At 68.1% G+C, this 55,678-nt stretch carries 54 protein-coding genes and 2 riboswitches; of the genes, 38 read left to right on the forward strand and 16 right to left on the reverse strand.

The window, feature by feature from the left end:
- Together AC1DTF_RS17285 and AC1DTF_RS17290 are read left to right on the forward strand one after the other, a co-directional pair.
- A partial coding sequence (locus AC1DTF_RS17285; RefSeq protein ID WP_477474948.1) for a LysM peptidoglycan-binding domain-containing protein occupies window positions 1-282 on the forward strand: 282 nt, incomplete at its 5' end.
- A gap of 175 nt (window positions 283-457) precedes the next feature.
- Window positions 458-1,204 carry an Rv1815 family serine proteinase gene (locus AC1DTF_RS17290; protein ID WP_442928695.1) on the forward strand — a complete coding sequence of 249 codons (747 nt, stop codon included), beginning with the start codon at window positions 458-460 and terminating at the stop codon, window positions 1,202-1,204.
- On the opposite strand, the gene AC1DTF_RS17295 is transcribed toward AC1DTF_RS17290, so the two are convergent.
- The gene (locus AC1DTF_RS17295) at window positions 1,117-1,557 is read right to left on the reverse strand and encodes a nitroreductase/quinone reductase family protein (protein ID WP_477474949.1); all 441 of its coding nucleotides are present in this window, start codon (window positions 1,555-1,557) and stop codon (window positions 1,117-1,119) included. The two genes, AC1DTF_RS17290 and AC1DTF_RS17295, sit on opposite strands and share 88 nt — an antisense overlap.
- Window positions 1,558-1,657: 100 nt before the next feature.
- Between AC1DTF_RS17295 and AC1DTF_RS17300 the strand changes: the two genes are divergently transcribed.
- Genes AC1DTF_RS17300 through AC1DTF_RS17310 form a run of 3 tightly spaced genes read left to right on the forward strand, consistent with a single transcriptional unit; the run spans window position 1,658 to window position 4,420 of the window.
- Window positions 1,658-2,374: a TetR/AcrR family transcriptional regulator gene (locus tag AC1DTF_RS17300; protein WP_477474950.1), complete on the forward strand. Its 717-nt coding sequence runs from the start codon at window positions 1,658-1,660 to the stop codon at window positions 2,372-2,374.
- A 46-nt stretch (window positions 2,375-2,420) separates the two neighbouring features.
- Window positions 2,421-2,915 (forward strand): VOC family protein, encoded by a 495-nt coding sequence (locus AC1DTF_RS17305; RefSeq protein WP_477474951.1) that lies wholly within the window; start codon window positions 2,421-2,423, stop codon window positions 2,913-2,915.
- 5 nt (window positions 2,916-2,920) lie between these two features.
- Window positions 2,921-4,420: an FAD-binding protein gene (locus AC1DTF_RS17310; RefSeq protein WP_477474952.1), complete on the forward strand. Its 1,500-nt coding sequence runs from the start codon at window positions 2,921-2,923 to the stop codon at window positions 4,418-4,420.
- On the opposite strand, the gene AC1DTF_RS17315 is transcribed toward AC1DTF_RS17310, so the two are convergent.
- Window positions 4,417-6,351 (reverse strand): ABC transporter ATP-binding protein/permease, encoded by a 1,935-nt coding sequence (locus AC1DTF_RS17315; RefSeq protein WP_057166082.1) that lies wholly within the window; start codon window positions 6,349-6,351, stop codon window positions 4,417-4,419. The two genes, AC1DTF_RS17310 and AC1DTF_RS17315, sit on opposite strands and share 4 nt — an antisense overlap.
- 15 nt (window positions 6,352-6,366) lie before the next feature.
- Window positions 6,367-8,274, reverse strand: a complete 1,908-nt coding sequence (locus tag AC1DTF_RS17320; protein ID WP_477474953.1) for an ABC transporter ATP-binding protein/permease — start codon at window positions 8,272-8,274, stop codon at window positions 6,367-6,369.
- Window positions 8,275-8,403: 129 nt separating this feature from the next.
- Between AC1DTF_RS17320 and secA2 the strand changes: the two genes are divergently transcribed.
- The 23 genes from secA2 (at window position 8,404) to gcvP (ending at window position 30,998) form a co-directional block, all read left to right on the forward strand.
- A complete protein-coding gene (secA2, locus tag AC1DTF_RS17325; RefSeq protein ID WP_235570838.1) occupies window positions 8,404-10,749 on the forward strand; it encodes an accessory Sec system translocase SecA2 in 2,346 nt (781 codons plus the stop codon).
- A 10-nt stretch (window positions 10,750-10,759) separates the two neighbouring features.
- The gene (locus tag AC1DTF_RS17330) at window positions 10,760-11,380 is read left to right on the forward strand and encodes a CDP-alcohol phosphatidyltransferase family protein (RefSeq protein WP_477474954.1); all 621 of its coding nucleotides are present in this window, start codon (window positions 10,760-10,762) and stop codon (window positions 11,378-11,380) included.
- 4 nt (window positions 11,381-11,384) lie between these two features.
- Window positions 11,385-12,281: a DUF881 domain-containing protein gene (locus AC1DTF_RS17335; protein ID WP_477474955.1), complete on the forward strand. Its 897-nt coding sequence runs from the start codon at window positions 11,385-11,387 to the stop codon at window positions 12,279-12,281.
- A gap of 26 nt (window positions 12,282-12,307) precedes the next feature.
- Window positions 12,308-12,640: a small basic family protein gene (locus AC1DTF_RS17340; protein ID WP_024455738.1), complete on the forward strand. Its 333-nt coding sequence runs from the start codon at window positions 12,308-12,310 to the stop codon at window positions 12,638-12,640.
- Between the two features lie 3 nt (window positions 12,641-12,643).
- Complete coding sequence (locus tag AC1DTF_RS17345) at window positions 12,644-13,423, forward strand: DUF881 domain-containing protein (protein WP_057166078.1); 780 nt, start codon at window positions 12,644-12,646, stop codon at window positions 13,421-13,423.
- A gap of 31 nt (window positions 13,424-13,454) precedes the next feature.
- Window positions 13,455-13,850 (forward strand): glycine cleavage system protein GcvH, encoded by a 396-nt coding sequence (gene gcvH, locus AC1DTF_RS17350; RefSeq protein ID WP_477474956.1) that lies wholly within the window; start codon window positions 13,455-13,457, stop codon window positions 13,848-13,850.
- A gap of 189 nt (window positions 13,851-14,039) precedes the next feature.
- Window positions 14,040-14,504: a glycogen accumulation regulator GarA gene (gene garA / locus AC1DTF_RS17355; RefSeq protein WP_057166076.1), complete on the forward strand. Its 465-nt coding sequence runs from the start codon at window positions 14,040-14,042 to the stop codon at window positions 14,502-14,504.
- A gap of 26 nt (window positions 14,505-14,530) precedes the next feature.
- Entirely contained in the window at window positions 14,531-15,274 is a 744-nt protein-coding gene (gene ftsR, locus AC1DTF_RS17360) for a transcriptional regulator FtsR (protein ID WP_057166075.1), read from the forward strand.
- Window positions 15,275-15,319: 45 nt separating this feature from the next.
- The gene (locus AC1DTF_RS17365; protein WP_057166074.1) at window positions 15,320-15,814 is read left to right on the forward strand and encodes a bifunctional nuclease family protein; all 495 of its coding nucleotides are present in this window, start codon (window positions 15,320-15,322) and stop codon (window positions 15,812-15,814) included.
- Between the two features lie 213 nt (window positions 15,815-16,027).
- The gene (locus AC1DTF_RS17370; RefSeq protein ID WP_057166190.1) at window positions 16,028-16,651 is read left to right on the forward strand and encodes a MerR family transcriptional regulator; all 624 of its coding nucleotides are present in this window, start codon (window positions 16,028-16,030) and stop codon (window positions 16,649-16,651) included.
- Between the two features lie 449 nt (window positions 16,652-17,100).
- Window positions 17,101-18,102, forward strand: coding sequence for a TRAP transporter substrate-binding protein (locus tag AC1DTF_RS17375; protein WP_057166073.1), 1,002 nt, complete (start codon window positions 17,101-17,103; stop codon window positions 18,100-18,102).
- On the forward strand, window positions 18,099-18,899 hold the full coding sequence (locus AC1DTF_RS17380) for a maleate cis-trans isomerase family protein (protein ID WP_477474957.1): 801 nt from the start codon (window positions 18,099-18,101) through the stop codon (window positions 18,897-18,899). The genes AC1DTF_RS17375 and AC1DTF_RS17380 overlap by 4 nt, the downstream gene beginning before the upstream one ends.
- The gene (locus tag AC1DTF_RS17385; protein WP_477474958.1) at window positions 18,896-19,474 is read left to right on the forward strand and encodes a TRAP transporter small permease; all 579 of its coding nucleotides are present in this window, start codon (window positions 18,896-18,898) and stop codon (window positions 19,472-19,474) included. The genes AC1DTF_RS17380 and AC1DTF_RS17385 overlap by 4 nt, the downstream gene beginning before the upstream one ends.
- The gene (locus tag AC1DTF_RS17390) at window positions 19,471-20,751 is read left to right on the forward strand and encodes a TRAP transporter large permease (protein ID WP_477474959.1); all 1,281 of its coding nucleotides are present in this window, start codon (window positions 19,471-19,473) and stop codon (window positions 20,749-20,751) included. The genes AC1DTF_RS17385 and AC1DTF_RS17390 overlap by 4 nt, the downstream gene beginning before the upstream one ends.
- Window positions 20,748-21,671: a LysR family transcriptional regulator gene (locus tag AC1DTF_RS17395; RefSeq protein WP_057166070.1), complete on the forward strand. Its 924-nt coding sequence runs from the start codon at window positions 20,748-20,750 to the stop codon at window positions 21,669-21,671. Before AC1DTF_RS17390 ends, AC1DTF_RS17395 begins: the two co-directional genes overlap by 4 nt.
- A gap of 139 nt (window positions 21,672-21,810) precedes the next feature.
- Complete coding sequence (locus tag AC1DTF_RS17400; RefSeq protein ID WP_057166069.1) at window positions 21,811-22,620, forward strand: alpha/beta fold hydrolase; 810 nt, start codon at window positions 21,811-21,813, stop codon at window positions 22,618-22,620.
- Window positions 22,617-23,636, forward strand: coding sequence for a quinone oxidoreductase family protein (locus AC1DTF_RS17405; protein ID WP_477474960.1), 1,020 nt, complete (start codon window positions 22,617-22,619; stop codon window positions 23,634-23,636). The genes AC1DTF_RS17400 and AC1DTF_RS17405 overlap by 4 nt, the downstream gene beginning before the upstream one ends.
- Before the next feature lie 89 nt (window positions 23,637-23,725).
- Entirely contained in the window at window positions 23,726-24,253 is a 528-nt protein-coding gene (locus AC1DTF_RS17410) for a flavin reductase family protein (RefSeq protein WP_477474961.1), read from the forward strand.
- Complete coding sequence (locus AC1DTF_RS17415) at window positions 24,250-25,710, forward strand: 4-hydroxyphenylacetate 3-hydroxylase family protein (protein WP_477474962.1); 1,461 nt, start codon at window positions 24,250-24,252, stop codon at window positions 25,708-25,710. The genes AC1DTF_RS17410 and AC1DTF_RS17415 overlap by 4 nt, the downstream gene beginning before the upstream one ends.
- Window positions 25,707-26,123, forward strand: coding sequence for a RidA family protein (locus AC1DTF_RS17420; RefSeq protein WP_057166065.1), 417 nt, complete (start codon window positions 25,707-25,709; stop codon window positions 26,121-26,123). Before AC1DTF_RS17415 ends, AC1DTF_RS17420 begins: the two co-directional genes overlap by 4 nt.
- Window positions 26,120-26,794 carry a DUF1028 domain-containing protein gene (locus tag AC1DTF_RS17425; RefSeq protein ID WP_477474963.1) on the forward strand — a complete coding sequence of 225 codons (675 nt, stop codon included), beginning with the start codon at window positions 26,120-26,122 and terminating at the stop codon, window positions 26,792-26,794. Before AC1DTF_RS17420 ends, AC1DTF_RS17425 begins: the two co-directional genes overlap by 4 nt.
- On the forward strand, window positions 26,784-27,914 hold the full coding sequence (locus AC1DTF_RS17430) for a M20 family metallopeptidase (protein ID WP_477474964.1): 1,131 nt from the start codon (window positions 26,784-26,786) through the stop codon (window positions 27,912-27,914). The genes AC1DTF_RS17425 and AC1DTF_RS17430 overlap by 11 nt, the downstream gene beginning before the upstream one ends.
- A 14-nt stretch (window positions 27,915-27,928) precedes the next feature.
- Window positions 27,929-28,027: riboswitch (glycine riboswitch) on the forward strand.
- A riboswitch (glycine riboswitch) is annotated at window positions 28,028-28,134 on the forward strand.
- A 35-nt stretch (window positions 28,135-28,169) separates the two neighbouring features.
- Entirely contained in the window at window positions 28,170-30,998 is a 2,829-nt protein-coding gene (gcvP, locus tag AC1DTF_RS17435; RefSeq protein WP_477474965.1) for an aminomethyl-transferring glycine dehydrogenase, read from the forward strand.
- Here the strand turns inward: gcvP and AC1DTF_RS17440 are convergent.
- The gene (locus AC1DTF_RS17440; RefSeq protein ID WP_477474966.1) at window positions 30,944-31,411 is read right to left on the reverse strand and encodes a winged helix-turn-helix transcriptional regulator; all 468 of its coding nucleotides are present in this window, start codon (window positions 31,409-31,411) and stop codon (window positions 30,944-30,946) included. The genes gcvP and AC1DTF_RS17440 overlap by 55 nt on opposite strands.
- A gap of 58 nt (window positions 31,412-31,469) precedes the next feature.
- On the opposite strand from AC1DTF_RS17440, the gene AC1DTF_RS17445 reads away from it, so the two are divergent.
- Both AC1DTF_RS17445 and AC1DTF_RS17450 read left to right on the forward strand, forming a co-directional pair.
- On the forward strand, window positions 31,470-32,912 hold the full coding sequence (locus tag AC1DTF_RS17445; protein WP_477474967.1) for an MFS transporter: 1,443 nt from the start codon (window positions 31,470-31,472) through the stop codon (window positions 32,910-32,912).
- Between the two features lie 10 nt (window positions 32,913-32,922).
- Window positions 32,923-33,777: an endonuclease/exonuclease/phosphatase family protein gene (locus tag AC1DTF_RS17450; protein WP_477474968.1), complete on the forward strand. Its 855-nt coding sequence runs from the start codon at window positions 32,923-32,925 to the stop codon at window positions 33,775-33,777.
- A 10-nt stretch (window positions 33,778-33,787) separates the two neighbouring features.
- On the opposite strand, the gene AC1DTF_RS17455 is transcribed toward AC1DTF_RS17450, so the two are convergent.
- The 9 genes from AC1DTF_RS17455 to AC1DTF_RS17495 form a co-directional block, all read right to left on the reverse strand.
- On the reverse strand, window positions 33,788-35,836 hold the full coding sequence (locus AC1DTF_RS17455; RefSeq protein WP_477474969.1) for a vWA domain-containing protein: 2,049 nt from the start codon (window positions 35,834-35,836) through the stop codon (window positions 33,788-33,790).
- 46 nt (window positions 35,837-35,882) lie between these two features.
- On the reverse strand, window positions 35,883-38,054 hold the full coding sequence (locus AC1DTF_RS17460) for a malate synthase G (RefSeq protein ID WP_057166059.1): 2,172 nt from the start codon (window positions 38,052-38,054) through the stop codon (window positions 35,883-35,885).
- Between the two features lie 26 nt (window positions 38,055-38,080).
- Window positions 38,081-39,010 carry a 3-methyladenine DNA glycosylase gene (locus AC1DTF_RS17465; protein ID WP_477474970.1) on the reverse strand — a complete coding sequence of 310 codons (930 nt, stop codon included), beginning with the start codon at window positions 39,008-39,010 and terminating at the stop codon, window positions 38,081-38,083.
- Entirely contained in the window at window positions 39,010-40,062 is a 1,053-nt protein-coding gene (locus tag AC1DTF_RS17470; RefSeq protein ID WP_477474971.1) for a hemolysin family protein, read from the reverse strand. Before AC1DTF_RS17470 ends, AC1DTF_RS17465 begins: the two co-directional genes overlap by 1 nt.
- The gene (locus AC1DTF_RS17475; protein ID WP_057166057.1) at window positions 40,052-41,434 is read right to left on the reverse strand and encodes a hemolysin family protein; all 1,383 of its coding nucleotides are present in this window, start codon (window positions 41,432-41,434) and stop codon (window positions 40,052-40,054) included. Before AC1DTF_RS17475 ends, AC1DTF_RS17470 begins: the two co-directional genes overlap by 11 nt.
- Window positions 41,435-41,663: 229 nt before the next feature.
- Window positions 41,664-43,100, reverse strand: coding sequence for a GuaB1 family IMP dehydrogenase-related protein (locus AC1DTF_RS17480; RefSeq protein WP_477474972.1), 1,437 nt, complete (start codon window positions 43,098-43,100; stop codon window positions 41,664-41,666).
- A gap of 26 nt (window positions 43,101-43,126) precedes the next feature.
- Window positions 43,127-44,581: an NADP-dependent phosphogluconate dehydrogenase gene (gene gndA, locus AC1DTF_RS17485; RefSeq protein WP_477474973.1), complete on the reverse strand. Its 1,455-nt coding sequence runs from the start codon at window positions 44,579-44,581 to the stop codon at window positions 43,127-43,129.
- A gap of 66 nt (window positions 44,582-44,647) precedes the next feature.
- Entirely contained in the window at window positions 44,648-45,595 is a 948-nt protein-coding gene (locus AC1DTF_RS17490; protein ID WP_477474974.1) for a M56 family metallopeptidase, read from the reverse strand.
- 14 nt (window positions 45,596-45,609) lie between these two features.
- On the reverse strand, window positions 45,610-46,026 hold the full coding sequence (locus AC1DTF_RS17495) for a BlaI/MecI/CopY family transcriptional regulator (RefSeq protein ID WP_057166053.1): 417 nt from the start codon (window positions 46,024-46,026) through the stop codon (window positions 45,610-45,612).
- Window positions 46,027-46,242: 216 nt separating this feature from the next.
- Here AC1DTF_RS17495 and AC1DTF_RS17500 point away from each other — a divergent pair, with 216 nt between their 5' ends.
- The 8 genes from AC1DTF_RS17500 to AC1DTF_RS17535 all read left to right on the forward strand — a co-directional run bounded on the left by AC1DTF_RS17500 (window position 46,243) and on the right by AC1DTF_RS17535 (window position 52,015).
- The gene (locus tag AC1DTF_RS17500; protein WP_477474975.1) at window positions 46,243-47,022 is read left to right on the forward strand and encodes an iron reductase; all 780 of its coding nucleotides are present in this window, start codon (window positions 46,243-46,245) and stop codon (window positions 47,020-47,022) included.
- A gap of 154 nt (window positions 47,023-47,176) precedes the next feature.
- Window positions 47,177-47,578: a PaaI family thioesterase gene (locus AC1DTF_RS17505; protein ID WP_057166052.1), complete on the forward strand. Its 402-nt coding sequence runs from the start codon at window positions 47,177-47,179 to the stop codon at window positions 47,576-47,578.
- 46 nt (window positions 47,579-47,624) lie between these two features.
- On the forward strand, window positions 47,625-47,927 hold the full coding sequence (locus AC1DTF_RS17510) for an urease subunit gamma (RefSeq protein WP_057166051.1): 303 nt from the start codon (window positions 47,625-47,627) through the stop codon (window positions 47,925-47,927).
- 11 nt (window positions 47,928-47,938) lie between these two features.
- The gene (locus AC1DTF_RS17515) at window positions 47,939-48,256 is read left to right on the forward strand and encodes an urease subunit beta (RefSeq protein WP_057166050.1); all 318 of its coding nucleotides are present in this window, start codon (window positions 47,939-47,941) and stop codon (window positions 48,254-48,256) included.
- Complete coding sequence (locus tag AC1DTF_RS17520) at window positions 48,253-49,974, forward strand: urease subunit alpha (RefSeq protein ID WP_477474976.1); 1,722 nt, start codon at window positions 48,253-48,255, stop codon at window positions 49,972-49,974. Before AC1DTF_RS17515 ends, AC1DTF_RS17520 begins: the two co-directional genes overlap by 4 nt.
- Window positions 49,974-50,669, forward strand: a complete 696-nt coding sequence (locus AC1DTF_RS17525; protein WP_477474977.1) for an urease accessory protein UreF — start codon at window positions 49,974-49,976, stop codon at window positions 50,667-50,669. Before AC1DTF_RS17520 ends, AC1DTF_RS17525 begins: the two co-directional genes overlap by 1 nt.
- 30 nt (window positions 50,670-50,699) lie before the next feature.
- Complete coding sequence (ureG, locus tag AC1DTF_RS17530) at window positions 50,700-51,380, forward strand: urease accessory protein UreG (protein WP_477474978.1); 681 nt, start codon at window positions 50,700-50,702, stop codon at window positions 51,378-51,380.
- Window positions 51,381-51,382: 2 nt separating this feature from the next.
- Complete coding sequence (locus tag AC1DTF_RS17535; protein WP_477474979.1) at window positions 51,383-52,015, forward strand: urease accessory protein UreD; 633 nt, start codon at window positions 51,383-51,385, stop codon at window positions 52,013-52,015.
- On the opposite strand, the gene AC1DTF_RS17540 is transcribed toward AC1DTF_RS17535, so the two are convergent.
- From AC1DTF_RS17540 to AC1DTF_RS17550, 3 genes are all read right to left on the reverse strand, one after another.
- A complete protein-coding gene (locus AC1DTF_RS17540) occupies window positions 52,012-53,412 on the reverse strand; it encodes an NAD(P)/FAD-dependent oxidoreductase (RefSeq protein WP_477474980.1) in 1,401 nt (466 codons plus the stop codon). The two genes, AC1DTF_RS17535 and AC1DTF_RS17540, sit on opposite strands and share 4 nt — an antisense overlap.
- Before the next feature lie 113 nt (window positions 53,413-53,525).
- Window positions 53,526-54,443: an LLM class F420-dependent oxidoreductase gene (locus AC1DTF_RS17545; RefSeq protein WP_477474981.1), complete on the reverse strand. Its 918-nt coding sequence runs from the start codon at window positions 54,441-54,443 to the stop codon at window positions 53,526-53,528.
- Between the two features lie 69 nt (window positions 54,444-54,512).
- The gene (locus tag AC1DTF_RS17550; RefSeq protein ID WP_477474982.1) at window positions 54,513-55,184 is read right to left on the reverse strand and encodes an SDR family oxidoreductase; all 672 of its coding nucleotides are present in this window, start codon (window positions 55,182-55,184) and stop codon (window positions 54,513-54,515) included.
- Window positions 55,185-55,678 lie beyond the last annotated feature (494 nt).

Genomic DNA, 55,678 nt, shown 5'->3' on the forward strand with positions numbered 1-55,678 from the left:
CCGCCCGCCGCGCCGGCCGCCGAGCCCGAGGTCGAGCTCGCCGCCGCCGAGGAGCCCGCGCCGGAACCGGCCGCCGAGCCTGCGGCACCACCGCCCCCGCCGCCTCCTCCTCCACCGCCGCCGCCGGCCCCACGCACCTACACGGTGGTCTCCGGGGACACGTTGTGGGCGATCTCGGAGCGCTTCTACGGCGACGGAAATCAGTATCAGCGCATTGCCGACGCCAGCGGTGTGGCCAATCCGGACCTGATCCACCCGGGTCAGGTGCTCACGATTCCGTAGTTCCGATCGCAGAAACATCGGCCCGGCCCCTCTACGGGGCCGGGCTTTTGTTGCTGTTGTGACACGCGAGTTGTTATGAGACCTGTGATGTAACGAGATCGATCCGTTATCCGATTCACTCCACAGCACCCCGGTAGCGTCGATTCCTGTGTGGGGTGGAGGATCGGAGGGCTCGATGCGTGCACGCCTGTTCCTGGGACTGATGGCGGCGGCGCCGGCAGCGGTGATGGCTCTGGCCGTCGCGCCCGCGGCCACCGCCGAACCGGGAGTGACTGTGTATCCCGGGATGGAAATCCGGCAGGGCAGCACCCTGTGCACGCTGGGATTCGTCGATCCGGTGGCGCGGGCCGCCTTCACCGCCGGGCACTGCCGGGGCGACGGACCCGTCACCGACAAGGCCGGTCATGTCATCGGTGCGATGGCACTGTTCGACGACAACACCCCCGACGGCGCAACGGTCACCGGCGACCACCAGATCGCCGACTGGGGTGCCATCACCCTGGCCGACGATGTCCAGGTCAACCCGGTGCTGCCGGGCGGGCGCGCACTCGTCATCGACGAGGCGCTCGCGGTGAGTCAGCCCGGACAGCAGGTCTGCCACTTCGGCGTCGTCACCGGTGAGAGCTGTGGCACCGTCGCGGCGGTCAACAACGGCTGGTTCACCATGGGCAACGGTGTCGTCAGTCAGAAGGGCGACTCGGGCGGCCCCGTCTACACGCTCACCCCGGACGGCCGCGCGGCGATCGTCGGATTGTTCAACAGCACTTGGGGCGGCGCCCCGACCGCGGTGTCCTGGCAGTCCACCGGCCAGCGGATCCGCGAGGCCGTCGCGACTCAGCCTGCCAGTTCGAACACCGGGATCGAAGCGGCGATCTCCTTCACCTCAGAGTCGGTCGATACGGGCGTCAACCCGCCCGAGTGACCCTTGATCTCCCAGTACCACCTGTCCAGATAGCGGCGGAGCAGCTCCGGCTTGGCCGCATCGGGGACCTCCCGGATAGCCACCTGGCGCCGGTGCCAGCGCGGGCCGGTCTGCACGCTTCCGGCGGCCCGCGCATTGCGCACCCACTGGGTGTTCCCGCGCGGTGAGACGACATAGTCGCGGCCGTCGACGGTGAGCACGTTGACCACCACCGACCGCCACTGACCCGTGGTCCGCCCCCGCACCCGCAGCGCCCGGCTGCCGGCGATTCCGATACCCAGTTCGGCCAACTGCCGGATCACTTCGTTGAAGGCGCGGGCGGCCCGATTCGGCTGGTCATAGCGTGTGGTCATGTCATTCCCTTCGATTGGAGAGCAGTGCTCTTGAATCAAGCCTGGCACGCCGGGCGCCCAAAATCAAGAGCAGTGTTCTCTTTTCTGGCACACTGACCCGGTGGGAAAACGGCAGGAGACGCGCGACCGGATCGAGGCGCAGATCATCGAGGTGGGTCGGCGTCATTTGGTCACCGACGGTGCCGCCGGATTGTCGTTGCGTGCCATTGCTCGCGAGATCGGCCTGGTGTCCTCTGCGGTGTACCGCTACGTCGCCAGCAGGGACGATCTGCTGACCCTGTTGCTGATCGACGCCTACACCGAACTGGCCGACGCGGTGGACGCCGCCGCCGAGGCGATGCCCGGCGACTGGGCGGCGCGGTTGGTGGCCATGGCGCACGCCGCGCGCCGCTGGGCCGTCGGGCAGCCGGCGCGCTGGGCGCTGCTCTACGGCAGTCCGGTGCCCGGCTATCGTGCGCCGGCCGAGTTGACGGTCGGCCCCGGCACCCGGGTGGTCGGTGCCCTGTTCGCGGTCATCGCCGACGGCATCCGTGCCGGCGTGGTGCCCGACCCCGAAGGTGCTGCGCCGCAACCGGTATCGGACGACCTGGACCGGGTGAGGGAAGAGTTCGGTTTCGCCGGCGGCGACCCCGTGCTGCTGCAGTGCTTCCTGGTGTGGGCGACACTGGTGGGCGCGATCAGCCTGGAGGTATTCGGGCAGTACGGCCTGGACACGCTGTCGGCGCCCGAGGTGGTTTTCGACGGCCAGGTCCGGTTGTTGGTGCAGACGCTGGTCTCGTCGGTCGGCGATTCGTGGCCGGACACAGGGCAGAACTAGAACACGTTCTAGCCATCGTGGCACGGTGGCGATATCCTCACTGGCGATGCTGAATCAGACACCTGTCCAGGTTGCTTGGGTGACCCGCGACCTCGACACCACCGAGCGGACGCTGACCGCGTTGCTCGGCGCCAAGAAGTGGGTGCGCATGCCGGGTATCCACTTCGGCCCGGACAGTTGCACCCACCGCGGCGAGCCTGCCGACTTCACCGCCGACATCTCGCTCAGCTATGCCGGTGACCTACAGCTCGAGCTGATCGCGCCGGTCGACGGCGAGAGCATCTACGCCGAGTTTCTGGCCACCTCCGGACCCGGTCTGCACCACATCTGCATGGCAGCCGCCGACGAGACCGGGTTCGATACCGCGGTGCGTGACGCGCAAGCCGGCGGCGCGCCGGTCGTCATGCAGGGCGTCATGCCCGGCGGGATGCGTTTCGCCTATGTCAGCGCCGCCGGCGCCGGCGTGCCGTTCATCGAGATCGCCCACATCCCGGCCGACATCCAGGCCGTCTTCGACCACATCAAGAACGAGCAGAAGTGAGAGATATGACACTGCAGCAGATTCCGGACACCCTGACCGTCGCCGACGCGGCGGACTGGTCCGACGAGGTCGACGTCGTGGTCGTCGGTTTCGGCATCGCCGGGGGATGCGCGGCGGTATCGGCCGCCGCGGCCGGCGCCCGGGTGCTGGTGCTGGAACGCGCCGCCGCCGCCGGCGGTACCACCTCGATGGCCGGCGGTCATTTCTACCTCGGCGGCGGCACCGCCGTACAGGAGGCCACCGGGCACGCCGACACCGCCGAGGCGATGTACGAGTACCTCGTCGCGGTGACCGAGGATCCCGAGCTGGACAAGATCCGCGCCTACTGCGACGGCAGCGTCGACCACTTCAATTGGCTTGAGTCGCTGGGATTTCAGTTCGAGCGCAGCTACTACCCGGGCAAGGTGGTGGTGCCACCGGGCACCGAGGGCCTGTCCTACACCGGCAACGAGAAGGTGTGGCCGTTCATCGAACAGGCCGCCCCCGCCCCGCGCGGTCACTCGGTGCCGGTCCCCGGCGAACTCGGTGGAGCCAACATGGTCATCGAACTGCTGCTCAAGCGCGCCGCCGAACTCGGCGTCCAGATCCGCTACGAGACCGGCGCCACCAACCTCATCGTCGAGGACGGTGCCGTGGTCGGGGTGAACTGGAAGCACTTCACCGAAACCGGTGCGGTGAAGGCGAAGTCGGTGGTGATCGCCGCGGGTGGGTTCGCGATGAACCCGGAGATGGTCGCCCAGTACACCCCGGCACTCGGCCAGGAACGCAAGACCAAACACCACGGCATGGTGGCGCCCTACATCCTGGGCAACCCCAACGACGACGGCCTGGGCATCCGGCTCGGGGTATCGGCCGGCGGCGTCGCGAAGAATCTCGACCAGCTGTTCATCACCGCCGCGGCCTATCCGCCGGAGATCCTGCTGACCGGCATCATCGTCAACAAGGACGGGCAGCGGTTCGTCGCCGAGGACTCCTATCATTCGCGGACCTCGGCGTTCGTCCTCGAGCAACCCGACCAGGCGGCGTATCTCATCGTCGACGAGGCGCACATGCAGATGCCGGAGATGCCGCTGATCAAGTTCATCGACGGCTTCGAGACGGTCGCCGAAATGGAATCCGCGCTCGGCATCCCGGAAGGCAAGCTGGCCGCCTCGCTGGCCCGGTACAACGAGAACGCCGCGGCCGGAACCGATCCCGATTTCCACAAGCAGCCCGACTACATCGCCGTGCAGGACACCGGGCCGTGGGCAGCCTTCGATCTGACCCTCGGGGTGGCGATGTACTCCGGGTTCACCATGGGTGGGCTGACGGTGTCGATCGACGGTGAGGTGCTGCGCGCCGACGGCAGCCCGGTCCCCGGGCTCTACGCCGCCGGTGCGTGCGCATCCAACATCGCCCGCGACGGCAAGGGTTACGCCAGCGGGGTGCAGCTGGGCGAGGGGTCCTTTTTCGGGCGGCGGGCGGGAGACCACGCAGGGCGACGCGCGGGCGTGCGCAGCGCCTAGCTGGGCTCGGGTTCCTTGTCGGGCTTGTCGATGTCATCGTCGACATCGCCGAGGATCCAGTTGCCGCCGCCGAGCAGGTGCAGGTGCCGCTCATGGTGCTGACCGACGGTGCTGCGGTGGGTGACGCTGACCAGGATGGTGTCCGGGAGCTCCCGGCGCACCAGGTCGTACATGGTGTACTCCAGGCCCTCGTCCAGCGCCGAGGTGGCCTCATCGAAGAACACCACCCGCGGTTTGGTCAGCAGCACCCGGGCGAAGGCGATGCGCTGCTGCTCGCCCGGGGAGAGCACCTTGGCCCAGTCCGCCAGCTCGCCGAGGCGTCTTGCGCACTGCGGTAGCGACACCTTGTCCAAGGCCACCTGCAGCTCGGCGTCGGTGAGCACGTCGGGGCCCTTGGGGTAGGACACCACGGCGCGCAGATCACCCAGCGGCACGTAGGGCAGCTGGGACAGGAACATCGTCTCGTTGATGCCGTCCGGGCAGCGCAGCGTGCCCGATGTGTACGGCCACAGCTGGGCGAGGCTGCGCAGCAGCGTGGTCTTACCGGTGCCGGACTGACCGGTCACGATCAGCGTGTCACCCGGGTACATCTCCAGGTTCAGATTCTCGATCAGGCATTCGCCGGTGGGGGTGTGGACATCGATATCGTGCAACTCCACCGGGCAGCTGCCGCACGGCTCCACGTTGAGTTCGGGGAGGGCGCGGCCTTCCTCGTTGGCGATCACCAGCCCGTGCAGACGGATGATCGAGGCCCGCCAGCCGGCGAACGCGTCATAGGAGTTACGGAAGAACGACAGCGATTCCTGGATCTGGCCGAATGCCGAACCGGTCTGGGAGACGTCGCCGAGCTGGATGTTCCCGCTGAACAGCCGTGGCGCCTGGATGACCCAGGGCAGTGGGTTGATGATCTGGCTGATTGTCAAGTTCCACCCGTAGAACCCGACCGACCGATTGATGAAGCGCTGATAGTTCGACACGATCGGCTCGAACCGATTGCGTAGCTGCACCCGTTCGGCGACCTCGCCGCGGTAGAACGCCACCGACTCCGAGGCGTCGCGCAGGCGGACCAGCGCGTAACGGAACGCGGCGTTGTACTTCTCGTTGTCGAAGCTCAACCGGATGATCGGGCGGCCGATCCAGAACGCGATGATCGTGGCGATGAAGACGTAGACGAACGCGATCAGGAACATCGCTCGCGGCACCGTGACTCCGAAGAGCTCCAGATCGCCGGACAGGTTCCACAGAATCAGCGCGAACGAAATCACCGAGACGACGGCCGAGATGGCGCCGAACAGCAGGGTGGATCCGCTGGTGTTGTTGGGCGTATTCGGCAGCGGGCCGACGTTGGTGGTGAAGATGTCGATATCGGACTGGATTCGCTGATCCGGGTTGTCGATGGTGTCATCGATGAACCGGCTGCGGTAATAGGCCTTGCCGTCGAGCCAATCTGCCGTCAGCCGGGCGGTCAGCCAGGTCCGCCACGCCAGCATGAAACGCTGCATCATGTACAGGTCGAGCATTACCCGCGCAACGTGAATGGTCGCCAGGAGCGCGAACATCCACAGTGCCGTCCAGAACCCGTCCACGCCGGACTGCCGGACCGCCTCGTCACCACTGGACAGGCCCTGCACTGCCACCTGGGCGCCGGTCATCATGTCGTTGCCCTGGAAGCTGAACAGCACATCGAGGCGGACCCCGGAGATCACCGACAGCAGGATCGCGCCGAGCCACGCCCACGCCTTCACCGACTCGCGGCCGGTGAAGTAAGCACCGGTGACACGCCAGAACTGGCGGCCCCAGGTGGTGAACCTGCCGAGCAGGAAGAGCACCACCAGGGTGCCGCAAGCGGCCATCGCCCACGCCTTGGCGATCCAGATCAGCGAGGTGACGAGCTCACTGCCCCAGTCGAGGGACGTGGTGAACATTTCCATGCGGGCAAGGTACCCCTAGAAGCTGTCGACAGGTGGCCGGAGGGTGCTGTCGGACCAGCGGCCGTCGCCGAGCAGATCGAGCCGGTGTTCATGGAATCGGTRCACCGTGCGGCGATGGCTGACGCTGACCACGGTGGTGCCGGGCAGCTCGGCCTGCAGCAGCTGATAGAGCGTGAGCTCGAGGCCCTCGTCGAGCGCCGAGGTGGATTCGTCCAGGCATACCAGCGGTGGGCGGTGCAGCAACACCCGGGCAAAGGCGATGCGCTGTTGTTCACCGGGGGACAGGATGGCCGCCCAATCACGGGTGTCGCCGAGCTGCAGGACCAGGTGCGGCAGTGCCACCTGCAGCAGCACCCGCTGGATGGCGTCATCGCTGAACCCGGCGCGGTCGTGYGGATAGGCCACCACCGTGCGCAGTGTCCCCAGCGGCAGATACGGCACCTGCGGGATGAACATGCTGTTCAGCGGGTACTGCGCGTGACCGGACGTGTAGGGCCACAACCCGGCCAGGCTCTGCAACAGCACCGACTTACCCACCCCGGACGGCCCGGTGACCAACAGGGTGGCCCCGCGTTCCAGCGTCAGGTTCAGCCTGTCGACCAGCCGGCGGCCGTCCGGGGTGCGGACCTCCACACCGTGCAGCCGGACCGCGTCATCGGCCGGCGGAAGGTAATCGATCCCGGGCATGGCCCGCGCCCGCCGGTTGGCGTCCAGCAGTCCGTCGAGCCGGATCAGCGCGGCCCGGAACCCGGCGAACGCGTCGTAACTGGTGCGGAAGAAGGACAGCCCGTCATGGATGGCGTGGAACGCGGTGGCCGACTGCATGACATCGCCGAAGGAGATCTGCTGGGAGAACAGCCGTTGGGCCTGCACGACATAGGGCAGCGGATTGATGGCCTGGCTCATCGACACGTTCCAGCCCAGGAACAGCATCATCCGGTTCAGCCAATTCCGGTAGTTGCCGATCACCCCGACCAGACGTTCGTCGAGCCCGCGTCGTTCGGCCGGCTCGCCCCGGTACAGCCCGACGCCCGCGGCGGCTTCCTTGAGCCGGATCATCGCGAACCGGAAGCCGGCGTTGCGGACCTCGTTGCGGAAGCTCAACCGGATCAGCGGGCGGCCGATCCAGAACGCGACGACGGTGGCGGCCAGCACGTAGACGATCACCGTCCAGAACAGCGCCCGCGGGATCACGATGCCCAGCAGGTTCAGCGGCCCGGACAGGTTCCACAGGATGACCCCGAACGAGGCGACCGTCAGCATGGACTCGATCGCGCCGAACAACAGGATGTGGTTGGAGCCGTGCGCCGGATTGTTCTCCTCCGCCGAGCCGGTGGTGACGATGTCGACGTCGGCCTGGATCCGCTGGTCGGGGTTGTCGACCGCATCGCGGACGAACCGGCCACGGAAGTAGGCGTGCCCGGCGAGCCAGTCGTCGAGGACGTGGCGGGTCAGCCACAGCCGCCACCGGATCAGGAAGCGCTGGGTGAGGTACAGGTCGGCGAAGTAGCGCGTCATGAACAGCACGGCGAGCACGAGGTAGACCAGCAGGGCATCCCAGAAATGTGAGATGCCATCGGCCTTGAGCGAGTCGTCGCCGGTGCCGCTGCCCTGAAATGCCATCTGCAGGGAGGTGAACAGGTCGTTGGTGTAATAGCTGATCAACACGCTGAGCCGGACCGCGATGATCGTCGAGAGCAACAGGGTGCCCAGGGCCAGCCACACCGGCGCGCTGCCCCTGCCGGTGAAGAAGCTGCCGGTGATGCGGACGAACTGACGGCCCCACTCGGTGCGGCGGGCCGCCACGGCGATCACGATCGCCAGACAGGCCGCGGTGACACCGAACGCTTCGAGGATCCACCGCGCCGAACGCCCGAACTCGGTACTCCAGTCGATCGACGGGCCGAGCGTCGCTGTGTCCATCTCTGTCCGTTCGACGGTGCCGGCCGTTGGCGTGCTGTTGGCAGGAAGCTACCGCAGCGTAGGTGCCGTGGCGCCGCGCCACGGCAGTGCGGCCACCGTGCCGCTGCCGCGTACCGTATGAATGTGGCTGTGAGTTCCAAGACCTCGAAGGCGTCCAAGTCCGGTGGCTCGAAATCAGGCGGGTTGAGCAACCGATTCTGGAAGCTGCTCGGCGCGAGCACCGACAAGGACCAGGCGCGCTCCATGACCCAGGTCCGCGCCTCGTCGACATTCGACGAGAAGGCCGCCGGCCTCGACGATGAGCAGCTGCGCAAGGCCGCGGGCCTGCTGAACCTCGACGAGCTCGCCGACTCCAGCGATATCCCGCAGTTTTTGGCCATCGTGCGGGAAGCGGCCGACCGGTCGATCTCCCTGCGACCCTTCGACGTCCAGCTGCTCGGGGCGCTGCGCATGCTCGCCGGCGATGTGGTCGAGATGGCCACCGGTGAAGGTAAGACCCTGGCCGGCGCGATCGCCGCGGCCGGCTACGCCATCGCGGGCCGCAGCGTGCACGTCATCTCCGTCAACGACTACCTGGCCCGCCGCGACGCCGAATGGATGGCCCCCCTGCTGGAGGCGCTCGGACTGACCGTCGGCTGGATCACCGCCGACGCGACGCCCGAGCAGCGCCGCAAGGCCTATGGCTGCAATGTCACCTACGGCTCGGTCAACGAGATCGGCTTCGACGTGCTGCGCGATCAGCTGGTCATCTCGGTGGACGATCTGGTCTCACCCAGCCCGGACGTGGCGCTGATCGACGAGGCCGACTCGGTGCTGGTCGACGAGGCCCTGGTCCCGCTGGTGCTGGCCGGCACCTCACACCGCGAGACCCCGCGGCTGGAGATCATCAAGCTCGTCGGCGAGCTGCGCGAGAACGCCGAATACGAGACCGACGCCGACCGTCGCAACGTGCAGCTCACCGATGCAGGTGCGCGTCGGCTGGAGGCGGCCCTCGGCGGGATCGACCTGTACTCCGAGGAACACGTCGGCACCACGCTCACCGAGATCAACGTGGCGCTGCACGCGCATGTGCTGCTGGAACGCGATGTGCACTACATCGTCCGCGACGACGCCGTACACCTGATCAACGCCTCCCGCGGCCGCATCGCCTCGCTGCAGCGCTGGCCAGACGGCCTGCAGGCGGCGGTCGAGGCCAAGGAGGGCATCGACATCACCGAGACCGGTGAGGTGCTCGACACCATCACCGTGCAGGCGCTGATCAACCGGTACCCGCGGGTGTGCGGGATGACCGGTACCGCGCTGGCCGCCGGCGAGCAGCTGCGCCAGTTCTACAAGTTGGGGGTCTCACCGATCCCGTCCAACAAGCCGAACATGCGCGAGGACGAGTCGGACCGGGTCTACATCACGGTGGCCGCCAAGAACGACGCCATCGTCGAGCACATCACCGAGGTGCACGCATCGTCGCAGCCGATCCTCGTCGGCACCCGCGACGTCGCCGAATCCGAGGAACTGCACGAACGACTGGTGAAGGCCGGCATCCCGGCGGTGGTGCTGAACGCCAAGAACGACGCCGAAGAGGCGGCCGTGATCGCCGAGGCCGGCGCGCAGGGCCGGGTCACGGTGTCCACCCAGATGGCCGGCCGCGGTACCGACATCCGCCTCGGCGGCTCGGATGAGGCCCAGCACGATGAGGTCGCCGAGCTGGGCGGTCTGCACGTCATCGGCACCGGACGGCACTACACCGAGCGGCTGGACAACCAGCTGCGCGGCCGCGCCGGCCGCCAGGGCGACCCGGGTTCCTCGGTGTTCTTCTCCAGCTGGGAGGACGACGTGGTGGTGTCCTTCCTGGAACCCAACAAGCTGCCGCTGCAGACCGACGAGGACGGCAAGGTCACCAGCACCAAGGCGGCCACCCTGCTCGACCACGCCCAGCGGGTCGCCGAGGGCAAGACGCTGGACCTGCACGCCAACACCTGGCGGTACAACCAGCTCACCGCGCAGCAGCGCGCCATCCTGGTCGACCGCCGCGACACCCTGCTGCGCACCGCCACCGCGCGCGAAGAGCTGCAGGAACGTTCGCCGAAACGCTATGAGCAGATCGCCGAATCGGTCTCCGAGGAACGGCTCGACGAGATCTGTCGGCTGATCATGCTGTATCACCTGGACCGGGGCTGGGCCGATCACCTGGCGTACCTCGCCGACATCCGGGAGAGCATCAGCCTGCGCGCACTGGGCAACCAGAGCCCGCTGGACGAGTTCCACCGGATGGCGGTCGACGCCTTCGCCTCGCTGGCGGCCGACGCCATCGAGGCGGCCCAGCAGACCTTCGACACCGCCAACATCGTCGGCGGCGAGACCGGCCTGGATCTGACCAGGCTGGCGCGCCCGACCTCGACGTGGACGTACATGATTCACGACGACCCGCTGGCCGACAACGTCATGTCGGCGCTGAGCCTGCCGGGTGTCTTCCGCTAGGTTGACCGTCATGGAGCCTTCAGGGGGCGAAGGCAGGGATCGGATCTTCACGATCCCCAATGCGCTGAGTGTGCTGCGCCTGCTGCTGGTGCCGGTCTTTCTGTATCTGCTGTTCACCGATGCCATCGGTTGGGCGGTCGCGGTGCTGATGTTCAGCGGGTTCTCCGACTGGGCGGACGGCAAGATCGCCCGGCTCGTCGCCGATCAGTCCTCGCGACTCGGGGAGCTTCTCGACCCGGCCGTCGACCGGATCTACATGGTGGTGACGCCGGTGGCCCTGGCCGTCGCCGGGGTGGTGCCGTGGTGGTTCGTCGCGGTGCTGATCGGCCGGGACGTGGTGCTGGCCGCGACGCTGCCGGTGCTGCGCAGTCGTGGGCTCACCGCGCTGCCGGTCACCTATCTGGGCAAGGCCGCGACATTCGCGCTGATGTCCGGGCTGCCGTTCGTGCTGCTGGGCCAGTTCGACGCGCTGTGGAGCCGGGTGATCCTGGCCATCGGGTGGGCGTTCCTGATCTGGGGGATGGCGCTGTACCTGTGGTCGGCGGTGCTCTACCTGGCGCAGGTGGGGCTGGTGATCAAGCGACTGCCCCGCACCGCCGCGGCGAGCCGGGGGATACCCGGAAATGGTTGATCCCGTGAGTTCGCTGGGTGGCTATCACCCCGAGGCCGGACTCAACCATCACGAAGCCGGTGCGCCGCAACGCATCCCGGTGCCGTCGCTGCTACGTTCGCTGCTCTCCGATCACCTCGACCCCGGTTACGCGGCCGCCGCGTCGGCCCGCCACGACCGGCCCGCCGGCCGGTTGCGCTCCGGGGGCTGGACATTGCTGGCCGGGTTGACCGTGGCGGTGGTGTTCGCCGTGGCCGCCGCGCAGGCGCAGTCGGTGGCGCCGGCCAACCGGCAGACCCAGCTGGTGCTGGCCGACAGCGTGCGCACCGGCGAGAACCGCACCGACGCCGTCGAGGCGACCAGGGACGGGCTGGCCGCCGAGGTGGAGACCGAGCGCCGCAGCCGCCTGGCCGGCGACGCACAGGGCCGGGCGCTGCTCGCCGCGCTCGACGAGGCGGAGTTCGAGGCCGCGGTCACCCCCGCGATCGGTCCCGGCCTTGAGGTCACCGTAACCGACCCCGGCATGTCCCGCGATCTCACCGACGTGTCCAAACAGCGGGTCGCGGGCAGCCAGCAGGCGATCCTGGACCGCGATCTGCAGCTGGTGGTCAACTCGCTGTGGGTCGGGGGAGCCGAGGCGATCGCGGTCGGCGGGGTGCGGATCGGTCCCAATGTCACCATCCGGCAGGCCGGCGGCGGCATCCTCGTCGACAACCGCCCGATCACCAGTCCGTATGCCGTCATCGCGCTGGGGCCGCCACACGCCCTGCAGGACGTGTTCAACCGCAGTCCCGGGATGCAGCGCCTCACGTTGCTGCAGCAGTCCTACGGCGTGGGGGTTACGGTCAGTACCGGCGAGGCGCTGAGCGTGCCCGGCGGTTCGGTACGAGAGATCCGCTTCGCCAAACAGATTGAGCGTTGAGGTATGGGACTGAGTGTGATCCACACATGATCGGCATCGCCGCACTCGTCGTCGGCATCGTGCTGGGGCTGGTCTTCCACCCGAGCGTGCCCGAGGCGATCCAGCCGTACCTGCCCATCGCCGTGGTGGCGGCGCTGGACGCGGTGTTCGGTGGGCTGCGCGCCTATCTCGAGCGGATCTTCGACGCGAAGGTGTTCGTCGTCTCCTTCGTCTTCAACGTGCTGGTGGCCGCGCTCATCGTCTACGTGGGCGACCAGCTCGGTGTCGGCACCCAATTGTCCACGGCGATCATCGTCGTGCTCGGCATCCGTATCTTCGGTAACGCTGCCGCGTTGCGGCGCAGGCTGTTCGGGGCGTGAGAGATGGCTGAGCACGACGGTGACGAGCAGCCCGAGCACGGCCGCCACGAGTTGCCGGAGGATGCCGCGGCGCAGGCCGGCCGGACCCGGTCGCAATGGATCTTCGGCGCTCTCGGCGTCCTGTTGTGCATGTTGCTCGGCATCGCGATCGTCACCCAGGTCCGGCAGACCGGATCCGGGGATTCGCTGGAGACCGCACGGCCGGCCGACCTGCTGGTGCTGCTGGATTCCCTGCAGCAGCGGGAAGCCGCGCTCAACACCGAGGTGGCCGATCTGCAGCAGACCCTGAACTCACTGCAGGCTTCCGGCAGCAGCGATCAGGCGGCCATCGAGAACGCTCAGGCCAGGCTGGCGGCGCTGTCCATCCTGATCGGCGCCGTGGCCGCCGTCGGCCCGGGCGTGACGATCAACGTCCAGGACAACGCGCGCGGCGTGTCGCCGGAGACGATGCTCGATGTGATCAACGAACTGCGGGCCGCGGGCGCCGAGGCCATGGAGATCCGGGGAAGCGGGGCCGGCGGGGCGGTGCGCGTGGGCGTGGACACCTGGGTGGTCGGCGCGCCGGGCGCGCTGATCATCGACGGGGTTACGCTCGGGTCGCCGTATTCGGTTCTGGCGATTGGTGATCCGCCCACCCTGTCGGCCGCGATGAACATTCCGGGCGGGGCGATGGACAGCGTGAAACGGGTCGGCGGCGCGATGACGGTGACCCAGTCCGAGTCCGTCGAGGTGACCGCCTTGCGGCAACCGAAACCTCGCCAATACGCTCAGCCCGTCAAGTAGTGCGCCCGAGTCCCGCCGCCGAAGGAGTCCCGTGAGCGAGATCCCGTCCGATCTGCAGTACACCGCCGAGCACGAATGGGTGCGACGCACCGGCGAGGACACCGTGCGGGTCGGCATCACCGACTACGCGCAGGCCGCCCTCGGCGACGTGGTGTTCGTGCAGCTGCCCGATGTGGGCACAGCGGTCGCCGCCGGCGATGCGTTCGGTGAGGTGGAATCCACCAAATCGCTGTCGGACCTCTACGCCCCGATCACCGCGAAAGTCGTTGCGGTCAACGGTGAGCTCGAGGGCAGCCCGGAGCTGGTGAACTCCGATCCCTACGGGGCCGGCTGGCTGGTCGAACTGCAGACCGAGACCGCCGCGCCCGCCGGTCCGCTCCCGGACCTTTTGGACGCGGACGGCTACCGCGGGATTCTCCCCGAGTAGGGGTTGTTAGGGTTTTGCGGATCGGTTGATCAGCGACAAGCGTGAGCAAGTCTGCGTGACCGGATCCGGCGGTGGTGGACCCAATGGCCTGCCCGGCGCGGTACGGTCGTCGTAAGACGCAATGACGGTCGGGGGGCCAGCGCCGGCCGCCGGACAAGCACGCCACAGCAGCCAGTAGAGGAGCAGCGGGTGACGGAAAACAGCAACTTTCAGGCCGACCAGTCCGATGAAGTCACAGTGGAGACGACATCGGTTTTCCGCGCTGATTTCCTGAATGAACTGGATGCCCCGGCCAGCACCGGCACCGAGAGTTCGGTGTCGGGCGTCGAGGGGCTGCCTGCGGGTTCGGCACTTCTCGTCGTCAAGCGGGGCCCCAACGCGGGCTCGCGCTTCCTGCTCGACCAGGCCACCACCTCGGCCGGTCGCCACCCCGACAGCGACATCTTCCTCGATGACGTCACCGTGAGCCGTCGGCACGCCGAGTTCCGGCTGGAGTCCGGCGAGTTCCAGGTCGTCGACGTCGGCAGCCTCAACGGCACCTACGTCAACCGTGAGCCGGTGGACTCCGCCGTGCTGGCCAACGGCGACGAGGTGCAGATCGGCAAGTTCCGCCTGGTGTTCCTGACCGGGCCGAAGACCGACGACGCAGGCTGACTGCGGAGCGCTCGCGCGAGGACTAGATGACCCAGCCCGAACCGGCGCCCGCCGGGATGTCCATCGGAGCGGTTCTGGATCTGCTGCGCCCGGACTTCCCGGACGTGACGATCTCGAAGATCCGGTTCCTGGAGGCCGAAGGGCTGGTCACCCCGCAGCGCTCAGCGGCGGGCTATCGCCGGTTCACCGCCTACGACTGCGCGCGGCTGCGGTTCGTCCTGACCGCGCAGCGTGAGCAGTATCTGCCGCTGAAGGTCATCAAGGCCCAACTCGACGCCCAACCCGACGGCGAACTGCCTGCTCTCGGCTCCGCGTACACGGTCCCGCGCCTGGTCCAGATCACCGGGGATGCGAGCGCCGACACCGACCATGCGGGCACCGACGCGGTGGCACCGGCACAGGTGCGGCTCAGCCGGGAGGACCTGCTGTCCCGGTCGGGTGTGGACAACGCGCTGCTGGCGGCACTGGTCACCGCGGGGGTCATCAAGCCCGGACCGGCCGGATTCTTCGACGAACATTCGGTCACCATCGCGCAGTGCGCACGGGCGCTGGCCGACTACGGTGTCGAACCGCGGCATCTGCGGGCGTTCCGGTCGGCAGCCGACCGGCAGTCCGATCTGATCGCCCAGATCGCCGGGCCGGTGGCGGCCGCGGGCAAGGCCGGCGCCCGCGACCGCGCCGACGACCTGGCCCGGGAGGTGGCGGCGCTGGCGATCACCTTGCACACGTCGTTGATCAAGTCCGCTGTGCGAGACGTTCTCGATCGTTGAGGACTAGACTTTCCTCGACGGCTTCGTTGCGGAGGGCAGGCGCTGATGGGTGAGGTTCGGGTAGTCGGTATTCGTGTGGAGCAACCCCAGAATCAGCCGGTGCTGTTGCTGCGCGAGTCGAATGGTGACCGCTACCTGCCGATCTGGATCGGGCAGTCCGAGGCCGCCGCGATCGCGCAGGAACAGCAGGGTGTCGAGGCGCCACGCCCGCTCACCCATGACCTCATCCGGGATCTGATTGCTGCCCTGGGCCATTCGCTCAAAGAGGTGCGCATCGTCGATCTGCAGGAGGGCACCTTCTACGCCGACCTGATCTTCGACCGCGATATCAAGGTCTCGGCGCGTCCCTCGGACTCGGTGGCCATCGCGTTGCGCGTCGGGGTGCCGATCTACGTCGAGGAAGCGGTACTCGCCGAGGCCGGGCTGCTGATACCCGACGAGACCGACGAGGAGACCGACGGAACGGTCCGCGAGGACGAGGTCGAGAAGTTCAAGGAATTCCTCGACAGCGTCTCACCCGATGATTTCAAGGCCACCTGACCCTGCTCCGGCCGCGTGACGTCGAACATCACGGATGCGTCTCGTGAGTTCGACACGCGGGTCGAGTGTGAGCCGCACGGGAAATGGGCAGCCATAATTTTGATCGACGACAAGCAGTAGCAGCAATGTGTTGAGCGTATGCTCGACACATTCAAACTCGGACGTGACGCGGGTACGGTCACGGGCCCGGGGGCGACGGCGAGAGGATGGACTGTGGGCGACACGCCACATCAGGGGGAGTTGGATCTGTCTTCAGCCGGCGGTTCCACGCCGCCCGTGAGCAGCGCACCCGGCGAACCCGTGCAGGGCGGTCTGTTCCCGGACAACTCGATCCCGGACGAGCTGGTCGGCTACCGCGGACCGAGCGCCTGCCAGATCGCCGGCATCACCTATCGGCAGCTCGACTACTGGGCGCGCACCTCGCTGGTCGTGCCATCGATCCGTGGCGCCGCCGGATCGGGCAGCCAACGGCTGTACTCCTTCAAGGACGTCCTGGTCCTCAAGATCGTGAAGCGTCTACTCGACACCGGTATCTCCCTGCACAACATCCGGGTCGCGGTGGATCACCTGCGTCAACGCGGGGTGCAGGATCTCGCCAACATCACCCTGTTCTCCGATGGCACCACCGTGTACGAGTGCACCTCCGCCGAAGAGGTCGTCGACCTCCTGCAAGGCGGGCAGGGCGTGTTCGGGATCGCGGTCTCGGGTGCCATGCGGGAACTGACCGGCGCGATCGCCGACTTCCCGGGAGAACGTGCCGACGGCGGCGAATCGATCGCCGCCCCGGAGGACGAACTGGCCTCGCGGCGTAAGACCCGCGACCGCAAAATCGGCTGAGATACGCCGCACCACATCGAAGAGGGCCGCTGCGGCGGCCCTTTTTGATGTCTTCTCCGCTCCGCGCCACCATGGTGTTGGACACAGTTGCGGCGCCCACCCCGGCGATGAGGTTGATCACACCACCCCGATTTCTGCTGCGCCGACCCCGACCGGCGCGGCGCAGCGCTCCGCCGGCCCCGAAAACTCCCAGGAAGACGGCGGCCACCCGATGGCTCCCAACCCGGTAGTGAACCGCAGCCGCGTTACGCGGATGTCACGCCGAAGTATCTTCTGCCGCAGTTAAATTCGTGTTACGTAGCATCTGTTTGACAGATGCAGGCAGCCGCTTTTGACTGTTTGACGCGGGTCCACCTGTACTCGGAATCTTGACTCCATCGCGTTGGCATCGGCGCCGGCCCGGAAACACACTCGATCCCGAAAAACGTTGGGCCCATGAGAGGAAAACGATGAAGTCACTGTCGAAGGCGATTGCCGCGTCCGGGTTGGCCGCTGCACTTGCGCTGGCCGGATGCTCGAGTTCAACCGAGAACAGCTCCGGTGCAACGACACTCACGCTGGCGGTGGAGACCAGTGCCGGCGACCCGCTGGCCGACATGCTGCTCGCCTTCGCCGACGAGGTGCAGAAGGAACTCGGCAACTCGGTCTCGGTGACGGTGCAGAGCGGCGGGGCGATCGGCGACGAGGAGGCCGTGCTTCAGGGCCTGCGCGCCGGCGCGATCGACATTGCCGCGGTGAGCGGCTCGGTGGCGAACCTGGACCCGACCTTCGGCATCATGGACATGCCCTTCCTGTTCACCGACCGCGACACCGTCTCGGGTTTCCTGGACGGACCCTTCGGTGACGAACTGAGCGAGTCGCTCGTCGAGACGGTCGGTGCCAGGGTTCTGGGCTTCGGGGAGAACGGGTTCCGTCAGATCACCAACAGCAAGCGGCCCATCGTCACCTCCGCGGATCTGGCCGGCCTGAAGATCCGGGTGCCCGGGAACCCGGCGCGGGTTGCGCTGTTCGAGGCGCTCGGCGCGGCGCCCACCCAGATCGATATCGGTGAGGCCTACCTCGCGCTCGATCAGGGCGTGCTCGACGGCCAGGAGAACCCGCTCAAGGTCATCGACGCCTTCTCCTTCTACGAGAAGCAGCCCTACCTGTCGATGACATCGCACATTTACAGCCCGGTCTACCTCACCGTCAACGAGGACACCTGGCAGGGACTGTCGCCCGAGATTCAGCAGGGTCTGGAAACGGCCGCCACCGCCGCCGCGGCCACCAGCAGGACGGCCGGCGCGGAGGCCGACGAGCAGCTGATCGCCAAGTTCGAAGGCGCCGGCGTGCAGGTCAACGAGGCCGATGTGAATCAGCTCAGTGAGGCGGTCAGCGGTGTGCGCGACGAGATCGCCGCGGGGATCCCCGGCGACTTCGCCGACCGGGTGCTCGCCGAGTACCGCCAGTGACCCCGGCCCAGCACCGGGCACGGCCCAGACTCCCGCTCGGGGCGCTGAACACGGCGACCCGGATCGGGCTGGTGTACATGGCATCCAGCACGCTGATGGAGGCCGAGATGTATGCCATGGCCACCCCCGGCGCGACCATCCACACCAGCCGGGTCACGCTGCCCAGCGTCACCGTCGACGGTATCGACGCGATGATGCGCTCGCCCGAGCTGCGGACCGCCGTCGAGTTGGTGGCCCAGGCGCCACTGGATGTCCTGGTCTTCGGTGGCACCAGCGCGTCGTTTCTGCACGGCACCGCGTGGGATCGCATGCTGGTCGGCCACTTCGAGCAGTGGAGCGGGCTCACCGGTCGTTGCACCACCACCTCGACCGCGAGCATCGCCGCGCTCAAGGCGGTCGGCGCCGGGCCGATCAGCCTCGTGACGCCCTACCGGCAGGAGGTGATCGACCGGGCGAGCCGGTTCTTCGGCGAGAACGGCCATCCGGTCGTCACGAGCGTCGGTCTGGGCATCACCAGTGACCGGGAACTGGCCGAGGTACCGCTGGAGCGGGTGTTCGACCTTGCCGTCGAGACCGACACCGACGAGTCGAGTGCCGTCTTCATCAGCTGCACGAACTTCGCCAGCGTCGGCGCAATCGCCGCACTGGAGGCCGAGCTGGGCAAACCGGTGATCAGCGCGGTGCAGGCGTCGTTCTGGTACGCACTGCAGATCGCTGGGGTGCGGGCGGCGCGACCGGGCTTCGGGGCGCTGCTGGAGGACAGGTTGGACCCTGACGCGACGGGAGCCCCCGCATGACCACTGCACGTGAGACACACCATCCGATCGCCGAACGAACCGACGTGGAGATGCAACTCGACTCCACCTTCGGCGTCGACCCGAATCCGGGTACGCACACGGTGATCGACCGGGTGCTGGAGGTCCTCTGCGCCGCGCTGCTGGCGGCGATCACGCTGATCCTGTTCGCCAACGCGGTGATGCGGTTCGCCTTCAACTCCCCGCTGGGCTGGACCGAGGAACTGGTAACCGGCATGATGCTGTGGCTGACCATGCTGGGCTTCACCCTCGGGGTGCGCCGCCGGGAGTCCATCGAGATCCGGGCCTTCGTCGGCCGGCTGCCGGTCCGGATCCAGACCTGGCTGAAGTTGGGCACCGATCTGCTGACCGCCGCGGTCCTGTTGCACCTGGCCTGGTTCGCCTACCTGTACGTCACCAAGTTCGGGGGTGACCCCAGCCCGTACCTGCGGCTGCCCAAGGGCTTCTTCATCGCTGCGCTGCCCATCGGGGCGACCGTGGCCGCACTGATCGTGCTGTTCCAGTTGCCCGGCTGCCGAGCGGCGATCCTGCGCCAGCTCGACGAGGAGAAATCGTGATCCTGACTCTCACCCTGGTGGTGATCGTCGGTCTGCTGCTGCTGGGCACGCCGCTGATCATCGCGATGGCCAGTGGTGTCGCGGTGTATGCCACCCTGGGCGGCTCCTGGATGCTGCAGTACCCGCAACAGGTCACCGACGGAATGAGCAGCTTCGTGCTGCTGGCCATGCCGCTGTTCATCCTCGCCGGTGTGGTGATGAACGCCGGCGGGGTGGCCGAACGGGTATTCGCTTTCGCACGTTCGATTTTCGGATCCCTGCCGGGCGGACTCGCCCAGGTCGACGTATCGACCAGCCTGTTCTTCGGTGGCATGGTCGGCACCTCGGTGGCCGATCTCGCCGGGACCGGTTCCACGCTCATCCCGCAGATGAAGAAGCACGGCTACCCGGGACCGTATGCCGCGGCGGTGACGGCATCCTCGTCGGGCATCGGACCGCTCATCCCGCCGTCCTCACCGATGATCCTGTACGCCGCGGCCACCGGAACCTCGCTGGGCGCACTCTTTCTGGCCGGCATCATCCCCGGTGTCATCCTGACCGTGGTGCTCATGGTGGTGGTGGCGGTGCAGGCCAAACGCAACGGGTGGGGCGAGAAGATCCCGTTCAACTGGCGCGAGGTGTGGCGCACCTTTCGTGGCGCTTTCTTGGCTTTCGGTGTGCCGCTGCTGGTGGTGCTGGGACTCACCCTCGGTGTGTTCACCCCGACCGAGTCCGGTGCCTTCGCCGTCGTCTACGCCATCCTGATTTCGTCGCTGGTGTTCCGTTCCCTCGGGGTGCGACGGCTGTACCGGTGCCTGATCGAGGCCGCGGTCCTGACCGGTGAGGTGATGCTGATCGTCGGTGTCTCCGTCGCCCTCGGCGCGGTGCTCGCGATGGCCGGACTGCCCAAGGCGCTCACCGCATTCGCCACGCAGATCGTGCCCGGTGACGCCCAGCTCGGCTACGTCTTGGTGTTGACGGTGGTGGCCATTCTGGCCGGCATGCTGTTCGACCCGCTGATCCCGGTGATCATGCCGGTGATGCTGCCGACCATGCTCGCCGTCGGTATCGACCCGGTGTACTTCGGCGTCATCATCGTGCTCACCGTCATCGTCGGTCAGGTCACCCCGCCGGTGGCGATGTCCCTGGTGGTGGCCGCCAAGATCGCCAAGGTGGACGCGTGGGGCGTGTTGCGCGCCAACACCCCGTTCCTCATCGCCACCGTCGGCGTGCTCGCCCTGGTGATCGTCTTCCCGGCGCTGGCGACCTGGCTGCCGACGGTCCTTGGTGGGCCATGACCGGGGTGGACCAGCTGCGCGGCATCTCGCTGACGCAGCTGCGTTACTTCATCCGGGTCGCCGAGCGGGAAAGCATGACGCGCGCGGCCGAGGATCTCTACGTCGCGCAGTCGGCGGTGTCCTCGGCCGTCGCCCACCTGGAGAAGGAGCTGGGCGTCCAGCTGTTCATCCGGCGGCATGCCAAGGGGCTCATCCTCACCGCGGCCGGCAAAGAGTTGCTGCTCCGCGCCCGCCAGACGCTCACCGCACTCGCCGAATCGCTGGAATCGATCGCCGGTGAGGCGCAGGCATTCTGGGGTCCGCTGCACGTGGTGTGTTTCAGCCCGATCGCGCCGTTCTACCTCCCGTCGATCCTGGCGGGGCTGAAACGGGACCACCCCGGCCTGGAAGTGCACGTCACCGAGGCCGTCGCCGGTGAGGTGAGCGAGTACCTGGAATCGGGCCGGGCCGAGGTGGCCCTGACCTACGACCTGGCGCTCGGTGACGGTATCGATCGCGATGTGTTGGCCGAAATCCACCCCTACGCAGCACTTCCGGCCGCGCACCGGCTGGCCGGAGAGGACAGCGTAAAACTCGCCGACCTGGTCGACGAACCGATGATCCTGGTCGATCTGCCCTTCAGTCGCGATTACTTCATCGGCGTCTTCACCGAACGCGGACTGCAGCCCAACGTGCAGTACCGCTCCAGCAGTTACGAGACGGTGCGCGCGATGGTGGCCCAGGACCACGGCTACAGCCTGCTGCACCAGCGCCCGGCCACCGACAGCACCTATGCGGGCGGCCGGGTGGTGGCCGTCCCGCTCGCCGACGAGGTGCGACCGCTGCGGGTGGTGGTGGCCTCACTGCAGTCCATGCGGATGAGTCGCCGCGCCGGGGCCTTCGCCGAACGGTGCCGCACCGTGGTGACCGGCGCGAGCTGATCTGCCCACCCGGATCGATCGCTTCCGTAGATGCACTGCATCTGTTAATCCGATGTGATGCAGCACTATTCACTGTTTGCTCCGCAAGCCGGACGCGTCTTGGATCGAGTCAAGGACCTTGACCCGTATTGGAGGCCATGTGAGCGGCACCGAGCCGACACCGATGTACGTGCAGACCCGATCCGGGCGCATGCACGTCGTGACCGTGGGCGGTCACCTCGACGGCCCCTGCCTGGTGCTGCTGCACCAGACGCCGCGTAGCTGGGATGAGTTCCGCGCCGTCGCCGGCCTGATCGAGGGGTATCGCATCGTGATACCCGATCTTCCCGGCTACGGCGCTTCACAAGCGTTACCCGACAACACGATCGAGTCGGCGGCGGCTGCCGTCCTCGATGTGCTGGACGAACTGCGGGTGCCCTGCGCCCATCTGGTCGGGCATCATTTCGGCGGGCTCGTCGCCTACGAGCTGGCCGTATCGGCACCGCAACGCGTGTTGTCAGTGGTGCTGTCATCGACACCGTTCATCGACGAGGACGAGCGTCGCCGGCGGCGAACCGCGCCGCCGTTCAACGATATTGCCACCGAACCGGACGGCGGACACCTCGCCCGGCTGTGGCAGCGCCGCGCCGAGTATCTGGCCCATCCCGATCCCGACGTGCAGGGGCGCTATGTGCGGGACGTGCTGGCACATCCCGATCCCGACCGCGGGCACGCCGCAGTCGCCGCGTATCGCTCCGAGGACGGCGTCGGCCGGTATCCGGGTCCGGTGTTGTGCGTCGCCTCAGCCCGTGACCCGCGGGCCTACCCGCGGCACGACCGGATCATGGCGGCCTTCCCGCAGGCCAGGCAATACGTACTGGCCGACGGTGACATCGCCAGCCCGGAGACGTGCCCGAGCGAGTTCGCCCGGGCGGTGGTGGATTTCCACGCTGATGTGGTGCTGCGATGACCGAGCCCACCATGGCCGCGGCGGTCCTTCGCGACCCGGGCGGACGGCATCCGTTGCGCATCGAGCGGGTGCCGATACCGCAGCCCGCCCCCGGCGAGGTACTGGTGGCGGTCGATGCCTTCGGGCTCAACAATGCCGAGATCCTGCAGTGTCGTGGGGTGATGCCACCGCCGCCCGGTGGTGTTCCCGGTCTGGAGTGCGTGGGCACGGTGGTCGTGGCGGGTGCAGGATGGCGCCCCGGTGACCGGGTGGCGGCACTGACCCGGGCCGGCGCATATGCCCAATACGTCGCCGTCCCGTCCGGCGCCTGCATCGAGATCCCCGACGACCTCGAGCTGAGTGTGGCCGCCGCGCTGCCGGAGGCCGCCGCGACGGCGTGGTGGAATCTGGTGCACCGCGGCCGCCTGCAGCCCGGTGAGCGGGTGCTGATCCACGGCGCCGCAGGGGGAGTCGGCTCGACGGCGGTCCAGATCGCCCGCGGGCTGGGCGCCACCGTCATCGGCACTGCCCGGGGAGCGGAGAAGACCGCCCTGTGTGAGGCGCTCGGCTGCGATGAGGTCATCGACTACGGCGAGAGCGATGTCTTCGACGCAGTCAAGCGGCTGGCGCCCGCGGGCGTCGACATTGTCCTGGACAACCAGGGGGCGGCGACGGTGGCCGCCAACATCGGCGTGCTCGCGCCACTGGGCCGGCTGGTCATCGTCGGAGTCGCCTCCGGCACGGGTGCCGCCGTCGACCTGGGGGCGCTGATGGCCGGCGGAGTGGAGATCTCGTCGTCCAGCCTGGGCAGGCTGTGCGACGAGATGCGGACGGCGATCTGCCGTGAAGTGGCGGCCGAGGTGCTGCCGAAGGTGTTGGCGCACAGCGTGCAACCGGTGCTGGATGCGACGTTCGCCTTCGCCGACCTGGCGGCGGCCCACCGCAGGTTCTCCGAACCCGGCCGCGCCGGCAAGGTCGTCGTGACCATGGACATATCGAAAACCGATGCAGAACAACGGAATCAACTCTTTGCCTGATGGACAGGACCAGGGCAGCATCGAAGGCGCGGATCTCGACGCTGCCTTCCGCGATCCTGGCCACGAACCCGAATTGCGAGGGATCTGACGTGAAATCCACCCTGACACCGACCGGCACGCGGGAGTTCATCCGCGCGATCAGCTGTGCCGCGACACCGGTGACCATCGTGACCACTCACACCGGCGACACCCGCTGGGGACAGACCGTGTCCGCGGTCAGCCGGGTCTCCGACGAGCCGGCCGTTCTCGGTGTGTGCATCAACCGGCGCAGTCCGATCAACGCGGCCATCCGTACCAGTGGAGCGTTCAACGTCTCCCTGCTCGGCCCCGAACACCACGGTGCGGCAGATGCTTTCGCCGGCCGCCGGCGCGACGGGCGGCTGCCGTTCACCTTCGCCGACAGCGAATGGGCCGACGGGGTGAACGGGCTCCCGGTCTACATCGACAGCGTGGCGGCCTTCGAATGCGCCTTGCACAGCGTCACCGACGTCGGCTCCCACCATCTCTACCTCGGCGAGGTGCGGCACGTCGYGCACACCGATGCCGAACCGCTGCTGCATCTGCGCGGCGCGTACCGCACGCTCTCTGCCCACACCACGGAAGGACACCACGCATGATCAGGACCGGCGACGAATACCGCGAAGCCATCAACACCGGACGCGAGATCTACATCGACGGTGAGCAGGTGCACGATGTCACCAAGCACCCGATGTTCGCCCCGATCGTGGACATCAGGGCCCGGATCTACGATCTGGCGCACGAGGCCGCCAGCCAGGACGTGATGAGCTACGTCGACGAGGACGGCGAGCGCAACTCGATCGCGAACAAGATGCCGCTGACACAACAGGACTGGCACGACAAGCGCGCGGCGATCGACCTCGTCCTGGACGAGGCGCGCGGTGTGGTCACCCGCGTCGGCGACGAGACCGTCGGCGAGATGTGGGCCCTCTACGACGGCCAGGACGTGCTCAACGAGGTCGACCCCCGGTTCGCCGAGAACATCCGGCGGCACGTGAAGAAGGCCGCCACCGGGGACCCGTTCCACATTTCGGCCAACACCGACCCGAAGGGCGACCGTTCCAAGCGCCCCCAGGATCAGGACCCGGACATGCTGCTGCACGTGGTCAAGGAGACCGACGACGGGATCATCGTGCGCGGCGCGAAATACGAGACCGCGGCGCCGTACGCGACCCAGGCCTACACCAAACCCACGATCGCCAACTGGGGTGACGCCAAGCTCTCCGATTACGCCGTGGGGTTCATCGCCGACCTCAACGCGCCCAACCTGAAGTTCATCTGCCGCACCGGTTTCGCCGGCCGCCGCGATGCCGCGGACTACCCGTTGTCCAACCGGGTGGACGAGGTCGAATCGCTGGTCATCTTCGACAATGTGCTGATCCCCTGGGACGACATCCTGTTCTACCGGCACACCCGGGCCGCCACCTTCGTGCGCAGCTGCCTGCACCGCTACAGCGCACTGCCCTACGTGCACCGGTCGATCCGGTACGCCGACCTGATGATCGGTGCCGCGCTGTTCAACGTCCGGCAGACCGGTCTGGACAGCAATCCCGCGGTGCAGGAGAAGCTGGCCATGCTGGCCTGCTACCGCGAGGGCATCGACGCGCACCTGACCGCGGCGATCGCCACCGCCGAGACCAGCCCCGGTGGCCTGCTGATGCCCAACCAGTCGCTGCTCATGGCCGGCCGGGTGTGGGCGCAGACCCAGCTGCCGCAGATGATGCACTGGGCCCGCGAACTGTGCGGCGGACAGATCTGCATCACCCCGGACTCGGCCACCTTCGGCGTCCCCGGGGCATCGGAGTGGCTGGAGAAGTACTACTCGATCACCGATGAATGGCAGGCCGACGACCGGCGCAAGCTGTTGGCCTTCGCGCGCGATCTGCTCAACAGCGACTACGCCGGGCACCGGCTCACATTCCAGTTGTTCGCCCAGGCTCCGCCGTTCGCGCACTATGCGGCGGTCTACCGCAACTTCGATTTCGACGGTCCGCTCGGAATGGTCAAGGCCGCCGCCGAACTGTCCGACCGGGTGAACGGCGGCATACCCGCGTGACCCATCAGCGCATCCGCCCGTTCAACACCCGCGACACCTACCCGGAACAGAATCTGGACAACGACCTGTGCCAGGCCGTGGTCGCCGGGGACACCGTCTATGTCCGCGGACAGATCGGACAGGACCTCGACACCTCCGAGAACGTCGGCGTCGGGGATGTCGGCGCGCAGACCGAGCAGGCCATGACCAATATCGCCACCCTGCTCGCCGAGGCCGAGGCCACCCTCGACGATATCGTCAAAGTAACTGTCTACCTTGTGGATCCGCGCTACCGCGAGAGCGTGTACCGGGTGATCGGCCGCTGGCTCAAGGGGGTCCACCCGGTGTCGACCGGCTTGGTGGTCAGCGCACTGGCCCGACCGGAGTGGCTCGTCGAGGTGGACGTCATCGCGGTCAGGCAGCGGGCGTCGTGACGTTCTCTCTTGCCGCGCTCGACCGCGACACCGGGGCATTCGGCATGATCATCGCGTCCTCGTCGCCGGCGGTGGCCTCGCGCTGCCTGAACATCCGGCCCGGACTCGGCGCGGCGGCCAGCCAGAACGTCACCGATCCGCGACTGGGCGGGCGGTTACTGGACCGGCTGGCAGCCGGCGACGACGCCCGGACCGCGCTGGACACCGTCGTCGACAGCCACGAACTGCGTGACTATCGGCAGCTCACCGTGCTGGACAGCCAGGGCCGGTCCGCGGCGTTCAGCGGGGCCGGCGCACTCGGCACCCACCACCACACAGCCGGCGACGGTGTGGTGGCCGCGGGCAACATGCTCGCCGGTCCGGCGACCATCACCGAGCTGATCCGCGGCTACGAACATTCCGCCGCACCACAATTCGAACGCCGCCTGCTCGACGGGCTGGCCGCCGCACTGGCGGCCGGCGGCGAGGAGGGTCCGATCCACGCGGCCGGCCTGCTGGTCTACCGGGAGGTCGACTGGCCCGAGACCACGCTGCGGGTGGACTGGGCCGAGGACCCCTACCCCCGGCTGGCCGAGTTGTGGACGGTGTGGGAACCGCAGCGTGACGACTATGTCCGCCGGGCCCTGGACCCGTCGGCCGCCCCGAGCTTCGGGGTGCCGGGTGACCTCTAAAGCCCTCGCCGCCGAGCACCTGGCCCGCAACTGGGACCTGGTGCGCGACGTGAGCACCCGGCTGCACGCCGATCCCGAACCGGCGTGGCAGGAGTTCCGCGCCCACCGGATGCTGACCACACTGCTGACCGAGCGCGGGTTCGGCGTCGACCCGCGGGCCGGCGGACTGGACACTGCATTCCACGCCCGGGCCGGCAGCGGACCGCTGCACATCGCGTTCATCGGCGAATACGACGCGCTGCCGGGCCTCGGGCACGCCTGCGGACACAACCTGATCGCGGCCTCCGCGATCGGGGCCGCCCTGATGGTGCGCGCCGCCGACACCGCACAGGCGATCACCGTGCACGTCATCGGCACCCCGGCCGAGGAGGGCGGCGGCGGCAAGATCGCCATGCTGGACGCCGGCGAGTTCGACGGTCTGGACGCGGCCCTGATGATGCATCCCGGCCCGGTCGACGCCCCCCGCGCTGAACCGCTCGCCGTCGCGCACTGGCGGGTCCGCTACCGCGGTGTGAGCGCGCACGCGGGCGCCTATCCGCATCTCGGGGTGAACGCCGCCGACGCGTTCACCGTGGCGCAGGTGGCGATCGGATTGCTGCGCCAGCAGTTGCCCCCGACCACCCGGGTGCACGGGGTGGTCACCGATGCGGGGTCGGCGCCCAACGCGATCCCGGATTCGGCGACCGGCCGCTGGTATGTGCGGGCCCGCACCCTCGCCGACCTGGCCGGCATCGAACGCCGGATCCGCAACTGTTTCGAAGCGGGTGCGCTGGGCACCGGCTGCGAGCTCGACATCGAACTCGAATCCCCGCCGTATGCGGAGTTCCGCACCGATGACGAGATCCTGGACATGTTCATCGCCAACGCCGCCGACCTGGGCCGGGACATGACCGCCGAGCCCGCCGAGGGGACCGCGGCCATGCGCACGGCCTCAACCGACATGGGCAACGTGTCCCAGGTGGTGCCCGCGATCCACCCCTATCTGGGCATCGGATCATTGCCCGCGGTGAACCATCAGCGGGCTTTCGCCGATGCCGCGGTGGGTCCGGCGGCCGAGGTGGCGCTGCGTGATGGCGCCACTGCGCTGGCGTGGACGGCGCTGGATCTGGCCGACCGGTAGAATCAGCAGCGCATCGCCCTTGCGCGGGAGAGTTCCGTGACGGCCAGTCACGGGCGCCGAAGGAGCAATACCTCTCCGTCAACCTCTCAGGCACCCAGGACCGCGGACGGCCACGATGCCTCTGGAAAGCGGTGCCTCGTGCACCCGCCCATGGGGAAAGGCCGGACCCGATTCGATCGATCCGGCTGAATCTCTCAGGCGCCCCGACAGAGGGAGAGGGACTGGCTGTCCGCGCCCTCGAACAGGGGAGATCACGTGTCTGTTGACCATTCCGGCTTCGCTACCCGCCACATCGGGCCCGATGCCGATGCCATCGCGACCATGCTCGACGTCATCGGCGTCGGTTCACTCGACGAGCTGGCCGACAAGGCACTGCCGGCCGGCATCCTCGACGCGGTCGGCGCCGACGGCCTGGCGCCTGGCCTGGAACACCTACCGCCGGCGGCCACCGAGGAGGAGGCACTCGCCGAGCTGCGCGTACTGGCCGACTCCAACACCGTGGCCGTGTCGATGATCGGCCAGGGGTACTTCGACACCCTGACCCCGCCGGTGCTCAAGCGCAACATCCTGGAGAACCCGGCCTGGTACACCGCCTACACGCCGTACCAGCCCGAGATCAGCCAGGGCCGGCTGGAGGCGCTGCTCAACTTCCAGACCATGGTCAGCGACCTGACCGGGCTGGACGTGGCCAACGCCTCGATGCTCGATGAGGGCACCGCCGCTGCCGAGGCCATGACGCTGATGCACCGCGCCGTCAAGGGCCCCTCGAACCGGCTGGCCGTCGACGCCGACGTGTACGCCCAGACCGCGGCGGTGATCGCCACCCGCGCCGAACCGCTCGGCATCGAGATCGTCACTGCCGACCTGCGCGACGGCCTGCCCGAGGGTGATTTCTTCGGGGTGATCGTGCAGCTGCCCGGCGCCAGCGGACGCGTCGACGACTGGAGCGCCCTGGTGGAGCAGGCCCATGAGCGCGGCGCACTCGTCGCGGTCGGTGCCGACCTGCTGGCGACCACCCTGATCACCCCGCCCGGCGATTTCGGTGCCGACGTCGCCTTCGGCACCACCCAACGCTTCGGTGTGCCCATGGGCTTCGGCGGTCCGCACGCCGGCTACCTGGCCGTGCACACCAAGCACGCCCGTCAGCTCCCGGGCCGCCTGGTCGGTGTCTCACTGGACGCCGACGGCACCTCGGCCTACCGGCTGAGCCTGCAGACCCGCGAGCAGCACATCCGCCGCGACAAGGCGACCAGCAACATCTGCACCGCACAGGTGCTGCTGGCCGTGATCGCGGCCATGTACGCCAGCTACCACGGCGGCGCCGGACTGACCCAGATCGCCCGCCGGGTGCACGGACATGCAGCGAAGATCGCTGCGGCCCTGGGTGATTCGCTGGTGCACGACACCTTCTTCGACACCGTGCTGGCGAACGTGCCCGGCCGGGCCGACGAGGTCGTCGCCGCGGCCAAGGCCGCGAATATCAACCTGTGGCGCGTCGATGCCGATCACGTGTCGGTGGCCTGCGATGAGGCCACCACCGACGCGCATGTCGCCGCCGTGCTGGAGGCGTTCGCGGTGGCGCCCGGGCAGCGCGCGGTGGCCGATATCGCAACCCGGACATCGGAATTCCTGACCCACCCGGCTTTCCACCTGTACCGCACCGAGACCTCGATGATGCGCTACCTGCGGGCGTTGGCGGACAAGGACATTGCGCTGGACCGCAGCATGATCCCGCTGGGCTCGTGCACGATGAAGCTCAATGCGGCCGCCGAGATGGAGCCGATCACCTGGCCGGAGTTCGCCAAGCAGCATCCGTTCGCACCGGCGTCGGACAACCCGGGCCTGCGCCGGCTGATCGCCGACCTGCAGGACTGGCTGACCGGCATCACCGGCTACGACGAGATCTCGTTGCAGCCCAACGCCGGATCGCAGGGGGAGTACGCCGGCCTGCTGGCCATCCAGGCCTACCACCGCGACAACGGTCAGACCGACCGCGACATCTGCCTCATCCCGTCCAGCGCGCACGGCACCAACGCCGCCTCGGCCGCGCTGGTGGGGATGCGCGTGGTCGTCGTCTCCTGCCGGGCCAACGGCGATGTGGATCTGGATGACCTGCGCGCCAAGGTCGTTCAGCACGCGGACCGGCTGGCCGCGCTGATGATCACCTACCCGTCCACCCACGGGGTGTACGAACACGACGTCGCCGACATCTGTGCGGCCGTGCACGACGCCGGCGGTCAGGTCTACGTCGACGGCGCCAACCTCAACGCGCTGGTCGGGCTGGCCCGCCCCGGTCGTTTCGGCGGCGATGTCAGCCACCTGAACCTGCACAAGACGTTCTGCATCCCGCACGGCGGCGGTGGCCCCGGCGTGGGGCCGGTCGCGGTGCGCAGCCACCTGGCGCCGTACCTGCCAGGGCATCCGCTGGCCGACGAACTCGGCGACAGCTACACGGTGTCGGCGGCCCCGTACGGATCGGCCTCCATCCTCCCGATCACCTGGACCTACATCCGGATGATGGGTGGGGTGGGGCTGCGGGCCGCCTCGTTGACAGCGATCGCGTCGGCCAACTACGTGGCCCGCCGCCTCGACGAGTACTTCCCGGTGCTCTACACCGGCGAGAACGGCATGGTCGCCCACGAGTGCATCCTGGATCTCAACGGCATCACCAAGGCCACCGGCGTCACCGTCGACGATGTGGCGAAGCGGTTGGCGGACTTCGGTTTCCACGCACCGACGATGAGCTTCCCGGTGGCCGGCACGCTGATGGTGGAGCCCACCGAGAGCGAGAGCCTGGCCGAGGTCGACGCGTTCTGTGAGGCGATGATCGCCATCAAGGCCGAAATCGACAAGGTCGGTTCGGGGGAGTGGCCGGTGGACGACAACCCGCTGCGCGGCGCCCCGCACACCGCGGACTCGCTGCTGGTCGAAAAGTGGGAGCACCCGTACACCCGGGAGCAGGCCGCCTACCCGTTGGGCAAGGGCTTCCGTCCGAAGGTGTGGCCGCCGGTCCGCCGGATCGACGCCGCCTACGGCGACCGCAACCTGGTCTGCTCGTGCCCGCCGGTGGAGGCCTTCGCCTGAGCGGCGTCGAACTGCTGCCGGGCCGCCGCGATATCGGTCTGGTGGCGTTCGGTCCACAGAACCAGTGACTGGACGGTCTCGTGCAGGGTGCGCCCGAGATCGGTGAGTTCGTAGTCGACCCGGGGCGGGACGACGGGATGCACGGTGCGGCGCACCAGCCCGTCGCGTTCGAGCTGGCGCAAGGTGACGGTCAGCATCCGCTGGCTGACACCGTCGATCATGCGTTTGAGCTCGGTGAACCGCATGGAGCCGTCATCGAGCAGAGCGATGATCAGCAGCGACCATTTGTCCGCGATCCGGTCCAGGATCTGGCGCACCTCACAGTCCTCGCGGCGATCCCACTGAAAGGCGTCCGGGCAGCAGTCGGTTACCTCAGGGGTACTGGCTGACTTCAAAGTGCCTTCTTCCGCCATACCGCCATGGTGCCTGATGATGTGGTCAGTTACCAATAGGAACCTAAGGTTGGGGTAGATGGACACAGTTGCGGCACGTCCCACCGGTACGCCTTCGCGGGCGCGCTCGGCACTGCTCCTGATGGCGCTCTGCGGGGCCGCCTTCCTGGAGGGCATCGACATCGCGATGTTCAACATCGCACTGCCGGTGATCCGGGAGGCACTCGCGCTGCCGACCGTCCAACTCCAATGGATCGTCAGCGGATACGTCATCGGCTACGGCGGTTTCATGCTGCTCGGCGGGCGCACCGCCGATGTCTACGGGCGGCGGCGGGTGTTTCTGATCGCCCTGGTGGTCTTCATCGGTGTCTCGGCACTGGGCGGTATCGCACCCAGTGGGGCGATGATCATCGCGGTCCGCGTCATCACGGGCATCGCCGCGGCGTTCCTGATGCCGGCCGGGCTCGCGATCATCACCACCAGCTTTCCCGAAGGCCCGCAACGGGATCGCGCGGTGCTCATCTACGCCGGCATCGGCGCCGCCGGCTTCTCGCTCGGGCTGGTCGCCGGTGGTGTGCTGACCGCCTTCGGCTGGCGCTGGGTCTTCTTCGCCCCCGTCGTCCTCGCGCTGGCCGTGCTGGCGCTGGGTTTCCCGCTGATCCCGCGTGATACCGCCACGCGCCCCGATTCCCCGTCGCTTCGCTCGCCCCGGGCGAACAGGTCGCTGGACCTGCCCGGCGCGATCCTGATCACCGGCGCGGTGGTCCTGACCGTCACCGCGATCGAGAATGCCGCGCACGCTTCCATTTTCGCCTCGACAGCCACCGGGGCTGTCGCGGTCATCCTGTTCGCGGCATTCATCGTCCGCCAGCGCACCGCCGCCGACCCGCTCGTGCCGCCCGGCCTGCTGCGCAACGGCAGCCTGGTGAACGCCTACATCGGCGCCGGTTGCCTGGCCGGTGGATTCATGGGATTCCAGTTCATCGTGGTGCTCTATCTGCAGGAACTGCGCGGCTGGTCGGCGCTGACCACGGCGCTGGCGCTGCTGGTGGTGRCGATCGACGCCGTGCTGGCCCCCACCCTGACCCCGATCCTGGTCCGCCGGTTCGGGCTGTGGCGCGTCATCGCGGCCGGGATGGCGTTCTCGGCACTGTCCTTCGCGCTGTTCACCGGTGTCGAGGAGGACTGGGTGTATCTGAGCATGCTGCCCAGCTTCCTGGCGCTCGGGATCGCGTTCACCCTGGCCTACGGCCCGCTGACCATCGCCGCCACCGATGGCGTCGAGGAGTCATCGCAGGGCCTGACCGGGGGGTTGCTCTACACCACGTTCCAATTCGGTGCGGCGATCGGACTCGCCGTGACCACCGCCGTGCAGGTCGCCGTCCTGGCGTCCGGCGCCGATCTGCTCGACTCGTACCGCGCGGCGCTGCTGGTGCCGCTGGCCGTCGGACTCATCGGTATCGCGGTGACCCTGCCGCGGGCGCTGCGGGCTCCGCGGGTGTGCACCGTCGCAGCGGGGTAGCTTGGGCAGCATGGACCGGCTGTGGCACAGCGTTTTCCGTCGTCCGACCGGTGTGCCCGTGCTGCGGTTCGATCCCGCTCGGCAACGGTGGGCCGGCGCAGATGACACCGGCGGGCATCGCGACGTGGAACAGCTGACCGTCACCACCTACAACATCTGGTTCAACGACACCCACGCCGAGCAGCGCTACCGCACGATCGCCGACGTGCTGTCCCGAGAATCCCCTGACATCATGGCTTTTCAGGAGGTCACACCCGCCGCCCTGGCCGTCTTCCTGGAACAGCCCTGGATCCGGGAGCACTATCGGAGCGCCGCGGCGGTCGGGGGCCGCCGGGGCAACTACGGCATGCTGCTGCTGTCCCGCCTCCCCGTCGACAGCGTCACCTACACCCGGCTGCCGACCAGGCTGTCCCGCGGATACCTGACCGCACAGCTCACCCTCAACGGTGAACGGTTGGCCGTGGTCGACGTCCACCTCGAAAGCGGAAAGGCCTCCGCCGCCATGCGCGCCCGCCAACTCGGGCACATCGACGAATCCCAGTGCGACGCCGCCGACGTGGTGATGATGGGTGACTTCAATCTCCGCGACGCCGAGGACGCCGCCATCGGCCCGGACTACCGGGATGCCTGGCCGGTGCTGCGCCCGGCGCAACCCGGCTACACCGAGGACACCACGATCAACCACATGCGGTTCGACATGAAGGACAAGCACCGCCACGTCCGATTCGACCGGGTGCTCGTCAAGGGTGACCGCTGGACCCCCGAATCGATCGAACTACTGGGCCGCGAGCCGATTTCGGCCGCACTGCCGCGGGTGTTCCCGTCCGACCACTTCGGGGTGCGCTGCGTGCTGCGCCGGCGCTGAAGCGGGGCGCTCAGCCCAGGAAAGCGGCCACCGCGTCGGCCAGGCCGGGGTCGGTGGAACTGGGCACGTTGCGGTACTCGCCGCCACTGACCCGCGCCACCTCTTCCCACGTCGCGCGGTCCGGATCGTCACCGAGATTGATGACGTTCACCGCGACCGGCCGATCCGTGTCCACCGCGCCCTGGATGTAGGAGATCAATCCCGGGCCGTCCAGACTGCGGTCGGTGTGCGGGCCCGACGTGATCACCAGCACCGAATTCGGTTCACCGGCGCGGAAGTTTGCCAGCGCATCGGCGTAGATCAGGCGCAGCGTGGTGAAGGACACCGCGCCGCCACCGGAGCTCACCTGGGACTGCAGATTCGAGGACAACGCCGCCGAACGGGGCCCGCCGCCGACATCGTCGCCGAGCGGTCCGGTGGTGGTCACCGACCGGCCCGCCACACCGTCGAAGGTCCACAGACCCACCGACGAGGTCGGTGACAGCACCTGCAGCCGGTCATTCAGTGCAGTGCTCACATTGGTCAGCCGGCTGCGCCCGCCCTCGTCGACCGGCATCGACTGATCGAGCATCACGGTGACGGTGCCGCTCTGGGCGGGGGCCGTCATGCGGGTGGCCAGCGTGGAGCGGGACTCGGCGTCACCGAAGGACAACGGCTCCGAGAGCGCCGGGAAGTCGGTGACCGGACTGGCCGGCGGTGCCACCCCTTCGACCCGGAACCCGGCCTTGGCGAGTTCGGCGAGCTGCTCGGGTTTGCGCATGAAGCGATCGAACTCGCTTGCTGCGGCGAGCTGTTCCTTGGACAACCAGTCGCCGCTGAGCAGGACCGCGGGGAAGTCGGCGACGGCGGCCGGACCCGACGGGATCCAGGCACCGAGCTTGCTGTCGGCATCAGCCAGGTTCGCGCCGCGCTCGAACAGTTTCTGTTCGGTGGTGACGACGCCGTGCACGGGTGCGGTCGCCGGGTCGGCGGCGTTGACGAGGGCGTCCAGCGCGGTCGAGGCCGCGGCGTCGGCCAGCTCGGGCTGCCCGGCGAGCAGGCGTTGCGCGGCGCCGGCACCCGCGCTGCCCGGGGAACCGGCAGGTGCGGAGGCGGCGGCCACCGCTTCGGCGGCCAGGTAGGCGGCGTCACTGTTGCCGGTGAGCGGCAGGGACAGTTTCAGGCCGCCCCAGCCCGGCAGGTTGAGCCCGTCCAGCCCGGTCGGATTGCTCTGCAGTCCCGGCAGGCTCGACCAGCTCTGCTGGGCCAGCGCATCTTTGAGTTCGGGCCGGACGGCCAGCACGACGGGGGAGCTGACCAGGGGGCGGCTGTCGATGACGGTCTTGCCGCCGCTGGCCGTTTCCAGCCGTGCCTCGGAGATCGAGCTCGCCGGAATCCACAGCGCGGGGCGGTCACCGAGGTCACCGGGCCACGTCTCGGCGAAACCGTTGATCACCGCGCTGGAGTCCGCGGCCTTCACCGCGACCTGCACGCAGCGGTCACCCACCGGGTCGGCGGTCTCGCTGTACTGCTTGGCGAAGGTGCCGACCTGATCGGCGATGGCGGGGTCGGCGATGACCGCGACGGTCACCTCGCCCTCCACGCAGCGATCCGCCGAGGCCTGGCTGCGGTTGGACAGTGCGTCACCGAAGAAGCGCCACAGGATGACGGCGCCGACCACCACCACGACGGTGATGAGCGCGCCGATGACGACGGGGCTGACCTTGCGACGCCCCGTTTCCACCGCACGGTGACTGCCGGTCCACTCGCCGTCCTCGAAGGCCCGCTGGCGGCCGGTGACCGAGAACGCCTGGGTCGGCTGATCCTCGTCGGCGACGGCGGGGAAACCCCGTGGCGCCGGGTCGGGTTCGTCGTACCCGCCGTCGACCTCGTACTGGTAGTCGTCGGAACCGTACTCGTCAGACCCGTAGTCGTCGGGACCGTATTCGTCAGCGCCGTAACCGGAGTCACCGCGTCCCGCGTCAGTGTCCCCGGCGGGTTCCGACCCGTAACCGGCGTCCTGTCCGTTCCCGGTCCGGTCGTCGGCTTCGTCGGGGTCGGGAATGCTGTGCCTGCCCATCCCTACCCTCTTAACTCGTCGTGTCGAATGCCCCGCCGAAGTCTAGTCACTGGCTCGCGGCACGCGCCTTGAACTCGCGGCGACGGCGGTGCAGGATCGGCTCGGTGTAGCCGCTGGGCTGCTGGGCCCCGGACAGGATCAGTTCCTGAGCGGCCTGGAAGGCGATGCTGGCCTCGGGGTCGGTGGCCATCGGCAGGTAGTCGGGATCGCCGGCGTTCTGCTCATCGACGACGGCGGCCATCCGGCGCAGGCTGGCCTTGATGTCACCTTCGGTGATGACCCCGTGATGCAGCCAGTTGGCCAGCAACTGACTCGAGATGCGCAGCGTGGCACGGTCTTCCATCAGCGCGACATTGTGAATGTCGGGCACCTTGGAGCAACCGACACCGGCGTCGACCCAGCGCACCACGTAGCCCAGGATGGACTGGCAGTTGTTGTCGACCTCTTCGTGGATCTCGTCGGTCGACCAGGCCAGCTCACCGGCCAGCGGGATGGTCAGCAACTCGTCGATGGTGGCGCGCTTCTTGCCGGCGAGTTCCTTCTGCACCGCGGCCACGTCGACCTGGTGATAGTGCATGGCGTGCAGGGTGGCCGCCGTCGGGGACGGCACCCACGCGGTGGTGGCGCCGGCCTTGGGCTGGCCGATCTTCTGTTCGACCATGTCGGCCATCAGATCGGTCATGGCCCACATGCCCTTGCCGATCTGGGCGCGTCCGGACAGCCCGGTGGCCAAGCCGACGTCGACGTTGTTGTCCTCGTAGGCCTTGATCCACGGCTGGCTCTTCATGGCGCCCTTGCGGATCATCGGGCCGGCCTCCATCGAGGTGTGGATCTCATCGCCGGTGCGGTCCAGGAAGCCGGTGTTGATGAACACCACCCGGTCCGCGGCGGCCTTGATGCAGGCCTTGAGGTTCAGCGTGGTGCGGCGCTCCTCGTCCATGATGCCGACCTTGAGCGTGCCCTGGGGCAGGCCGAGGACGTCCTCGACGCGGCTGAACAGCTCGCAGGTGAACCCGACCTCGTCGGGTCCGTGCATCTTGGGCTTCACGATGTAGACCGAGCCGGTACGGCTGTTGGCGTACGGCCCGTTCTCGTCGGACTCCTTGAGTCCGTGGGTGGCGATCAGGCCGGTGAACAGCGCGTCCTGGATACCCTCGGGGATCTCGTTGCCGTCGGCATCCACGATTGCGTCGTTGGTCATCAGGTGCCCGACATTGCGGACGAACAGCAGGCTGCGTCCGGGCAGGGTGAGCTCGCCCTCGCCGTTCGGGGTGGTGAACACCCGGTCGGGGTTGAGCACCCGGGTGAACGACTTGCCGCCCTTGCTGACCTCTTCGGCGAGATCGCCGCGGTTCAGGCCCAGCCAGTTGCGGTAGCCGACGACCTTGTCCTCGGCGTCCACTGCGGCCACGGAATCCTCGAAGTCCATGATCGTGGTGATCGCGGACTCCAGCACGACATCCTTGATGCCGGCCTTGTCGGTCGAGCCGACCGGGGAGTCCGGGTCGATCAGGATCTCGATGTGCAGGCCGTTGTGCTCCAGCAGCACCGACCACGCCGGGGAACCGAGCTCACCGGTGTAGCCGACGAACGCGGACGGATCGGCGAGCTCGGGGGCCAGCACGCCGTCGGTGATCGTCACCTCGGTGATGTCGGCCCAGGAGCCGTCGGCCAGCGGGACGGCTTCGTCGAGGAAGGTGCGGGCGTACGCGATGACCTTGTCGCCGCGCACCCGGTTGTAGGACGAACCCTTCTCGGCGCCGCCCTCCTCGGAGATCACATCGGTGCCGTACAGCGCGTCATACAGCGAGCCCCAGCGGGCGTTGGCGGCATTCAGGGCGAAGCGGGCGTTGAGGATCGGCACCACCAGCTGCGGTCCTGCAGTGCTGGTGATCTCGGCGTCGACGCCGGAGGTGGTGACACTGAAGTCGGCGGGCTCGGGCGCCAGGTACCCGATGTCGGTGAGGAACTGCTTGTACTCCGCGGCGTCGAAACCGCCGATGACCCGGGCGCGGTGCCACTTGTCGATCTGGGCCTGCAGGTCATCGCGGCGCGCCAGCAGATCCTGATTCTGCGGGGTCAGGTCGGTCACGACCTTGTCCACACCCGCCCAGAAGGTATCGGGGTCCAGGCCGGTGCCGGGCAACGCTTCGGTCGTGATGAAGTCGTGCAGAACCTTGGCAACCCGCAGGTTTCCCACCGTCACGCGCTCGGTCATGTTTCCTCCTCAGCAGTCGGACTAGTTTACCCGCCGGTAACTACCGGTGATCCCGCGGCAGGAGTCACCCCCCGGTCGCTACGCCCCAGCCCGCCGGAGCGCGCGAGCAGCACGTCACACCGGCGGGCCAATTCCGCGCGCAGCGGCGCGGCCCGTTCGGTGATGCCCTGCTGCGCCTTGACGTACTCGGCGCGGCCGGCAGCGGTCTCGATGGTAATCGGCTCGAAACCATAGTCGGTCAGGTCGTATGGGCTGGCACACATGTCGATCGCCCGGGCGTCGGCGGCCAGTTCCAGGCAGTCCATCACCAACTCGGAGGGCACCAGCGGCCCCAGTTTGTACGCCCACTTGTAGCAGTCCATCGCCGCGTGAATGCAGCCCGGCTGCTCGGTGACCAGCTGGGTGTCGCGCCGCAACTGCTCACCGTTGAGCACGGTGGCGGCCGGGGTGAAGAACCTGAAGGCGTCGAAATGGCTGCATCGCAACGGCATCGAATCGACGACGGCGTCGGTGCCGGAGGCCCCGAGCCGCAGCGGCACCTGACCGTGCCGTACCTCGGGCGAACGGTAGACCATCGCCCACTCGTGCAGCCCGAAACAGTTGAAACGGGCGGGACGCTGCGCGGTACGCGACAACAGATCGGCGATGAACGCCACGGTGTCGCGCCGGGCGACCAGCAGCTCGTCGGTCACCGACACGGTGCCCTCGGTGCGGTGGTAGCCGGTGCGGGTGGCGAAGCGGTCGGCGGCGGGTCCGGCCAACGCGACGCCGAAACCGGGATGCCAGCGGCGCAGTTGGCGGGGCCGCAGGCTGTAGTAGGTGAACAGGAAATCCCACACCGGGTGCGCCTCGCCGCGCTGCGCGCGGTCCTGGTGCGGTGCGATGAACCGCTGCACCCGCCGCTGGTGTGCGGACTCCCGAGCCAGCCAGTCGGATTCGGTGAGGACCGCGACCATCAGATCCGGTGCGTCCCGTCACGCACGGTGCCGACCAGGTCTTCCACCAGGTCCTCCAGCGTCACCATCGCGGTGACCCGGCCGTCGTCGGTGACCAGTGCGAGGTGACTCTTGTTGCGCCGCAACCGGGTCAGCGCATCGGGCAGCGGCAGCGTCGACGCCACCTGGATCAGTGGGCGCACCATCGCCGCGTCGAGCGCCGTGCGCTCCTCGTGGAGCACCGGCAGGACGTCTTTGATGTGCAGGTAACCCAGGTAGCTGCCGTCGGCGTTGGTCACCGGGAAGCGCGAGTACCCGGTCTCCGAGAGCGCCTGCTCGACGGCCGCGATGGTGGGGCCCGAACCCGGCGCCGCGGCCGGCACCGCGTGGATGCGGTCCAGCGGGATGGCCAGGTCCGCCACGCTGCGATCGCGGATCTGCAGCGCCCGGGTCAGCCGGGTGTGCTCCTCCCGGTCCAGCAATCCCTCCGACAACGACTCGGCGATCATGTCGGACAGTTCGACGGTGGAGACCGTGACGTCCAGTTCGTCCTTGGGTTCCACCCGCAGCGCCCGCAGGGTGGTGTTGGCGGCCCAGTTGTAGAACGAGATCAGCGGGCGCACCGCGCGGATGTACATCAGGTACGGCGGCACCAGCAGCATCGCGGTGGCCTCCGGGCCGGCGATCGCGATGTTCTTCGGCACCATCTCGCCGAGCAGCACGTGCATGGTCACCACGACCGCGAGCGCGACAATGAACGACACGGTGTGCAGGACGGCGTCACCGACCCCGACCAGCGCGAACGGCTTTTCCAGCAGGTGGGCCACCGCGGGCTCGCCGACCCGGCCGAGCAGGATCGAGCAGATGGTGATGCCCAGCTGTGCGCCGGCCAGCATCAGGGAGAGGTTCTCCGCCGCACGCATCACCGTGACGGCGCGCTTCTTGCCCTGTTCGGCGAGCGCTTCCAGACGGTCGCGCCGCGCCGAGATCAGCGCGAATTCGGCGCCCACGAAGAACGCGTTGGCGCCCAGCAGCAGGACGGTCAGTGCGACCGCGAAGAGGTCACCGCCCATCGGTCTGCTCCTTGCCCTCGGCGGTTGACGCGCCGGCGCCGTCGGTCTCGACGAGTTCCAGCAGATCGATGCGCCGGCCGTCCATCTTCAGGATGCGGGCCTGCCAGCGCACCGGGTCATCGCCGGGCTGTTCCGGGTCGAATTCGGTCAGTTCCACGGTTTCGCCGACGTCGGGGATGTGCCCGAGCTTCTCCAGGACCAGGCCGCCGATCGTCTCGTAGTCGCCTTCGGGGGCCCGGAACGGTGTCTCGGAATCGACCTCGTCGATCCGCAGCAGTCCGGAGACCTGCCAGCCGGCGCGGCTCTGCACCACATCGGGTGTGGCGTCGTCGTGTTCGTCGCGTACGTCGCCGACGATCTCCTCGATGAGGTCCTCGAAGGTGACCATGCCTGCGGTGCCGCCGTATTCGTCGACGACCATGGCGGTCTGGATGCCGTTGCCGCGGATCTGGGTCATCACCGCGTCACCGTCCAGGGAGGCGGGCACCGTCGGCACCGGCACCGCCAGCCGGGACAGCGGGGTGGTGGCACGGCGTTCCGGCGGCACCTCGAAGACCTGCTTCACGTGCACCATGCCGACGGTCTGGTCCAGATCGCCGTCGACGATCGGGAAGCGCGAGTGGCCGGTGCGGATCGCGGCGTCCAACAGGTCGGAGACGGTGTCCTCGAGTTCCAGGGATTCGATCTTGGACCGGGGGGTCATCAGTTCCTCGGCGGAGCGGTCGCCGAACTGCAGGGAACGGTCGACCAGGACGGCGGTGTCGGCGTCCAGTGCGCCGCTGCGCGCCGAGGTGCGCACCAGCGACACCAGCTCCTGCGGGGAGCGCGCCGAGCGCAGTTCCTCGGCCGGTTCGATGCCCATCCTTCGCAGGATCCAGTTGGCAGTGCCGTTGGTGGCCTTGATGACCGGGGTGAACAGCTTCGCGAAGTACCACTGCGGCGCGCTGGCGAAACGGGCGGTGGGCAGCGGTTTGGCGACGGCCAGGTTCTTGGGCACCAGCTCACCGAAGATCATCGACACCGAGGTCGCGATCAGCAGCGCCAGCACCAGTGCGATCGGGCTGACCCAGTCGGCCGGGATGCGCAGCGCGGTCAGCGGCGCGTAGAGCAGCCGGGCCACCACCGGCTCGGCGAGGTAACCGGTGGCCAGGGTGGTGATGGAGATGCCGAGTTGCGCGCCGGACAGCTGGAAGGACAAGGTGCGGTGCGCCTTGAGGACGAACTGATCGCGCCGCCCGCCGGTCCGTGCGTTGGACTCGACGATGCTGCGTTCCAGTGCGGTCAAGGAGAACTCGGCCGCGACGAACAGCGCGGTGCCCGCGGTCAGCAGGACGAACGCGAGCAGGCTGAGAAGCGTTACGGTGAGACTCATCGTGTTCTCACCGCCGGTCTGCCGGGCCTGGTGCCCGGCCGGCTACTGGATGGCTCGGCTTCACCGGGATCGCTGGGCGGGGGCGGTGTGCCGAGCGGAATCCCGGAGCCCACTCGATCTCCGTGGGCTGCCACGGGTGCCTGTGGCACGGGGTCCCTCTCTGTCATGCGACGGATGTCATTGGCGACGGAATCGGTACATGGTAACTGCCCAGATGTGGTGTGCGGAATCACCAACCGGTCGGCAGCGGGTGTCCCTCGGCGAATCCGGCGGCCGACTGCACGCCCAGGACGACCTTGTCGTGCAGTTCGGGCAGCGTCGTCGCGCCGACGTAGGTGCAGGTGCTGCGCACCCCGGAGGTGATGTGGTCGAGCAGATCCTCCACGCCACCGCGTGCCGCGTCCAGCGCCATCCGGGAGCTGGAGATGCCCTCTTCGAACAGACCCTTGCGGGCCCGGTCGAAGGCGCTGTCGGCGGCGGTCCGGGCGGCCACCGCGCGTTTGGAGGCCATCCCGTAGCTCTCCTTGAAGGGCCGGCCGTCGCGGTCGCGCAGCAGGTCGCCGGGCGATTCGTAGGTGCCGGCGAACCAGGACCCGATCATCACGTTCGAGGCACCCGCGGCCAGTGCCAGTGCCACGTCGCGGGGGTGGCGCACCCCGCCGTCTGCCCACACGTGGCCGCCGAGTTCCTTTGCCGCAGCTGAACATTCGACGACGGCCGAGAACTGCGGGCGGCCGACGCCGGTCATCATCCGGGTGGTGCACATGGCGCCGGGGCCGACGCCGACCTTGACGATGGAGGCACCGGCGCCGATCAGGTCGCGGGTGCCTTCGGCGGACACCACGTTCCCGGCGGCGATCGGCAGGCCGAGGTCGAGCGAGGCGACCACGGCGATGGCGTCGAGCATCTTGGCCTGATGCCCGTGCGCGGTGTCGATCACCAGCAGGTCCGCGCCGGCCTCGGCGAGGCCACGGGCCTTGGCGCCGACGTCGCCGTTGATACCGACCGCGGCGGCGATGCGCAGCCGGCCGGCCGCGTCCACCGCGGGGATGTAGATACCTGCGCGGATGGCGCCGGTGCGGGTGAGCACACCGGCGAGTTCGCCCTTGTCGTCGGTGAGCACGGCGATGTCGACGGGGGCGTGCTCCAGCAGGTCGAACACCTTGCGGGGTTCGGTGCCGGCGGGCGCGGTGATGAAATCGCTGATCGCGACGTCGCGGACCCTGGCGAACCGGTCCACCGCGGCGCAGGAGGCCTCGGTGACCACGCCGATCGGCCGGCCCTCGAACACCACCACGGCCGCGCCGTGCGCGCGCTTGTGGATCAGCGCCATCGCATCGGAGACGGAGTCGTCGGGCCCGAGGATCACCGGGGTGTCGACGACCAGATCGCGGCTCTTCACGAAATTGACCGTGTGCTGCACCACCGACAGCGGCAGGTCCTGGGGCAGCACCACGAGGCCGCCGCGGCGGGCCACCGTCTCGGCCATCCGTCGGCCCGCGACCGCGGTCATGTTCGCCACCACCACCGGGATGGTGGTACCCGATCCGTCGACGGTGGACAGGTCCACATCGAAGCGCGACGCCACCTCGGAGCGTCCGGGCACGACGAAGACGTCGTTGTAGGTCAGGTCGTAGGGCGGGGTGTGACCGTTGAGGAACTGCACGAAGCCAAGCTTACGGCCGCTGTTGGCTAGGCCTCGACCTCGCTGCGGTCGCCGCTCCACAGCGTGTGGAATCGCTTGTCGCGGTCGGTGTCGATGCGGCCGTAGGTGTGCGCGCCGAAGAAGTCGCGCAGGCCCTGGGTCAGCGCCGCGGGCAGTCGCTCGGTGCGCAGTCCGTCGTAGTAGGACAGCGCGGAGCTGAAACCGGGGATCGGGATGCCCAGTTCGGTGGCCTTGACCACGACCCGGCGCCAGCTGTCGATGGCGGCCTCGATGGCGTCGCGGAAGTACGGGTCGACGATCAGGGTGGGCAGGTCGGCGTCGTTGTCGAAGGCGTCCTTGATGCGGTTGAGGAACTTGGCCCGGATGATGCAGCCGCCGCGCCAGATGGTGGCCATGTCGCCGGGGGTGATGTCCCAGTTGTATTCGGCGCTGCCGGCCTGGATCTGGTTGAAGCCCTGGGCGTAGGCGATGATCTTCGAGGCGTACAGCGCCTGGCGAATGTCCTCGGTGAACTGCGCTGCGTCCGTCGGCTTCTCACCGAGACCGCCGGACGCCAGACCGGTGGTGGCCTTGCGCTGGGCCACCGAACCCGACAGGGCCCGCGCGAACACCGCTTCGGCGATGCCGGTGACGGGCACGCCGAGATCCAGCGCGGACTTCACCGTCCAGCGGCCGGTGCCCTTCTGCTCGGCCTCATCCAGGATCAGATCGACCAGCGGGGTGCCGGTCTTGGCGTCGACCTGGCGCAGGACCTCGGCGGTGATCTCGACCAGGTAGCTGTCCAGATCTCCGGAGTTCCAGTCGGTGAAGACGTCGGCGATCTGTCCGGCCGCCAGGCCCAGGCCGTCGCGCAGCAGCTGGTAGGCCTCACCGATGAGCTGCATGTCGGAGTACTCGATGCCGTTGTGCACCATCTTCACGAAGTGCCCGGCGCCGTCGGGGCCGATGTGGGTGCAGCAGGGCACGCCGTCGACGTGCGCGGAGATCTCTTCCAACAGCGGGCCGAGCGAGACGTAGGACTCGGCGGGGCCGCCGGGCATGATCGACGGGCCGTTGAGCGCGCCCTCCTCGCCGCCGGAGATGCCGGCGCCGACGAAGTGCAGTCCGCGCTCCCGGATCGCCTTCTCGCGGCGGATGGTGTCGGTGTAGAGCGCGTTGCCGCCGTCGATGATGATGTCGCCTTCCTCCATCGCGTCGGCGAGCTCATTGATGACGGCGTCGGTCGGATCACCGGCCTTGACCATGATCAGGACGCGGCGCGGCTTCTCCAGCGCGTCCAGGAATTCGGCGATCGTCTCGCTGCGCACGAAGTTGCCCTCGGAGCCGTGCTCGGCCAGCAGTGCGTCGGTCTTGGCGATCGAGCGGTTGTGCAGCGCAACGGTGTAACCGTGGCGGGCGAAGTTCCGCGCGATGTTGGATCCCATGACCGCGAGGCCGGTGACCCCGATCTGTGCCTTGCCGGTGTTGCCCGAGTTGGTCATGCGGCAGCCTTTCGTGTCGTCTACGTCTTCGATGGTTAGATCGCCGCCGGCCCGGGGATTTATGCCCTAGTGACTGAACAGGCGGTGCAACTCGGTGAGCCAGGGAAGTGCCAGCGCCACCGTGGGGATGATGAGGATCGCGGCCGCGGCGGTGTAGGCCGCCGCTGCCAGGCCAAGACTATTGCCCTTGCCGCAGAGCCGCTGCACTCGGACCACCGTGGTCGGTCCACCCGCGGCCAATGCACCGGACGGGGTGCGCCCGCCGGCGCAGGCGACCAGGGCGCGGGCCAGGGGAGTGGGCCCGGCGACCCGCACGGCGGCGTCATCGGCGAGCAGTTCGATGAGCAGGCGCACAGCGTCGAGTGCGTTACCGCTTCGGACGAACCGCGGGAACGCGGCGTGCACGGCGGTGAACATCTCCAGCACCAGATCGTGGCGGGCGCGCAGGTGGGCGCGCTCGTGGCTGAGGATGGCGGAGATCTCGGATTCCGAGAGCGTGGTCAGGGCGCCTTCGCTGACGACCACGCGGCTGCGGACGCCGGGCAGGCAGTAGGCCATCGGCTGGGCGACGCCCAGGATGCGCAGTCCACTGGGGCGACGGGCGGGAGTGGGCACTTCGTCACGTGACATACCGACCAGGTCGACGACCATGCGGTGATGGGCGCGCCGGCGCCGGGTGGCGACGGCCACCAGCAGGACCGCGACGATCAGCCGCGCGCCGATCATCAGGGTGAGCGCGAAGACGACGACGTACACCGCCCACAGCGGCCAGCCGAGGACGGCAATTTCGCTGGTCAGAGTGGCAGTGGGGCGGCCGTCGGGGCCGGGGACGAACAGTCGGCTGGCGATGGCGATACCCGCGGAGAACGCCGAGAGCACCGCGGCGAGGGCGATGGCCTGCCAGAGCACGATGGCGGCGCGCGGCGCGCGTAGTGGCCAGGATGCGCGCGCGAGGAGCGCGGGAACCGGACCGACGAGCACCAGCGCGACTATGGAGAAGGCCAGCGCGGACACGCCGTAAGTCTCCCTCAGTCGGTACCCGAATTACCAGCCGGTGGGACAACCCGGTGCTTGGACTCCAGTTCGGCGAGGGCGCGACGCAGGGCATCGGCCTCGTCGGCGCCGACTCGCTCGACGAAATGCACCAGTGCGGCCTCGCGGCTTCCGGAGTCCGAGACCTGGTCCAGAGCGTCGACCATCAGGCCGGCGACGAGCTCGTCGCGGCCATGGGTCGGGGCGTAGCGGTGGGCACGGTCATCGCGATGCTGGACGACGAGGTTCTTCTTCGCCAGCCGCTGCAGGACCGTCATGATCGTGGTGTAGGCCAGGTCACGGCGCGCAGCAAGGGCCTCGTGGACCTGACGCACCGTTTGCGGTTCGCGCGAGATCCAGAGGTGGTCCATAACTTCGCGCTCGAGTTCCCCGAGCCGCGTCAACTTGGCCATGTTCTGTTCACTCTCCTGAGCAATGGAATCAGGGTACTACGCGGTTACTACCGTGCGTCGTATCCCATCTATGCACCAGGTCGTTTACCTGGAGTCGCACTTTCCCGCGCCGGTCACGGCACGTTTCCGAGGTACCTGTGAGTCCAGTCACAGGTACTGGTCCGGTTGGCGACCATGACTATAGTAAGGCTAACCTAACCGAAGAAGGAGGTGCTGATGACGGTCGTGGTCGACGATCCGCTGATTGCACGCATGTCGATTAGGCGGGCACTGCCGCTGCACGAATCCAGCCGGCGACTGCGGGAGCTCTACCCGGAATGCCCGCGGGTCTACGGCGTGGCGGTGATGGGTGATCTGTCCCGGCGGCGTTGGTGGCCGCTGGTCGAGGTGATGACCACCGACCGCCTGCGCACCATGTTCGAGGCCGCAATTGCCGAGACCGACAGCCGTGCCGCGGTGGCGCAGCAGCTGGCGGCGACGCTGTCGCATGTCGTGATCGGTCGCGTGACTCCACTGGTCGCGCTGGAGGGGCGCGCCTGGGATACCGGGCTGGAGAACCTCTGGGTGCACGTCGACTCCGAGGGCGCCATCGACTGGGTCGGTGTGGTCGATCCGACGCTGCGCGCACTGCCGGACGATCCGCACCTGGCGCAACGTTCCACTGTCGGCACGGTGCGCACCACGCGTGACGGCATCGTGGCGCTGCCCAGTGAGGCGGCGTTGACGACCTGGGTGGCGCATCGCAGCCACCGGGCCCTTGCTCCGCTGTTCGCCAAGCTCTATGAGGTCAGCGACGGCGCGATCTCGATCGCCTCGATGTGGAACATCGTGGGAGCGGCCGTGGTGGGCGCGTCGACCCAGGTGCCCCTGCTCGCCGGGTCCAGCGAGCTGACGAGCATGTGCCGCGGCCAGGCGATCCTCGACGCGCTGGTCGGGTTCGGCCTGCCGGTTCGCGGCGCGAGCAGAACTGCCGCGGGGAAGGTCTTGCTAAATTAGGGCAGCCTTGCCTATCCTAGAGTCGCGAGGCTAACGGACCGAGCCGGAGTCCTGAGGGCTGCAGAGACCCCCGGTCCACTCGAAGGAAGGGCCCCACGCATTACGCGTGGGGCCCTTCCGCATTCCCGCTTCAGTAGGTGTAGACACAAATCTCGTGACCGCACCTCTGCCTCCCGGCCTCGGCGCCGGCTTCGACAGCGAATTGGGACTGCAGTACCTGGAGGTGACCCCCGACGGCGGACGTGCCCGTCTGGAGATCACCGACAAGGTCAAGCAGCCGTGGGGGATCGTCCACGGCGGTGTCTACTGCTCCATCGTGGAAAGCCTCGCCAGCGTGTCCGGACACGTCTGGCTCGCCGAGCACGGCGGCGGCACCGTCGTCGGTGTGAACAACAACACCGACTTCCTGCGCGCCATCAAATCCGGCACGGTGACGGCTGTTTCGACGCCGATCCACCGCGGCCGGCGGCAGCAGCTGTGGCTGATCACCATCACCGACGAGGACGACCGCCCGGTGGCGCGCGGTCAGGTGCGGTTGCAGAACGTCGCCGAATGACGGTGAGCGCTGCTGATTCGCCCGAGGCGTGGCAGTATCGCGCACTATGCGTTTAACGCCGCATGAACAAGAGCGGTTACTCATCTCCTACGCGGCCGACCTCGCCCGGCGACGGCAGGCACGCGGCCTCCGGCTGAACCATCCCGAAGCCATCGCGCTGATCACCGACCACATCCTGGAAGGTGCGCGCGACGGGCGCACGGTGTCCGAGCTGATGGTCAGCGGCCGCGAGGTCCTCACCCGTGAGCAGGTCATGGACGGCGTCCCGGAGATGCTCTACGACGTCCAGGCCGAAGCGACCTTCCCGGACGGCACCAAACTCGTCACCGTCCACCACCCGATTCCGTGACAGGGCGTGGCATGAACCCAGGTGAGATCGTGTTCGGTGACGGCGATATCGGCCTCAATGAGGGCGCGCCGCGCATCTCGCTGGAGGTGGTCAACACCGGTGACCGGCCGGTGCAGGTGGGCAGTCACGTACACCTGCCGCAGGCGAACTCGGCCCTCGAATTCGATCGCGCGGCCGCACACGGGCACCGTCTGGACATCCCCGCCGGCACCGCGGTGCGCTTCGAACCCGGCATCGCTCAGCACGTTTCGCTGGTGCCGCTGGGCGGGACGCGCGAGGTGTACGGGCTATCGCTGAATCCACCGGGCAGATTGGACTCCTCGCAGTGACCTACCTCTCCCGCGATCGCTACGCCGCGCTGTACGGACCCACTGCCGGCGACCGGATCCGGCTGGCCGATACCGACCTGTTCATCGAGATCACCGAGGACCGCAGCGGCGGACCGGGATTGGCCGGTGACGAAGCGGTGTTCGGTGGCGGCAAGGTGCTCCGCGAATCGATGGGCCAGAGCCGGGCGACCCGGGCCGACGGATCACCCGACACCGTCATCACCGGGGCGGTCATCCTCGACTATTGGGGAATCATCAAGGCCGATATCGGGATCCGCGACGGCCGCATCGTCGCGATCGGCAAGGCGGGCAACCCCGACATCATGTCCGGGGTGCACCCCGACCTGGTGGTCGGTCCGTCCACCGAGATCATCTCCGGCAACGGCCGCATCGTCACCGCGGGCGCCATCGATTGTCACGTCCACCTGATCTGTCCGCAGATCATGGAGGAGGCCCTGGGTGGCGGCATCACCACCATCATCGCCGGCGGGACGGGTCCGGCGGAGGGCAGCAAGGCCACCACCGTGACGCCGGGTTCCTGGCATCTGGCACGGATGCTGGAAGCGCTGGACACCTGGCCGCTCAACATCGCGCTGCTGGGTAAGGGGAATACGGTCAGCTCCGATGCATTGTGGGAGCAATTGCGCGGCGGTGCAGCCGGATTCAAGCTGCACGAGGACTGGGGCACCACACCGGCCGCGATCGACGCCTGCCTGACCGTGTCCGAGGCCGCCGGTGTGCAGGCCAACATCCACACCGACACCCTGAACGAGATGGGGTTCGTGGAGGACACCCTGGCCGCGGTGAAGGGCCGGTCCATTCACGCCTATCACACCGAGGGCGCCGGCGGCGGGCACGCGCCCGACATCATCACCGTCGCGGGCGAACCCAACGTGCTGCCCAGTTCCACCAACCCGACCCGCCCGCACACCGTGAACACCCTCGACGAGCATCTGGACATGCTGATGGTGTGCCACCACCTCAACCCCCGGATTCCCGAGGATCTCGCGTTCGCGGAGAGCCGGATCCGGCCCTCGACCATTGCCGCAGAGGATCTGCTGCACGATATCGGCGCAATCTCGATGATCGGCAGCGACGCCCAGGCGATGGGACGTATCGGCGAAGTGGTGCTGCGCACCTGGCAGACCGCGCATGTCATGAAGCGCCGCAGGGGATTTCTGGAAGGCGACGTGCAGGCCGACAACAACCGGGCCCGCCGCTACGTCGCGAAATACACCATCTGCCCGGCGGTGGCGCACGGCATGGACCACGAGATCGGTTCGGTGGAGGTCGGCAAGCTGGCCGATCTGGTGCTGTGGGAGCCCGCCTTCTTCGGGGTCCGTCCGCATGCCGTGATCAAGGGCGGCATGATCGCCTGGGCCGCGATGGGGGACGCGAACGCCTCCATTCCCACCCCGCAGCCGGTGCTGCCCCGGCCGATGTTCGGTGCCGCGCCCGCTGCCGCCGCGGCCACGTCGGTGCACTTCGTGTCACCGCAAGCGCTTGAGGACGGCCTGGCCGACCGACTCGACGTGAGACGAAAGTTGTTGGCGGTGGGCAACGTACGGCAGGTGGGCAAAGCCCAGATGCCGCTGAACGACGCACTGCCACGTATCGAGGTGGACGCCGACACCTTCACTGTGCGTATCGACGGCGAGGTCTGGCAGGAGCAGCCCGCCACCGAACTGCCGATGGCGCAGCGTTACTTCTTGTTCTGATGAATTCGAATTTCCCGTCGCTTCGCTCGCCCGGGCCGAACTCCCCGTCGCTTCGCTCGCCCGGGTCACTGGCGACACTTCTCACGCTGGCCGATTCCCGGCTCCCCACCGGCGGTCACGTGCACTCCGGCGGCGTCGAAGAGGCCATCACCGCCGGCCGGGTCACCGGCGTCGCGACGCTGCGCGCCTACCTGTGCCGCCGGATCCGCAGTCAGGGCCTGGTGAGTGCGTCGCTGGCCGCCGCGGTGCACACCGGCAGCCTCACGGTCGACGCCGCCGATGCCGAAACCGATGCCCGCACACCGTCCCCGGCGGCGAGGGCTGCTTCGCGGGCGCAGGGCCGCGGGCTGCTGCGGCTGGCCAAGAGGGTGTGGCCGGAACATCAGTGGGGCACCCTCGGGTCCAAGCCGCATCTCGCGGTGGCTGCCGGTGCGGTGGGGACGGCCAGCGCGGTGGCACCCGAACACACCGCGCTGTCGGTGGTGTACACCACCATGACCGGATCGGCCACCGCGGCGCAGCGGTTGCTGGCGCTGGATCCCGCCGATGTGGCGGTGCTGACCTTCGAGTTGTCCCCGCTGTGCGAGCAGACCGCGGCGCAGGCCGTCAAGGAACTCGCCGACCTGTCCGATCCGCTGCTCGACGTGCTGGCGGAAGGTCACGCTGCACGCGAGCGACCGCTGTTCTTTTCCTGAAGTTCATGAGCTGAGTCGAAAGGTCCCGATATGCCACCACATTTCATCGACGGTGAACCGCACACCCATGCCGACCGGCCCAAGCGGGTACGTCAGCCGGGGGAACCGTTGCGTATCGGGGTGGGCGGACCGGTGGGTTCGGGTAAGACGGCACTGGTGGCCGCGCTGTGTCGTCAGTTGCGCGACGAGATCTCACTTGCGGTGCTGACCAACGACATCTACACCACCGAGGACGCCGATTTCCTGCGCAGGCATGCGGTACTGCCCGATGAGCGCATCGCCGCGGTGCAGACCGGGGGTTGCCCGCACACCGCCATCCGTGATGACATCACCGCCAATCTCGATGCCATCGACGATCTGGTCGCCGCCAATCCGGGCCTGGACCTGATCCTGGTCGAATCCGGTGGCGACAACCTGACCGCGACATTCTCCTCGGGCCTCATCGATGTGCAGATCTTCGTCGTCGACGTCGCGGGCGGTGACAAGGTGCCGCGCAAGGGCGGGCCCGGGGTGACCTTCTCGGATCTGTTGGTGATCAACAAGACCGACCTCGCGCCCATGGTCGGCGCCGACCTTGATGTGATGCGGCGGGACTCCACCGCGGTACGGGGAGAGCGGCCCTTCGTACTCGTCTCGCTCACCGACGACCCGACCGCCGGCCCGGTGCTGCAGTGGGTGCACGAGCAACTCCGAGTGCCGGTGCTGGGCTGACGATGCGGTCGGACGTCCTGCTGGTGGCGCGGCCCGGCCGCGGCCCGCACATCGAATGTGCGGGTGGGCTCGCCGCACGCCGCACCCAACCCGATGTCGTGCATCTGTTGTCGGCCGCCGCGACCCCGCTGGGCGGGGATGTCATCTCGGTGCGGATCGTCGTGGAGAAAGGTGCCCGCTTGCGGGTGCACAGCGTCGCGGCCAGCGTCGCGCTCCCTGGTGCGGGAAGCGTGGTGTCGCACAGTTTCTGGGATCTTGAGGTGTCAGGTGAACTGGACCTCGATCCCCAGCCCACCGTCGTCGCGGGCGGAGCGCGCCACCACACCAGCACCCGGCTGCAGGTGGGGCGGACCGCCACGGCGCGGGTGCGAGAGAGCGCGCAGATCGGCAGAACCGGTGAGGACCAGGGGTTCTGGACCTCGGCGCTGTACGCCGACGTCGACGGCAGTCCGCTGCTGCGGCACCGGGTGGAACTCGGCGAAGGCTCGGTGGCCGACGACGAGTTGGGCACCCCGCGCGCGTGTGTCAGCGAATTGCGTTATCCGGAAACCGGATTCGACAGCGCCGGCACCGTTCTGGAATTGGCCGGTGGCGGCAGCCTGTCGACGTGGCAGGGCCGGCGACTGGGCGGCTAACTGGCCGCCTTCTCGCCCTCCTGCGCCGCGGCCGCGATCTCCTGCAACTCTTCGATCCGGGTGCGGGCGTAGGCCTGCTGCTCGGTGATGGTCAGCTGACCACGCTGGCGACTCAGGAAGGTCACCGCCCACGAGAGCAGGGTGGCGATCTTGGTCTTGAAGCCGACCAGGTAGATCAGGTGCAGTCCCAGCCACGCCAGCCAGGCGAAGAAACCGCTGAACTCGAACTTGTTCTTCTCGCCGAGCGGAATCTGGGCGACGGCGTTCCACTTCGACACGGTGGCCATCGAGCCCTTGTCGAAGTACTTGAACGGCACCCGCGGCTTGGGCTTGGTGCCGTGCGCCCGCGCTGCGGCCTCGTTCTTGACGATCGCGGCGACGTACTTGCCGCCCTGGATGGCGCCCTGCGCCATGCCGGGGACGCCGGGTACGAAGGCCATGTCGCCGATGACGAACACATTGGGGTGTCCGGGGATCGACAGGTCGGGATTGACGACCACGCGGCCCGCGCGGTCAATCTCGGTCTCGGACTGCGCGGCCAGATCCCGGCCCAGCGGGCTGGCGGCCACACCGGCCGACCACACCTTGCTGGCCGATTCGATGCGGCGAAGGGTGCCGTCCTGGTTCTTGACGGTGATGCCGTTGCGGTCGACGTCGGTGACCATGGCGTTGAGCTGAATCTCGACGCCCATCTTCTCCAGCCGCTCCTTGGCCTTGAGGCCGAGCTTCTCACCCATGGGTGGCAGCACGGCCGGGGCGGCGTCGAGCAGGATGACGTGCGCCTCGGTGGGGTCGATGTGGCGGAAGCTGCCCTTGAGCGTCTGGTCGGACAGCTCCTGGATCTGGCCGGCCATCTCGACACCGGTGGGTCCGGCGCCGACGACGACGAAGGTCAGCAGCTTCTTGCGGCGCTCCGGATCGCTGGACCGCTCGGCCTGCTCGAAGGCACCGAGGATGCGGCCACGCAGTTCGAGCGCGTCGTCGATGGTCTTCATACCCGGCGCCCACTCCGCGAAGTGGTCGTTGCCGAAGTACGACTGACCGGCGCCGGCCGCCAGGATCAGGGTGTCGTAGGGCGTGCTGTAGGTGTGGCCGAGCAGGATCGAGTCGACCGTCTTCTTCTCCAGGTTGACGTGGGTCACGTCCCCCAGGAGCACCTGCGCGTTGTTCTGCTTGCGCAGGATCAGTCGCGTCGGCGGGGCGATCTCACCCTCGGAGATGATTCCGGTGGCCACCTGGTACAGCAGCGGCTGGAACAGGTGGTGGGTGGTGCGGGCGATCAACTTGATGTCGACGTCGGCCCGCTTGAGCGCCTGTGCGGCGTTCAGCCCACCGAAACCCGAACCAACGATGACTACCTTGTGCCGATCCGATGCCGTAGCTCCGGGGTGGCTCATCTCTGCTCCTAGCGAAGTACTTTGTTAATACAACCCTAGGGTAGTCGGTGGCCATCCCACCAGCGCGGTGAGATGGCGCACCACACCAAAAGTTCATCCCCGACGGTGGGGAATCACCCGTCGATCAAGGGTTTGAGCACCTCGGCGAGCGCCGTCAGCGAGCCGGGTGTGTAGACCGGCATGTTGAAGATGACCCCGCCGACGCCGGCGTCGAGCACCTTGGTCTTGATCTGTTCGGCGATGGCCTCCGGGCTGCCCACCGCGGCGCGACCACGGAACTCCTCGGGCAGGGAGTCGATGGTGGCCTTGGGATCAGGGATGACGCTCAGCAGCGTGCTGGTCTCCAGGGTGGCCGGATCACGGCCGATCTCCTCGCAGCGCTCCCGCACGACCTGCACCTTGGCGGCCAGCTGATCAAAGGTGGCGATGAGGTTGAGGTGGTCAAAGTGCTTGGCCGCCAAGGGGATTGTCTTCTTCTCGCCGCTGCCGCCGATCATCAGCGGGATGTGGTCGCGAAACCGCGGGTTGGCGAAGGCTTCCTTGGTTCGGTAGTACTTGCCGTCCACGGTCACGCGCTCGCCCTTGATCATGGGCAGGATGATGTCCAGCGCTTCGTTGAGCTTGTTGAAGCGGTCGGTGAAGGTGCCGAATTCGAACCCGAGTGCGTCGTGCTCGAGCTCGAACCATCCGGCGCCGATGCCGAGGATGGCGCGACCCTGGCTGATGACGTCCAGCGTGGTGATGGCCTTGGCCAGCACGGTGGGGTTGCGGTAGGTGTTGCCGGTGACGAGGGTGCCCAGCTGGACCCTCTTGGTCGCGGTGGCCAGCGCGCCGAGCGCGGTGTAGGCCTCCAACATCGGCTCTTCGGGCGCGCCGAGGCCGGGCAGTTGATAGAAGTGGTCCATCACGAAGACCGAGTCGAAGCCGGCGGCCTCGGCTTCCTGCGCCTGTGCGATGACGGTGGGGAAGAGTTCGGAAACGCTGGTGCCGTAGGAAAAGTTGGGGATCTGGTATCCGAGTTTGATGGTCACGAAGATCACGTAACCACAACTAAGCGGAGCGGTCACCCCGTTTTAGCTCGGGGCGAACACGGGAATATCTCAGCCGAAGCTGGTGAGCGCGCCCTGGCTGACGTGCAACGTCTCGCCGGTGATGTGCCGAGCCGACGGCGTCGTGAGAAACAGTGCGAGACGGGTGATTTCGTCGGCGGTCGTGGTGGGGGAGCTGCCGAGGCCGTCGTATCCGGGGTCGACGCCGCGGYCGGCGGCGACCAGGTTGATGGTGATACCACGGATGCCGAAGTGTGCGGCCTGTCCCGAGGTCCAGTTCGACAGTGCTGCCTTGATCGCGGCGTCCGCGCTGCCGTCGGCGGGGTTCGAGGCCACCACGTTGATGATCGATCCGCCCGAGCTCAGCTGGTCGCCGAGCACCGACACCGTCAGGACTGCGGACAACACTGTGGTGTCCAGGGCGTGGCGCCAGGCCGACGCGCGATCGGTCAGCGTGTGGGTGCGCGGGTCGCCGGCGTCCCAACGCGGGGCGGGGACGTTGATGATGCCGTCCAGGTGCTGGGGGAAGGCGCTACGAGCGGCTTCGAGGCTGGCCGGGTCGTTGTTGTCGAAGACCACGTAGTCGACGTCGAGTTCCTTGGCGGCGACTTCGAGCTCAGCGCGCTGGGCTCCGGCGATCATCACGCTGTGGCCCTCGTCGCGGAATCCGCTCGCAATKACGCGACCCAGTTCGGTATCGCCACCGGTGACGAGCAACTCCATGGGACCTCCTTGGTTTAGCGCTGAAGCCAGCGAGTGACCTTGATGTTACTGGACAGTAGCTAGCTGGGGGAAATCAGACGCGCCATATGCAGGGATGGTCGGCAACGTCTGGTAACGCATCGCGGGGCGGGGGCGACGTATGGTGCAGAACCCCACCGAGGGCGCGCACGGCACACCCGAACGCCATCGGTGGACTCCGTCGTGGGTCCAGAAAATCAGCAACGCTGCAGACCGGTCGCTGCGTAGGGTTTTGTGATGCTCAGCAACCTCTCAGGTTTGCACTCAATGAGCAACTCACACTTGCGTCACGGCCGTAACACGGTAGTTTCTTCACCATGGATCAGTCGGACGTGAATTCCTCACACCGTAGGCGGCTCGGCAAGAGGCTTTCGGTCGCCGCAGCGGTGGCGTCCGCGGCGGCCCTGGCCCTGCCGGGCGCGGTGTCGCACGCGGAGCCGGTGCCACCCGCGCCGGTGCCCGCCCCCGCCGAACCG

This window comes from Mycobacterium sp. P4_H6 (assembly GCF_056400845.1).

What these genes read in the sequence shown, in the direction of transcription:
- AC1DTF_RS17290 (WP_442928695.1), top strand. Translation starts at nt 458, where the DNA reads ATGCGTGCACGCCTGTTCCTGGGACTGATGGCGGCGGCGCCGGCAGCG.
- AC1DTF_RS17295 (WP_477474949.1), bottom strand. Translation starts at nt 1,557, where the DNA reads ATGACCACACGCTATGACCAGCCGAATCGGGCCGCCCGCGCCTTCAAC.
- AC1DTF_RS17305 (WP_477474951.1), top strand. Translation starts at nt 2,421, where the DNA reads ATGCTGAATCAGACACCTGTCCAGGTTGCTTGGGTGACCCGCGACCTC.
- AC1DTF_RS17310 (WP_477474952.1), top strand. Translation starts at nt 2,921, where the DNA reads ATGACACTGCAGCAGATTCCGGACACCCTGACCGTCGCCGACGCGGCG.
- AC1DTF_RS17315 (WP_057166082.1), bottom strand. Translation starts at nt 6,351, where the DNA reads ATGGAAATGTTCACCACGTCCCTCGACTGGGGCAGTGAGCTCGTCACC.
- AC1DTF_RS17330 (WP_477474954.1), top strand. Translation starts at nt 10,760, where the DNA reads ATGGAGCCTTCAGGGGGCGAAGGCAGGGATCGGATCTTCACGATCCCC.
- AC1DTF_RS17340 (WP_024455738.1), top strand. Translation starts at nt 12,308, where the DNA reads ATGATCGGCATCGCCGCACTCGTCGTCGGCATCGTGCTGGGGCTGGTC.
- AC1DTF_RS17345 (WP_057166078.1), top strand. Translation starts at nt 12,644, where the DNA reads ATGGCTGAGCACGACGGTGACGAGCAGCCCGAGCACGGCCGCCACGAG.
- ftsR (WP_057166075.1), top strand. Translation starts at nt 14,531, where the DNA reads ATGACCCAGCCCGAACCGGCGCCCGCCGGGATGTCCATCGGAGCGGTT.
- AC1DTF_RS17365 (WP_057166074.1), top strand. Translation starts at nt 15,320, where the DNA reads ATGGGTGAGGTTCGGGTAGTCGGTATTCGTGTGGAGCAACCCCAGAAT.
- AC1DTF_RS17375 (WP_057166073.1), top strand. Translation starts at nt 17,101, where the DNA reads ATGAAGTCACTGTCGAAGGCGATTGCCGCGTCCGGGTTGGCCGCTGCA.
- AC1DTF_RS17385 (WP_477474958.1), top strand. Translation starts at nt 18,896, where the DNA reads ATGACCACTGCACGTGAGACACACCATCCGATCGCCGAACGAACCGAC.
- AC1DTF_RS17395 (WP_057166070.1), top strand. Translation starts at nt 20,748, where the DNA reads ATGACCGGGGTGGACCAGCTGCGCGGCATCTCGCTGACGCAGCTGCGT.
- AC1DTF_RS17405 (WP_477474960.1), top strand. Translation starts at nt 22,617, where the DNA reads ATGACCGAGCCCACCATGGCCGCGGCGGTCCTTCGCGACCCGGGCGGA.
- AC1DTF_RS17415 (WP_477474962.1), top strand. Translation starts at nt 24,250, where the DNA reads ATGATCAGGACCGGCGACGAATACCGCGAAGCCATCAACACCGGACGC.
- AC1DTF_RS17440 (WP_477474966.1), bottom strand. Translation starts at nt 31,411, where the DNA reads ATGGCGGAAGAAGGCACTTTGAAGTCAGCCAGTACCCCTGAGGTAACC.
- AC1DTF_RS17450 (WP_477474968.1), top strand. Translation starts at nt 32,923, where the DNA reads ATGGACCGGCTGTGGCACAGCGTTTTCCGTCGTCCGACCGGTGTGCCC.
- AC1DTF_RS17455 (WP_477474969.1), bottom strand. Translation starts at nt 35,836, where the DNA reads ATGGGCAGGCACAGCATTCCCGACCCCGACGAAGCCGACGACCGGACC.
- AC1DTF_RS17460 (WP_057166059.1), bottom strand. Translation starts at nt 38,054, where the DNA reads ATGACCGAGCGCGTGACGGTGGGAAACCTGCGGGTTGCCAAGGTTCTG.
- AC1DTF_RS17465 (WP_477474970.1), bottom strand. Translation starts at nt 39,010, where the DNA reads ATGGTCGCGGTCCTCACCGAATCCGACTGGCTGGCTCGGGAGTCCGCA.
- AC1DTF_RS17470 (WP_477474971.1), bottom strand. Translation starts at nt 40,062, where the DNA reads ATGGGCGGTGACCTCTTCGCGGTCGCACTGACCGTCCTGCTGCTGGGC.
- AC1DTF_RS17475 (WP_057166057.1), bottom strand. Translation starts at nt 41,434, where the DNA reads ATGAGTCTCACCGTAACGCTTCTCAGCCTGCTCGCGTTCGTCCTGCTG.
- gndA (WP_477474973.1), bottom strand. Translation starts at nt 44,581, where the DNA reads ATGACCAACTCGGGCAACACCGGCAAGGCACAGATCGGGGTCACCGGC.
- AC1DTF_RS17495 (WP_057166053.1), bottom strand. Translation starts at nt 46,026, where the DNA reads ATGGCCAAGTTGACGCGGCTCGGGGAACTCGAGCGCGAAGTTATGGAC.
- AC1DTF_RS17500 (WP_477474975.1), top strand. Translation starts at nt 46,243, where the DNA reads ATGACGGTCGTGGTCGACGATCCGCTGATTGCACGCATGTCGATTAGG.
- AC1DTF_RS17510 (WP_057166051.1), top strand. Translation starts at nt 47,625, where the DNA reads ATGCGTTTAACGCCGCATGAACAAGAGCGGTTACTCATCTCCTACGCG.
- AC1DTF_RS17515 (WP_057166050.1), top strand. Translation starts at nt 47,939, where the DNA reads ATGAACCCAGGTGAGATCGTGTTCGGTGACGGCGATATCGGCCTCAAT.
- AC1DTF_RS17525 (WP_477474977.1), top strand. Translation starts at nt 49,974, where the DNA reads ATGAATTCGAATTTCCCGTCGCTTCGCTCGCCCGGGCCGAACTCCCCG.
- ureG (WP_477474978.1), top strand. Translation starts at nt 50,700, where the DNA reads ATGCCACCACATTTCATCGACGGTGAACCGCACACCCATGCCGACCGG.
- AC1DTF_RS17535 (WP_477474979.1), top strand. Translation starts at nt 51,383, where the DNA reads ATGCGGTCGGACGTCCTGCTGGTGGCGCGGCCCGGCCGCGGCCCGCAC.
- AC1DTF_RS17540 (WP_477474980.1), bottom strand. Translation starts at nt 53,412, where the DNA reads ATGAGCCACCCCGGAGCTACGGCATCGGATCGGCACAAGGTAGTCATC.